The organism is Stenotrophomonas mexicanensis, assembly GCF_032911605.1.
Taxonomy (GTDB): Bacteria; Pseudomonadota; Gammaproteobacteria; order Xanthomonadales; family Xanthomonadaceae; genus Stenotrophomonas; species Stenotrophomonas maltophilia_A.
The window spans coordinates 55349-111695 of record NZ_JAWJTG010000007.1; the positions used below are offsets into that span (position 1 = coordinate 55349).

General features: G+C 65.2%; 50 protein-coding genes and 1 pseudogene (1 of these 51 only partly in view). 18 read left to right on the plus strand and 33 right to left on the minus strand.

Features of this window, described 5'->3' with window-relative positions; translation table 11 throughout:
- Nucleotides 1–3 precede the first annotated feature (3 nt).
- The 3 genes from R1L06_RS05265 to R1L06_RS05275 all read right to left on the minus strand — a co-directional run bounded on the left by R1L06_RS05265 (nt 4) and on the right by R1L06_RS05275 (nt 2729).
- A complete protein-coding gene (locus R1L06_RS05265; RefSeq protein ID WP_125892914.1) occupies nt 4–1008 on the minus strand; it encodes an aminoglycoside phosphotransferase family protein in 1005 nt (334 codons plus the stop codon).
- A gap of 99 nt (nt 1009–1107) precedes the next feature.
- Nucleotides 1108–2142: a DUF418 domain-containing protein gene (locus R1L06_RS05270; protein ID WP_317217097.1), complete on the minus strand. Its 1035-nt coding sequence runs from the start codon at nt 2140–2142 to the stop codon at nt 1108–1110.
- The gene (locus tag R1L06_RS05275) at nt 2139–2729 is read right to left on the minus strand and encodes a TetR/AcrR family transcriptional regulator (protein ID WP_317217098.1); all 591 of its coding nucleotides are present in this window, start codon (nt 2727–2729) and stop codon (nt 2139–2141) included. Before R1L06_RS05275 ends, R1L06_RS05270 begins: the two co-directional genes overlap by 4 nt.
- Before the next feature lie 143 nt (nt 2730–2872).
- Between R1L06_RS05275 and R1L06_RS05280 the strand changes: the two genes are divergently transcribed.
- Nucleotides 2873–3298, plus strand: coding sequence for a DoxX family protein (locus tag R1L06_RS05280; protein ID WP_088025763.1), 426 nt, complete (start codon nt 2873–2875; stop codon nt 3296–3298).
- Here R1L06_RS05280 and R1L06_RS05285 read toward each other — a convergent pair.
- Nucleotides 3271–4073 (minus strand): annotated as a pseudogene (locus R1L06_RS05285) (APH(3')-II family aminoglycoside O-phosphotransferase). The gene R1L06_RS05280 and the pseudogene R1L06_RS05285 sit on opposite strands and share 28 nt — an antisense overlap.
- 41 nt (nt 4074–4114) lie before the next feature.
- On the minus strand, nt 4115–4618 hold the full coding sequence (locus tag R1L06_RS05290; RefSeq protein WP_317217099.1) for a DUF2938 domain-containing protein: 504 nt from the start codon (nt 4616–4618) through the stop codon (nt 4115–4117).
- A gap of 55 nt (nt 4619–4673) precedes the next feature.
- Here R1L06_RS05290 and R1L06_RS05295 point away from each other — a divergent pair, with 55 nt between their 5' ends.
- From R1L06_RS05295 to R1L06_RS05305, 3 genes are read left to right on the plus strand one after another with little or no spacing between them, the layout of a single operon-like run.
- Nucleotides 4674–5339, plus strand: a complete 666-nt coding sequence (locus tag R1L06_RS05295) for an ArsR/SmtB family transcription factor (protein ID WP_032129739.1) — start codon at nt 4674–4676, stop codon at nt 5337–5339.
- Between the two features lie 14 nt (nt 5340–5353).
- The gene (locus tag R1L06_RS05300; protein WP_317217100.1) at nt 5354–6082 is read left to right on the plus strand and encodes a GNAT family N-acetyltransferase; all 729 of its coding nucleotides are present in this window, start codon (nt 5354–5356) and stop codon (nt 6080–6082) included.
- A gap of 29 nt (nt 6083–6111) precedes the next feature.
- Nucleotides 6112–6828, plus strand: a complete 717-nt coding sequence (locus R1L06_RS05305) for an SDR family NAD(P)-dependent oxidoreductase (RefSeq protein WP_317217101.1) — start codon at nt 6112–6114, stop codon at nt 6826–6828.
- On the opposite strand, the gene R1L06_RS05310 is transcribed toward R1L06_RS05305, so the two are convergent.
- Nucleotides 6822–8333 (minus strand): MFS transporter, encoded by a 1512-nt coding sequence (locus R1L06_RS05310; RefSeq protein ID WP_317217102.1) that lies wholly within the window; start codon nt 8331–8333, stop codon nt 6822–6824. The genes R1L06_RS05305 and R1L06_RS05310 overlap by 7 nt on opposite strands.
- A gap of 120 nt (nt 8334–8453) precedes the next feature.
- Between R1L06_RS05310 and R1L06_RS05315 the strand changes: the two genes are divergently transcribed.
- Nucleotides 8454–9356: a LysR substrate-binding domain-containing protein gene (locus R1L06_RS05315; RefSeq protein ID WP_317217103.1), complete on the plus strand. Its 903-nt coding sequence runs from the start codon at nt 8454–8456 to the stop codon at nt 9354–9356.
- Nucleotides 9357–9419: 63 nt separating this feature from the next.
- Nucleotides 9420–11366: an EAL domain-containing protein gene (locus R1L06_RS05320; RefSeq protein WP_317217104.1), complete on the plus strand. Its 1947-nt coding sequence runs from the start codon at nt 9420–9422 to the stop codon at nt 11364–11366.
- Here the strand turns inward: R1L06_RS05320 and R1L06_RS05325 are convergent.
- Nucleotides 11363–11974: a TetR/AcrR family transcriptional regulator gene (locus R1L06_RS05325; protein ID WP_049398557.1), complete on the minus strand. Its 612-nt coding sequence runs from the start codon at nt 11972–11974 to the stop codon at nt 11363–11365. The two genes, R1L06_RS05320 and R1L06_RS05325, sit on opposite strands and share 4 nt — an antisense overlap.
- A 104-nt stretch (nt 11975–12078) precedes the next feature.
- Here R1L06_RS05325 and R1L06_RS05330 point away from each other — a divergent pair, with 104 nt between their 5' ends.
- Nucleotides 12079–13155, plus strand: coding sequence for an MBL fold metallo-hydrolase (locus R1L06_RS05330; protein ID WP_317217105.1), 1077 nt, complete (start codon nt 12079–12081; stop codon nt 13153–13155).
- Between the two features lie 27 nt (nt 13156–13182).
- Here R1L06_RS05330 and R1L06_RS05335 read toward each other — a convergent pair whose 3' ends face one another.
- Nucleotides 13183–13680 carry a helix-turn-helix transcriptional regulator gene (locus R1L06_RS05335; protein WP_032129747.1) on the minus strand — a complete coding sequence of 166 codons (498 nt, stop codon included), beginning with the start codon at nt 13678–13680 and terminating at the stop codon, nt 13183–13185.
- Nucleotides 13681–14178: 498 nt separating this feature from the next.
- Between R1L06_RS05335 and R1L06_RS05345 the strand changes: the two genes are divergently transcribed.
- Nucleotides 14179–17298 carry a galactose-binding domain-containing protein gene (locus tag R1L06_RS05345; protein ID WP_317217107.1) on the plus strand — a complete coding sequence of 1040 codons (3120 nt, stop codon included), beginning with the start codon at nt 14179–14181 and terminating at the stop codon, nt 17296–17298.
- Between the two features lie 175 nt (nt 17299–17473).
- On the opposite strand, the gene R1L06_RS05350 is transcribed toward R1L06_RS05345, so the two are convergent.
- The 9 genes from R1L06_RS05350 to R1L06_RS05390 form a co-directional block, all read right to left on the minus strand.
- Entirely contained in the window at nt 17474–18448 is a 975-nt protein-coding gene (locus tag R1L06_RS05350) for an ABC transporter substrate-binding protein (protein ID WP_317217108.1), read from the minus strand.
- A 16-nt stretch (nt 18449–18464) separates the two neighbouring features.
- Nucleotides 18465–20210, minus strand: coding sequence for an amino acid ABC transporter permease/ATP-binding protein (locus R1L06_RS05355; protein WP_317217109.1), 1746 nt, complete (start codon nt 20208–20210; stop codon nt 18465–18467).
- Nucleotides 20207–20758, minus strand: a complete 552-nt coding sequence (locus R1L06_RS05360) for a GNAT family N-acetyltransferase (protein ID WP_071228934.1) — start codon at nt 20756–20758, stop codon at nt 20207–20209. Before R1L06_RS05360 ends, R1L06_RS05355 begins: the two co-directional genes overlap by 4 nt.
- Nucleotides 20755–21975, minus strand: a complete 1221-nt coding sequence (locus tag R1L06_RS05365; RefSeq protein ID WP_317217110.1) for a M20 aminoacylase family protein — start codon at nt 21973–21975, stop codon at nt 20755–20757. Before R1L06_RS05365 ends, R1L06_RS05360 begins: the two co-directional genes overlap by 4 nt.
- 4 nt (nt 21976–21979) lie before the next feature.
- Entirely contained in the window at nt 21980–23323 is a 1344-nt protein-coding gene (locus R1L06_RS05370) for an LLM class flavin-dependent oxidoreductase (protein ID WP_317217111.1), read from the minus strand.
- An 18-nt stretch (nt 23324–23341) separates the two neighbouring features.
- The gene (locus R1L06_RS05375; RefSeq protein WP_317217112.1) at nt 23342–24319 is read right to left on the minus strand and encodes an MsnO8 family LLM class oxidoreductase; all 978 of its coding nucleotides are present in this window, start codon (nt 24317–24319) and stop codon (nt 23342–23344) included.
- A gap of 14 nt (nt 24320–24333) precedes the next feature.
- The gene (locus R1L06_RS05380) at nt 24334–24711 is read right to left on the minus strand and encodes a DUF3088 family protein (protein WP_373695413.1); all 378 of its coding nucleotides are present in this window, start codon (nt 24709–24711) and stop codon (nt 24334–24336) included.
- Nucleotides 24712–24853: 142 nt separating this feature from the next.
- Entirely contained in the window at nt 24854–25435 is a 582-nt protein-coding gene (gene msuE, locus R1L06_RS05385; RefSeq protein ID WP_317217113.1) for an FMN reductase, read from the minus strand.
- Between the two features lie 118 nt (nt 25436–25553).
- A complete protein-coding gene (locus R1L06_RS05390; RefSeq protein WP_317217114.1) occupies nt 25554–28130 on the minus strand; it encodes a TonB-dependent receptor plug domain-containing protein in 2577 nt (858 codons plus the stop codon).
- 273 nt (nt 28131–28403) lie between these two features.
- Here R1L06_RS05390 and ftrA point away from each other — a divergent pair, with 273 nt between their 5' ends.
- On the plus strand, nt 28404–29405 hold the full coding sequence (ftrA, locus tag R1L06_RS05395; protein ID WP_317217115.1) for a transcriptional regulator FtrA: 1002 nt from the start codon (nt 28404–28406) through the stop codon (nt 29403–29405).
- Between the two features lie 123 nt (nt 29406–29528).
- Nucleotides 29529–30773 carry a hypothetical protein gene (locus tag R1L06_RS05400; protein ID WP_317217116.1) on the plus strand — a complete coding sequence of 415 codons (1245 nt, stop codon included), beginning with the start codon at nt 29529–29531 and terminating at the stop codon, nt 30771–30773.
- Nucleotides 30774–30816: 43 nt separating this feature from the next.
- Here R1L06_RS05400 and R1L06_RS05405 read toward each other — a convergent pair whose 3' ends face one another.
- Together R1L06_RS05405 and R1L06_RS05410 are read right to left on the minus strand one after the other, a co-directional pair.
- Entirely contained in the window at nt 30817–32586 is a 1770-nt protein-coding gene (locus tag R1L06_RS05405) for an oleate hydratase (protein WP_317217117.1), read from the minus strand.
- 141 nt (nt 32587–32727) lie between these two features.
- Entirely contained in the window at nt 32728–33252 is a 525-nt protein-coding gene (locus R1L06_RS05410) for a GNAT family N-acetyltransferase (protein WP_317217118.1), read from the minus strand.
- 165 nt (nt 33253–33417) lie between these two features.
- Between R1L06_RS05410 and R1L06_RS05415 the strand changes: the two genes are divergently transcribed.
- The 3 genes from R1L06_RS05415 to R1L06_RS05425 are packed head-to-tail and all read left to right on the plus strand — an operon-like array spanning nt 33418 to nt 34660.
- On the plus strand, nt 33418–33873 hold the full coding sequence (locus R1L06_RS05415) for an SRPBCC family protein (RefSeq protein ID WP_317217119.1): 456 nt from the start codon (nt 33418–33420) through the stop codon (nt 33871–33873).
- An 11-nt stretch (nt 33874–33884) separates the two neighbouring features.
- Nucleotides 33885–34199 (plus strand): ArsR/SmtB family transcription factor, encoded by a 315-nt coding sequence (locus R1L06_RS05420; RefSeq protein WP_005416268.1) that lies wholly within the window; start codon nt 33885–33887, stop codon nt 34197–34199.
- Nucleotides 34200–34201: 2 nt separating this feature from the next.
- Nucleotides 34202–34660: an SRPBCC family protein gene (locus tag R1L06_RS05425; RefSeq protein WP_317217120.1), complete on the plus strand. Its 459-nt coding sequence runs from the start codon at nt 34202–34204 to the stop codon at nt 34658–34660.
- A gap of 72 nt (nt 34661–34732) precedes the next feature.
- On the opposite strand, the gene R1L06_RS05430 is transcribed toward R1L06_RS05425, so the two are convergent.
- Nucleotides 34733–35515 carry a 3-hydroxybutyrate dehydrogenase gene (locus R1L06_RS05430; protein ID WP_317217141.1) on the minus strand — a complete coding sequence of 261 codons (783 nt, stop codon included), beginning with the start codon at nt 35513–35515 and terminating at the stop codon, nt 34733–34735.
- 153 nt (nt 35516–35668) lie between these two features.
- Here R1L06_RS05430 and R1L06_RS05435 point away from each other — a divergent pair, with 153 nt between their 5' ends.
- Nucleotides 35669–37045, plus strand: a complete 1377-nt coding sequence (locus R1L06_RS05435; RefSeq protein WP_317217121.1) for a M1 aminopeptidase family protein — start codon at nt 35669–35671, stop codon at nt 37043–37045.
- A 115-nt stretch (nt 37046–37160) separates the two neighbouring features.
- Here the strand turns inward: R1L06_RS05435 and dsbG are convergent, their stop codons facing one another.
- Genes dsbG through dsbD form a run of 3 tightly spaced genes read right to left on the minus strand, consistent with a single transcriptional unit; the run spans nt 37161 to nt 40700 of the window.
- On the minus strand, nt 37161–37934 hold the full coding sequence (dsbG, locus tag R1L06_RS05440; protein WP_317217122.1) for a thiol:disulfide interchange protein DsbG: 774 nt from the start codon (nt 37932–37934) through the stop codon (nt 37161–37163).
- A gap of 7 nt (nt 37935–37941) precedes the next feature.
- Nucleotides 37942–38778, minus strand: coding sequence for a prolipoprotein diacylglyceryl transferase family protein (locus tag R1L06_RS05445; RefSeq protein WP_317217123.1), 837 nt, complete (start codon nt 38776–38778; stop codon nt 37942–37944).
- Nucleotides 38775–40700, minus strand: a complete 1926-nt coding sequence (dsbD, locus tag R1L06_RS05450) for a protein-disulfide reductase DsbD (RefSeq protein WP_317217124.1) — start codon at nt 40698–40700, stop codon at nt 38775–38777. The genes R1L06_RS05445 and dsbD overlap by 4 nt, the downstream gene beginning before the upstream one ends.
- A gap of 146 nt (nt 40701–40846) precedes the next feature.
- Here dsbD and R1L06_RS05455 point away from each other — a divergent pair, with 146 nt between their 5' ends.
- On the plus strand, nt 40847–41515 hold the full coding sequence (locus tag R1L06_RS05455; protein WP_317217125.1) for a response regulator: 669 nt from the start codon (nt 40847–40849) through the stop codon (nt 41513–41515).
- Nucleotides 41512–42840, plus strand: coding sequence for an ATP-binding protein (locus tag R1L06_RS05460; RefSeq protein WP_317217126.1), 1329 nt, complete (start codon nt 41512–41514; stop codon nt 42838–42840). Before R1L06_RS05455 ends, R1L06_RS05460 begins: the two co-directional genes overlap by 4 nt.
- Before the next feature lie 88 nt (nt 42841–42928).
- Here R1L06_RS05460 and R1L06_RS05465 read toward each other — a convergent pair whose 3' ends face one another.
- Both R1L06_RS05465 and R1L06_RS05470 read right to left on the minus strand, forming a co-directional pair.
- On the minus strand, nt 42929–43660 hold the full coding sequence (locus tag R1L06_RS05465; RefSeq protein ID WP_317217127.1) for a hypothetical protein: 732 nt from the start codon (nt 43658–43660) through the stop codon (nt 42929–42931).
- 98 nt (nt 43661–43758) lie between these two features.
- A complete protein-coding gene (locus tag R1L06_RS05470) occupies nt 43759–44598 on the minus strand; it encodes a type 1 glutamine amidotransferase domain-containing protein (RefSeq protein WP_317217128.1) in 840 nt (279 codons plus the stop codon).
- A 96-nt stretch (nt 44599–44694) separates the two neighbouring features.
- Between R1L06_RS05470 and R1L06_RS05475 the strand changes: the two genes are divergently transcribed.
- Nucleotides 44695–45612 (plus strand): LysR family transcriptional regulator, encoded by a 918-nt coding sequence (locus R1L06_RS05475; protein WP_317217129.1) that lies wholly within the window; start codon nt 44695–44697, stop codon nt 45610–45612.
- A 550-nt stretch (nt 45613–46162) separates the two neighbouring features.
- A complete protein-coding gene (locus R1L06_RS05480; protein ID WP_182267654.1) occupies nt 46163–46519 on the plus strand; it encodes a hypothetical protein in 357 nt (118 codons plus the stop codon).
- Between the two features lie 484 nt (nt 46520–47003).
- On the opposite strand, the gene R1L06_RS05485 is transcribed toward R1L06_RS05480, so the two are convergent.
- The 8 genes from R1L06_RS05485 to moeB all read right to left on the minus strand — a co-directional run.
- Complete coding sequence (locus tag R1L06_RS05485; RefSeq protein ID WP_182267653.1) at nt 47004–48056, minus strand: LPO_1073/Vpar_1526 family protein; 1053 nt, start codon at nt 48054–48056, stop codon at nt 47004–47006.
- On the minus strand, nt 48043–48384 hold the full coding sequence (locus tag R1L06_RS05490; protein WP_182267652.1) for a hypothetical protein: 342 nt from the start codon (nt 48382–48384) through the stop codon (nt 48043–48045). The genes R1L06_RS05485 and R1L06_RS05490 overlap by 14 nt, the downstream gene beginning before the upstream one ends.
- Nucleotides 48385–48498: 114 nt before the next feature.
- Nucleotides 48499–50064, minus strand: coding sequence for a glutamine-hydrolyzing GMP synthase (gene guaA, locus R1L06_RS05495; RefSeq protein WP_014646866.1), 1566 nt, complete (start codon nt 50062–50064; stop codon nt 48499–48501).
- Nucleotides 50061–50537, minus strand: coding sequence for a hypothetical protein (locus R1L06_RS05500; RefSeq protein WP_317217142.1), 477 nt, complete (start codon nt 50535–50537; stop codon nt 50061–50063). Before R1L06_RS05500 ends, guaA begins: the two co-directional genes overlap by 4 nt.
- Nucleotides 50538–50644: 107 nt before the next feature.
- Nucleotides 50645–52102 carry an IMP dehydrogenase gene (gene guaB / locus R1L06_RS05505; protein WP_049483302.1) on the minus strand — a complete coding sequence of 486 codons (1458 nt, stop codon included), beginning with the start codon at nt 52100–52102 and terminating at the stop codon, nt 50645–50647.
- 534 nt (nt 52103–52636) lie between these two features.
- The gene (gene folD, locus R1L06_RS05510) at nt 52637–53515 is read right to left on the minus strand and encodes a bifunctional methylenetetrahydrofolate dehydrogenase/methenyltetrahydrofolate cyclohydrolase FolD (RefSeq protein WP_005409307.1); all 879 of its coding nucleotides are present in this window, start codon (nt 53513–53515) and stop codon (nt 52637–52639) included.
- A gap of 438 nt (nt 53516–53953) precedes the next feature.
- Entirely contained in the window at nt 53954–55786 is a 1833-nt protein-coding gene (locus tag R1L06_RS05515) for a monovalent cation:proton antiporter-2 (CPA2) family protein (RefSeq protein WP_317217130.1), read from the minus strand.
- A 218-nt stretch (nt 55787–56004) separates the two neighbouring features.
- Nucleotides 56005–56347, minus strand: partial view of a molybdopterin-synthase adenylyltransferase MoeB gene (gene moeB, locus R1L06_RS05520; RefSeq protein ID WP_317217131.1) — the 3' portion only. It continues 794 nt past the right edge of the window; 343 of the gene's 1137 nt are visible here — the last part of the coding sequence; its start codon lies off the right edge, out of view; its stop codon occupies nt 56005–56007.

Here is a 56347-nt window from a genome sequence, read left to right on the forward strand (position 1 = left end):
CATTTACAACGCGCGATACACCCGCTCCGCCGCATCAAACACATTACCCGGCGCGAACTGCTCCCCCAGGAAGTGCAGTGACTGCCGGCGCAGTTGCGGCGAGCGCTCCTCACCATCGCTGCCCAGCAGCACCTGCTGGAACTCGATCAGATCCTGCAGGATGCGCCAGTGCCGGTACCAGGCGATCCAGCGCGGATCGCCGCGGTCGCTGCCGTAGCCGTCCTCGAAGCCCAGCGGATTCTCGCGTCCCCAGCGCCCGCCAACCGCCGCACCGATGAACATCAGGTCGCGCTCGCGCGGTGCCAGCGACAGGCCATCCCAATCGATCAGGTGCAGCCCACCGTCATTGCCCATCAGCAGGTTGCCGGCATGCAGATCGGTGTGGCACAGGTGCAGGTCTACCGGCACGTCCTGCAAGGCCGCAAGCAGTTCCCGTGCCTGCGCATGCAGCGCCGCGATGCGCGCATGCTGCTGGTCCCATACCGAAACGAATGCGCGGCCCAGCCCGTCCTTCGCGGCCGCCAGGCCCTCGCCGGCCAACCACTGCCCGACGGTCTCCAGCGCCGCGGTTTCCAGCCGGACGATCGGCAGCGCCTGCTGCAGTTCCGCCGGCAGCTGCGCACCGTGCAGGCGCCGCAGCACCTCACCCAGCCGTTTCCACTGGGTGCGGCTCAACGCTGCCTCGAATCCGGACTGGCCTTCCACATAAGGGAACAGGGTGAACTGCAATCCCCAACGTTGCACCGACGCACCACCGGTCAGTGCCGGCCACGGCGCGACGATCTCATCGATACCCAACGTGCCGCGCATCCAGTGCAGGCTGTCCCACACCGATGGGTCGACCTGGTAGGTGCGGCATTTCAACCACCACTGCCCGTGCCGCGCATCGACGCGATACACGCTGGCATTGGCGTCGGCGCCCACCGGGCGTGGCACCACGGCGGTGGGGGTGATGCCATAGGATTGTTGCAGGACTTCGCCGAGATGCTGCGCCGAAGCGAATGACATGGATGCAAGCGGAAAGTGTTACCTGCCGCCACTATCGCAGATGCGCTCGCCGCGACACAGACATGTCCGTCACAACATCGCCTCGGCACGACCAAAGAACTAGCCTGCAATACGGCGCATCACCGCCTCCAGTGGACCGCGCGCGAACTGCCATGACCACAGCCACGCCGCGCCGGTCGCCAGCATCAGGAACAGCAGCGCCCACAACAGCACCGACGCGAGCGAGGCACTGCCATCAAGCAGGCCCAGGCTTTCCAGCGTGCCCATGCCCAGCAGGATGTGACCCACGTACAGGGTCAGGGTCATGCGCCCGGCCGCGGTGAACGGCTCCAGCCAGTCGCCCGGGCGTACACGCGTCAGCCACAGGCAGGCGGCGATGACACTGCAGGCTGCGCCCGCACCGGTAAGCACGTAGGCGGGTCCTGGCGGCATCGGCTGCGTACCCAGCCACGCCTGCCACGGCGTTCCCTGCGCAATATGCTGCACGCCCTGGCCGGCGCCGATCAGCAGCAGCCCCAGCACCAGCAATGCATGCTGCACCCGAGGCTGCGACAACTGAAGGCGCGCCAGCAGCATGCCCAGCAGGAAGAAGCACAGCCACGGCATCAACGGGTGGAAGCCATTGAACAGCAGGTTGCGGGCCGCGCCCGGCCATTGCCACAGACCGGCGTATTCCAGCGTCTGCCAGTTCCATCCCTGGCTGTAATCCCAATGCAGCAACGCCCAGAACGAACAGGCCGCCAGGCCCACGATGCTGGCCAGCAACACCCGCGGCGAGGCACGCAGCCACAGCACTGCCAACGCGAAATACACCGCGTAGTAGTGCAGGATATCGGCCGGGAACAGGGTCAGGTTGAGCAGGCCCAGCACCATCAGGAACAGCGCGCGCCTCCAGGTCTGCACGCTGGCCGGCCACCACCCTTGCCGCTGCGTGGCCAGCACCAGGCCCAAGCCAGCCAGCGTAACGAACGTCGCCGAAGCCTTGCCTTCCAGCAGATGGAAGAACCCTGCCAGCCAACCCTCAGCCTCTGCGGGCACGGCCATCGCCAGACGGAAATTCACCAGCACCATGCCGGCCAGTGCCAGGTAACGCGCCAAGTCCAGACCGTGCAACCGCCGGTCAGCAGCATTCATGCGCGTGCCCCGAGCAGCAGCGCGAGCAGGCCAAGATCCAGCGATGCTTCATCGGTGCCCTCGGCTTCGCCCAGCCCCCGACGCAGCGCATCGCTTTCGATGGCATCCAGCAGCACCTGCGCCTGCAGTGCCGGCGCCAGTACGGGACGCCGACGTTCGCGCTGTGCCATCTGCTGCAGGGCTTCGGCCAGCGTCGCCTGCAATTGCCTGCGATTGGCCGCGAAGGCCTCGGCCACGGCCGGATTGCGTGCGCTCTCGGCCAGCACCTCCACCGCAAGTGTTGCCCATTCCGGCTGCCGGCACAGCGCATGGAAGTCCTGCAGGAAGGCCATCACCTGTGTGCGTTCGCCATCGGACGCGGCCAGTCGCTGCAGCAACGGTGCCAGTTCTTCGCTCTCGGCCACCGCCACCGCCAGGATGATCGCTTCCTTGCCCGGGAAGTGGTTGTAGAGATTGCCCAGGCTGACGCCGGCCGCCTGCGCGATGTCACGCATGCTGGTCTGGTGGAATCCCTTCGCGAGGAAGCACTGCAGGGCGGCCTGCAGGATCAGGGTCACGCGCTGCTCATTGCGGTCGATTCGGTTCATGCCGCAAATGGTGAACGAACGTTCGTCCAATTTAAATACGTCGAGCTGGCCACCATCGGGCTCCGTTCAGCCAGCCTTGACCTCAACTGCGGTTGAGGCCCCATGCTGCGCGGCCTGTCCCACGCTCAACCCGGAGTTCCTGCATGCCACGGATGATCACCACCCTGCTCGACAGCCGCGTGCTGTGGTTCCTCGCGCGGCTGTTGCTGGCCGTGGTGTTCCTGTCCTCGGGCCTGGCCAAGCTGCTGGCGTGGGACAACAGCGTGGCCGAAATGCAGGCGGCCGGATTGCAACCGCCTGTGCTGTTCAACATCGCCAGCGCCGTGGTGCTGCTGGGCGGCGCACTGTGCCTGCTGCTTGATCGCCTGCTCTGGCTGGGCAGCGGCGCGCTGGCGGTGTTCATGCTGCTGACCATCGTCATCGTGCATACCTTCTGGAACAAGCACGGCGCCGAACAGCAGCTGGCCCTGTTCTTCGCGCTGGAACACCTGAGCGTGGTCGGTGGCCTGATCTGCGCGGCCATCGCCAGCCATGCGCGGGCTCAGAAAAATTCGTCGAGCAACCGGTAGAACGCCAACCGTCGTTCGTCGGCAACCATGCCGTAGCGCTTGAACAGCGGCGCCACCCAACGCGTGTTGTCGAAATTGTAGACAAGGCTGCGCGCGGCCAGCGCCAGGTCCTGGTAGCGGTCGGCCACACCCAGCCGGCCACAGTCGATGAAACCAGTGAAGCGGCCCCGGCCACCATCAGGTTCGGCAGGCAGGCGTCTCCATGGCTGACCACCAGGTCTTCATGGTCGGGCCGGGTACTGCACAGTTCGGCGAAGACCTGCTGTGGGCTCTGCCCCAGGCGTTCGTCATCGAAATCATCGGCATCCACCAGGCCCGCTTCAACGCGGGCCTGCGCAACCTGCACGCGCGAGGCCAGTCGCTGGTCGAACGGACAGGCTGCCACCGGCAACGCATGCAGCCCGCGTAGCGCGTCGGCCAGCAGCTCCACCAGCTGCTGCGGCGCGAGCTCCGGCGACGAGGCCAGGTCGCGGCCAGGCAGCGCGCTCATCAGCAACCAGCGCCGGCCCGCCTCTTCGGCAGTGGCAATCACCGTTGGCACCGGTTGTCCCTGTGCCTGCAGCCAACGCAGGCGTGCGATCTCATCGCCCAGCTCACTGAAGGCGTCGATCACTTCCGACTTCAGGAAGGCATCGGCCTGGCCCGGCCGATGCACGCGGGCAACATCCGCACGCGACACACCGATCGATTGCCGCTCGATGCGCGCATCGGCCAATGCGTCCTGCCACGCCCACGGCAGCGGCATGTCATCAGTGATGAGTTTGGGTGCTTCCATGCCGAGGTGTTCCTGTTGCCGGTGACCCCACGGATTCTCGCTCATCCTGCATGGACCGCAGCCAACAACAACGCGGAAAGGTACATGCCCAGGCCGAACACACTGTGCGCCACCAGGCTGCGCAGGCGCGCCTTGCCCGGCGCCGGGGTCTTCGAAGCGGCAATGCCCGCGCCCATGCCCGGCTGCAGGATGAGGAACGGTGCGGCGACGCTGAGGATGCCGAAGGCCAGCGCCGGCCACAGTGTCGGCGCCTGCACCCAACCGTTCCCCACCACGGCCAGCAGCGACGCGGCGAAGACCACACCGATCACGTAATGCGCGGTCCAACCCAGCGCGCGCTCGCCACTGACCGCTGCCGAGCGGCCGATGCCATCGTGGCGGAAGCGCCCGCGCGGCAGATGCCCCAGCCAGCGGCCCACCATCGCGAAATCCAGCGAGGGAATGCCGAGCAGCCGCCGCTGCACCAGCGCCCACAGGTCCATCACTGCGGTCGCTCCCACGCCGACTACCACCGCATCCATCACGAATGTCGCCAAGCCAGCCATATCGCGCACCTTCAATTATTTGCTTGAATGATAGAGCGATGCTAGCGTGCGCCGCATGAACGCTGCAACAGAGCCACCGCTCTCCCCGCTGGAAGCCTTGGCCGAGATCGCCCGCACGCTCGGCCATGCCCATCGCCTGGCCCTGCTGGAGCACATCGCCCAGGGCGAACGCGCAGTGGAACGCCTGGCCGAACTGACCGGGTTGTCTGTGGCCAATACCTCCCAGCATCTGCAGCAGCTGCGCCGTGCTGGCCTGGTTCAGACCCGACGGGATGGCAAGCGCATCCTCTACCGCAGTGGTGAGGGTCCGCTGGGCAACCTGCTGGCCGCGCTGCGCGACTATGCCGACCACCAGCGCAGCGAGATGCACGGCGTGATCCACGACAGCCTGCAGCGCCGCGATGCTCTGGAAGGCCTGACTGTCGAGCAGTTGCTGGAACAACGCAGCAGCGTGGTGCTGCTGGATGTGCGGCCGCGTGAGGAATTCGATCTGGGCCACCTGCCCGGCGCGCTGAACATTCCCGTTACGGAACTGCGTGCACGGATGGACGAACTGCCGCGTGCCGTCCACATTGTCGCGTACTGCCGCGGTCCCTACTGCGTGCTGTCCAACGATGCGGTGGCGATGCTGCGCGAGGCCGGACTGACCGCGCAGCGGCTCGCCGCCGGTTACCCCGAATGGAAGGCCGCCGGCCTGCAGGTGGACCTGCCCCGGCACTGAGCGAGACACCGGTCATGGATGATGTGTTTGCCCCGTTGATCGATGCGACCTGGCGCAGCGTGTTCTCCGGGCAGCGCATGCTGCAGGATGATCCGCTGCTGCAGTTGGCGTGCAGCGATGATTTCGATGAGGGCGAGGACGGCATGCTGCTGCAGCCGGTCACGGGCCCCGCGCGCGCACTGCTGCGCCCGGCCCTGGCCGCTCGCCTGCAACTGCACGCGCAGTCGCACTGGACGCTCCCGCAGCTGCAACTGCGCCTGCAACAGCTCGGCCAGCGCACGCATGGCGCGGATCGCGTCTTCTACTTCCCTGCCGCAGAACTTGCAGCCCTGGCCGAGCGCCCTGCACCGCCACATATCCGCCGTCTCGACCCGGCCGACGCAGCCGCGTTCGACGGGTTCCAGGCCAGCGCGAGCGAGGAGGATCTGGATGCCGCCTTTGTCGAGCTGGACCACTGGCAGGTGTTCGGCGCCTTCGATGGCGAGCGGCTGGTTGCCGCGGGAAGCATGTACCCGTGGAGCCGGGATCCGGCCCTGGCCGACATGGGCGTGCTGACGCTGCCCGAGGCCCGCGGTCGCGGGCACGCGCGCCAGCTGGTACACGCCATGACCGTGTCCGCACAGACGGCCGGGCTGCAGCCGCAGTACCGTTGCCAGCTCGACAACACCGCCTCGATCATTACCGCCGAACGCAGCGGCCTGCGTGCGTTCGCCGATTGGGACACCGTTCTGGCGGCCGACTGAGGCCGCCGCAGTACAACTAAGGAAGCAACATGAAATTGATGGTCATCGGCGCCAGCAGGGGCCTCGGTCGGGCGTTCGTGGAAGGCCTGTGCAGTGCAGGCGACACCGTCATCGGCGTTTCACGCAACCGACCGCGCGATATTGAATGCCCCGAGGGCGTCACCCTGCAGTGGATCGAAGCCGATCTGTCCCAGCCCACCCTGGCTGCGAATCACATCGCAGCACAGGCACCTGCCGATCTGGATGTGCTGATCCACAACCTGGGCATCTGGGAACAGACCGCCTTCAGCGACGAGTACGCCTTCCTTGACGAAAGCGATGCCGCACTCACCCAACTCGTCGACGTCAACATCACCGCCACCCTGGTGCTGCTGCAGCGCCTGCTGCCGCGGGTGCTGGGCGCGCCACGCCCGCAGCTGGTGCTGACCGGCTCGACCTCGGCACTGCCACGCAGCGGCCGCCCGGAAGTGGCGTTCGGCGCATCCAAGTTCGCGCTCAACGGCATCGCCGATGCACTGCGCGAGGGTTTCCGCGATCGCCGCCTGGCGGTGACCAGCCTGCAGCTGGGCTACCTCAACACCGACGATGCACTGTCGGTGCCGGTGGCAGAGGCCGCAGCGCGCGGCGACGGCGAGCTGGTGCCGGTGCACGACGTCGTTGCGATGGTGCGCGCGTTGCTGCAGTTGTCACCGTCCGGCTTCGTGCGCGAACTGGTGCTGCCGGCCATCGCCGACCCGCGCTACTGACCGACTCTGCGCAGGCCAGGCTCGACCTCTTCGCGCAACAGGTACCCGAGCACGATGGCGGTCAGCACGGTCGCCATCGCCAGGACAAACAGCTGGCCACGGACGGACTCCATGTATGCCTGGGCCAGCGCCGTTCTCGAAACGCCGGGCAATGCCTCCACCGCTCCGCCAAGGTCGCCCATGGACAGCCTGTGCACGGCGGCACGGGCCACGACGCTGGCCTCAAGCGCCATACTCCCGCCAATGCGGGATGAGAGCATGATGCCGACAAGCGCGAGGGCAATGGAATCGCCTGCCAGTCGCATTGCGTTGAAGATGCCCGCGGCCATGCCTGCCTGCTCTTTGCCAACCACGCTGACCGCCAGGCCATCCATGATCCCCCAAGGCAGACCGATGCCGATCCCGATGACCAGCATCGGCATCCAGCGCACCGAAGGTAGCTGGAACACCTGGGCCAACCATGCAAGTCCAAGGGCGCCGATCAGCAAGCCAGCACAGCACAGCGTCCGCGCCGGAATCCAGCGCAGCAGGTAACCGGCAACCAGGGGAACAACCAGCAAGGGTGCAGACAATGCTGCCATCGCCAGTCCGGCTTCGGTGGGCCGCAGCCCTTCAACACCGATGAACCCCGCCGGCAGCACCACCAGAAGGACGACGTACGATAACGCAGGCGCAGCGGCGAGAATCTGCACGCCGACAAAGCGCCGGTTGCGGAACAGGCCGAGATCCAGCAGCGGTGTTCGATGTGAGCGCTCGACGGCAATGAACGCGGCCAGCAACACCATCGAGAGCGCCAGCAGTACCAGCGTCTGCGGATGCAACAGGCCGCGTTCCGGCAGCACGATCATGGCGTAGGTGAGTGACCCCAGCGCCAGCATGAAGGTGACGGCGCCAAGCCAATCCAGGCGTGGCGAACCGGTGCTCTTCGATTCGACGGATGACAGGGCGACCAACGGTACGGTCAGGGTGGCCAGCAACGCAGGCAGGAAGAACACCCATTCCCAGCCCAGCGCATCGATCAATCCGCCTGCCAGCAGCGGACCGCCTGCGGCCCCTGCACCAAAGGTAGTGCCGATCAGGCTGAACACCCTGGCCCGCGCCTGGCCGTCGAACACCTGCGCCAGCGACGCCATCGCACCGGCAAACGCAGCCGACGCCGCCATCCCCTGAAGCAGTCGCAGTGCATTGATCCACGCCACATCGGGCATCAAGGGGATCAGGCCGGTGACCAGCGCAAACGACGCGCCGCCCAGAAGCCAGATCCGGCGCCTGCCATGCAGATCGGCCAGCCCACCGGCCACCAGCGTGGTGCAGCCGTAGGTCAACAGATAAGCGTTGATGATCCAGGACAACGCCGCAGGCGAACCGCCCAGCGCGTCCCGGATGGCGGGAATGCCAACGGCGGGGCTGGCAATGCTCAACGGAATGGTGAGCGCCGTCAGGCAGCCCGCAATCACCACTCCAAAGCGTGATGATCCGGCCGTCTCAGCAGAGGCAACAGACATGTCGATGAAGCTCCAGCGTGGCCAGGCGCCACCCCATTGATGCTATCGACGACGCTATCGCCTAAGAATCCATCGTTGCGTCCGTGCTTTAATGACATTAACGTCATCAATTGCCATGTCATGGACAGCTTTGCCGGTCTCAGCCTCTTCGTTCTGGTCGCCGAGGCACGCAGCTTCGCGGCCGCAGCGCGACAGCGTGGCATCACCCCTTCGGCGGCAAGCAAGACCATCGCCAGGCTGGAGGAGCGTCTGGGCGCCCGCCTGCTGAACCGCAATACCCGCAGCGTCAGCCTGACTGCCGAAGGCGAGCAGTTCCTCGAACGCTGCCGTCGCATCATGACCGAGGTCGCCGCAGCGGAGCGCGAGCTGACCGACGCCCAGGCCGCGCCCAGCGGTCGCCTGAAGGTCAGTCTTCCACTCGCCAGCGGACTGATGCTGCCGGTGCTATCGGCCTTTGCGCACCGCTTTCCCGCCATCGAACTCGACCTGCACTTCAGCGACCGTCTTGTCGATGTCATCGAGGAGGGCTTCGACGCCGTTGTCCGCACGGGCAACCCCGCCGACTCCAGGCTGCACGGCCGCAACCTCGGCAGTGCCCGCCTGCTCTGTGTGGGCGCCCCTGCGTACTTCGCCAAGCGCGGCACGCCACAGCACCCGGATGATCTGAGCGGCCACGCATGCCTCCTCCATCGCTTTCCCGGCACCGGCCTGATCGAACGTTGGCCGCTGCCCACGCATGAGGGAGGCACTGAGCCACGGCTGACTGCCGCAATGACCGCCAATCATCTTGAGACGATCCTGCACATGGCCATTGATGGCCATGGCATTGCGTGCCTGCCCGACTTCGCCACGCGTGATGCGCTGGACCGCGGTGAACTCATCAGCGTCCTGGACCCATGGAGCACCGAGCGCAGCACCTTCTGGGCCCTCTGGCCAAGCCATCGCCATCAGCAGACGCGTGTACGCGCATTTGTCGATTTCATGGCCGAACACCTCCTGCCCGAACCCAGCCAGTGCAATTGAACCTGCGCCCTGCTGCGACTACGCTGCTCGTCACTGGCCGTCGGTCACAGGCGGGAACCTGCTATGGATGCGCTTTCACGGGTCTCGGCCCAGGTCCTGGACAGCGCCCTGCCCAGCCTGCCGCTGTACCTGCTGCAGGCCACGGCGGTGATCGGCATGATCGGCGTGCTGCTGATCGCCACCCGCCGCGCCGGCCATGCCATTGAAGGCCGTCGCCTGTATGTCGGCGTGGCGCTGGGCCTGATCTACCTGTTCAATTCCTGGTTCGTGGCCCGTTACACCCAGGGAGTGGTCAAGCTGCACCTCGGCTTCGACATCCTGCTGGTCAGTGGCCTGCTGGGCGGTTGGCGCGGCGGCCTGACCTGCCTGGCCGCCAGCCTGCTGGCGCGCTACCAGTTTGCCGGCACCCAGTATTTCCTGCCGGCCGGCCTCGAGGCCACGCTGCAGATGCTGGCCGGCGTCTGGCTGCGCAGGCGCCTGCACCCGCGCATGCTCAATGAGCTCTCGCTGCGCGTGATCCTGCAGGCCTGGGGCGTGCGTATCGCCGTCACTGCGTTGGGCCTGGCACTGGGCGTCGCAATCATCGGCGCCAATCAGCTGCCCGTGGAGGAGTTGGCAATCCAGCGGCTGCTGGCACTGCCACTATCGCTGCTGATGCTCGGCGCGGTGTTCGCGCTGGTCTACAACGATGCGCAGATCGATGCACAGCGTCAGCGCGAACAGGCCTGGCTGCGCATCGATCCGATCAGTGGCCTGCCCAACATGCGTGCACTTGGCGAACGCCTGCAGCATTACTGGCGCGACAACGACGGCATCGGCAAGGCCTGCCTGATCGTGGCCGAGATGGGCAACCTGCGCGATCTGCGCCTGCGCTACGGGCTGCTGCAGGACAACGGCCTGTGGCAGCGCGACAGCACCGACGAGGTGCATCGGCTGCTGCCCTCGCTGCCAGCCGGGCAGCTGGAGATCTACCAGTTCGGCGATGCCGCGCTGGCGATCCTGGTGCGCGACCTGACCTTGTCCGAACTGCGCACGCAGCCGCAGATCACCGAGCTGGCCAGCAACCTGGCCGATCGGGTCGGCCGCGATTGGCCCGGCTTCCGGCCGCTGTTCCGCTGTGCGGTGGTCGAACTGAAGCCCCCAGCCGATGCCGACGAAGGACATCTTCCGTTCCGCGCGATCACCGTGGCGCTGAGTGCGATCGAATCAGGCGTTGTGTTCTTCGACGATCCGATCCAGCGCGACAGCGAGATCGACGCCCTGATCGAAGTCGCCCTCGAACGCTGGTTGCAGCAGGGAGATGCCCCCCTGTGCTACCAGCCCAAGCATCGCCTTCAGGATCGCCAGCTGGTCGGCGCCGAAGCACTGCTGCGCATGCGCGACGGCGAGGGCCGGCTGATCGCGCCGATGCGGGTGATCTCGCTGCTGCGCCGACAGGGGCGGTTGGCTGAACTGGAATGGGCCACGCTGCAGTCGGCCATCCACTTCCTGCAGCAGTGCCGACGCGATGGCTCGCAGCTGAAGATCGCCGTGAACGTTTCGGCCGAGTCACTGCGCCTGCCCGACTTCGGCCTGCGCCTGCAGGAATTGCTGGCACTGCACGATGTGCCCGGCGTGATGCTGCGCCTGGAGATCGTCGAATGGACTGAGATCGTCGAGCGCGACGTGGTCGATGCCAACATCGCACAGCTGCTGGCGGCGGAGGTCACGCTGTCACTGGATGATTTCGGTGCCGGCTATTCAACCCTGATCCTGCTCTCGCAGCTGGCCATCGCCGAGGTCAAGATCGAGCAGGCGTTGATTGCCACGCTGTCCGACGCCAAGTCGCAGTCGATCGTTCGCTTCATCGTCGAAGTCGCGCATCGCTGCGGTGCGATCGTGGTGGCCGAGGGTACCGAAACCCTCGCGCAGGAACAGCAACTGCGCGCACTGGGTGTGGATGTCGGCCAGGGTTATCTGTACTCGGCGGCGCTGCCGGCCGACGAGTTCCGCCGCTTCGCCGCCAGCTAGACCGCGTAGTAACCCAGGAACATCGCCACCGCCGATTCGGCCACGCGTGCGCGCTCCTGTTCGTTCAACGGCGCCTGCCCCATCGTCACCTGCGGCCAGAATGCAAAGCTCTTCACCAGCCCGTGCAGCTGGTGGCCGGCGAACTCCGGATCGACCTGGCGCAGCCGGCCATCGGCGATTGCCGCGCGGATCCATGCGCTCTCGCCACTTTCCTTCTCGCCCATGCGGCAGACGATGGCCTGCGCCCGTTCCGGTGAGTGGATGATTTCGGCCATCGCCACTCGCGCCAGGTCGATGAAGTTGGCATCACTGAGCAGCTCCAGCTTCTGCCCCAGCAGCTGCATCAGCTGCGCCTGCAGCGGCTGGTCGGCGCGGTACGGCAGTGCGTCGCTGGCCACGCTGCGCTCCCACAGCTCCTCCAGGATCATCGAGAACAACGCTTCCTTGCTCGGGAAGTGGTTGTAGACGGTGCGCTTGGAGACCCCGGCCACCTCGGCGATGCGGTCCATGCTGGTCGCCTCGTAGCCCGATGCACGGAACTCCTCCACCGCCGCACGCACGATGGCTTCGCGTTTGCGGTCGGTCAGGCGTTGCGGGGCACGGGACATGGCGGAAACCGGATAGCTGAACGGACGCCACCATTTTACACCCGGCAGTGTACTTTTGAAAAACACGAAACTACACTGTGCAGTGTACCCAGCGGACGTCACCCATGAAGCGCCTGCTCCTTGTCCTTTTGCTTGGAATCCTCGCCGTGACCGCCTACACCTTCTGCAAGTCCTGGTCCCTCCCCGACTTCCCCGATTCGCCGCAGTACCGCGACGGCAAGTTCCGCAATGCCCTGCCGCGTCCGGCGATGGGCGTGCGCGATGGCGCGGAGATCTGGTGGACGTTCCTGTTCAACAAGCCCAAGGGCACCGTGCCCGCCCACCCCATTCCCGTGCTGCCGCTGGACCGTGCAACCCTGGACGCCGCGCCTGATCGCAGCCTGTTCCGGCTCGGGCATTCCACGATCCTGCTGAAGTTGCGTGGCCAATACTGGCTGACCGATCCGGTGTTCTCCGAGCGCGCCTCGCCGGTGCAGTGGATGGGCCCGGCCCGCTTCCACGCGCCGCCGATCAGCATCGACCAGCTGCCGCCGATCGCCGGCGTGATCCTTTCGCACAACCACTACGACCACCTCGACCATGCCGCGGTGATGCAGCTGGCCGGCAAGACCGCGCGCTTCATCGCACCGCTGGGCGTGGGCGACCAGTTGATTGCGTGGGGCGTGGACGCCAGCAAGGTCGAACAGCTGGACTGGTGGCAGTCGACCGAAGCCAGCGGCCTGCGCCTGACCGCCACCCCGGGACAGCATTTCTCCGGCCGCGGTCTGGGCGACAGCGATCGCAGCCTGTGGGCGTCATGGGTGATCCAGGACGGCGACTTCCGCATCTTCTTCAGCGGCGACACCGGCTACTTCGACGGCTTCAAGGCCATCGGCGAGAAGTACGGCCCGTTCGACCTGACCATGATCGAAACCGGTGCCTACGACCCGCGCTGGGCCTTCGTGCACATGCAGCCCGAGCAGACCCTGCAGGCTCACCTTGACCTGCGCGGCAAGTGGCTGCTGCCGATCCACAACGGCACCTTCGATCTGGCGCTGCACGCCTGGCAACAGCCGTTCGAGCGCATCACTGCATTGGCTGGCGCAAAGAACGTGCCGGTGGCCACGCCGATGATGGGCGAAGCGCTGGACATGCAGGCGCCGCAGGCGGGTACACGCTGGTGGGAGACGGTGGAGCTTTAGTGAGGTGGTCGCCGATTCTTGCCGCCACTACGTCTTTGAGTGAAGCCTGCGCCCTTCCCGGTCCAGATTGAGCTGCAACGCGGCAGCGGCGAGTTCCGTCATTTCCACCGTGACTTTGTCGCTGCCACGCGCTCGCAGCCAACCGAGAATGTCGACGAGGTGCCAGATCGAGGTCGAGCCGTCATGCACTGGGGACGGAAACGACTGCGGGTTGGCCAGCATGAGCTTCCGCATGTTCTGACGCGACATTCCGACCAGGTCTGCTACGTCAGTGAGCCCCACCAGATCGGGGCTCACTTCAACCAGCTCGGCACCGGGCACGGCCCGCTGCACATCGTCCAACGCCGAACGCAGGGCAGCCGCTGCGTTTTCCGCTTCGCGGCAGAAAGCCAGGGCCAGCCTTCCCGGTAGCCCAAGGCCCACAAGCGCATCGTCACAGCCGCCTTCGGCCAGGCGCTGCTCGAGGACGCCGATTTCATCACCTGTGTCCGCCAGGCGGTATTTCAGGGTGAAGTTGAATTCCATGATTGCCCCCTTCGCTTCTGACGAAGCCTGATCTCATTGCTCACGACTGCAGTTCTCGACCACACGGCGCAAGGCGCGCGCGTGATTGCCAGGACTGCGCGGCGTGCTCCAGATGCTCACGACGCAGAACTCTCCACATCGGCAGTCGGTGTCGTTGTAAGGGCAATACATGCGGCCCCACGCATGGCTCCCACCTACACGGAGGGTCCAACCTCGAGCTTCCGCGAACCGCAGTACCCATTCGACGTCCTTGTCGGGATGACGAGCACGAGACATTCCTTGCTCTCCCTAGTCTGCACATGACATACCCGGGTTGTCAAATGACAACCCGGGCAATTCGACCTTGGGCAATGACCCTAGGCGATCCTGGCCATGCGTCCAGAGCCACATCCGTCAACGCCCGCCGCATCCCTTACCGCAGCGCGTCATGTAAACGGTTACATCACTTGCTAGCGTAGCGCTCGCCCGATCCCGGCCGAACCTGCGAGGCTGTCTGTAATGGCATTTCGCGTTGAACGCTCCACGGTCCTCAAGCTGCCCTCCTCTTTCCGCCCCACCGCGGTCCTGCTGTTTGTCGGGCTGGCCATGTCCGCGCATGCCCAGAACCTGCCAGCCCGCGACCAGTGGCAGGCAAGTGCGTCGTCGCAACAGGTTCCGGCGATGGCCATCAGCCACCTGATCGACAACGATCCGAAGACGGTGACCGGCGGTGCCTTCAGTCCGGGCCACTGGTTCCAGATCGACCTCGGCGCGCCAACAATGCTGGCCGGCGCACGCCTCACCTGGGATGTCTCCAACCCGGAAGGCTATTCGCTGCAGACCTCGCTGGACGGCACGCAGTGGCAGACCGCCTACACCATGGCCGATTCGCTGGGTGACGTGGAAACGCTGTACTTCGCGCCACGCCAGGCGCGCTACCTGCGGTTGGCCAGCCCGCAGCGCACGTCCGATTGGGGCGTGTCCATCTTCGAAATGGAGCCGCTGGACAGCACGCTCAGCGCACGCATCAGCGGTGTCGATGCAGCGCAGGCGGCGGCGCTCTGGCAAGGCGGTGGCACCGTCGCGGTTCCAGCCGGAAAAGGTGGATCCCATACGCTCGAGATCATGCTGCCTCGCACCCAGTCCACGGCCGGTCTCGCGGTCGACTGGGCCGATGGCGGGCGCGGCGCCGCCCGCTTGCAGGCGCAGGATGCACAGGGCCGCTGGCAGGACCTCGCACACGATGCACAGGCGGCCAGCCATCGGCAGAGTTGGCTGGCTGCTGACACGGCACAACCCCTGCGTGCGTTCCGGCTGAGCGTGGACGGCCCCGCACCGCAGGTCGCGCGACTGCGCCTGCTCGGGCCAAAGGCGGTAATGACGCCGATGAAGCGATACCAGATCACCGCCAGCGGCGCTCAGCGCGCGCTGTTCCCGGCATCGCTGCAGATGCAGCAGACCTACTGGACCGCCGTCGGTGTGCACGCAGGACGACAGAAATCGATCTTCGACGAATACGGCAATCTGGAAGCCTTCAAGGGCGCGCCGCTGGTGCAGCCGATCTGGCGTGGCGCTGACGGGCGTGCCGCTGGCGCGGCAGGACAGCCGATACAGCACGCGTTGCGGGATGGCTGGAAGCCGATGCCCTCCGCCACCTGGTCACCGCAGCCCGGCCTGGAGCTGCGCAGCGAGGTATTCGCCATCGAGCGCGACGGCCAGCCGGTAACGTTCTTGCGGCATCGCCTGCACAACACAGGCAGCGCCAGGATCGAAGGCACGCTCAGCCTGGTCGTGCGCCCGATGCAGATGAATCCGCCGTGGCAGAACGGCGGGCTGTCGCCGATCCGCGAGGTCGCCGTCGAAGCCAACACGGTGCGCATCAATGGACGCACGCTGCTGCAGTCGCTCACGCCGGTGGCTGCGTCCGGCGCGGCGCCGTTCGGCAAGGATGGCGCAACGGAAATCACCGCGACCCTCGCTGCCGGCCAGCTGCCCTCCACGCAACAGGCGCGCGACGACGAGGGTCTTGCCTCGGCTGCGTTGAACTACCGCGTATCACTGGCACCGGGGGCCAGCGATGCCATCGTGGTCGCGTTCCCGCTGGGTACTACCGCCGCCGATACCAAGGGCGCACTGCCCGAAGCGCCTGCGCTCGATCTAGCAACACTGCCCCGCGATGCCAATGCGGCGTTCGATTCCCTGGCCACGCAGGCCTCCGCGGACTGGCAGGCACGGCTGGGCCAGGTCGGCCTGCGCCTGCCCGATCCCTCACTGGTCGACATGCTGCGTGCGCAGGCCGCCTACATGCTGATCAACCAGACCGGCCCGGCCATGCAGCCCGGCCCGCGCAACTACAACCGCTCCTTCATCCGCGACGGCATGGCCACCTCGGCGATGCTGCTGCGCATGGGTGAAGCCAAGGTCGCGCGCGACTATCTGGGCTGGTACAGCGAACACGGCGTGCATGCCAACGGCCTGGTCTCGCCGATCCTCAACGACGATGGCAGCGTCAACACCGGTTTCGGTTCGGATATCGAGTACGACAGCCAGGGCCAGTACGTGGCGCTGGTGGCCGATGTCGCGCGCCTCGATGGCGGACCCGAATCGGTACGTGCCTATCTGCCGAAAGTGAAGGCAGCGCTGCGCTTCCTGCAGGAACTACGCGAACGCACGCTGGTGCCCGGCTACAAGGCCGACCAGCCAGCGCCGGAGCGCTTCGCCGGCATTCTTGCGCCGTCGATCAGCCACGAGGGCTACCCCTCGCCCACTCACAGCTACTGGGATGACTACTGGGGATTGAAGGGCTGGCACGACGGCGCGTGGCTGGCTGAATCGCTGGGCGACCACGAGACTGCAGTGTGGGCACGCGAACAGTACAAACTGCTTTACGACGCGCTGCACGCCTCGATCCGGGCGACGATGGCGTGGAAGGGCATCGACTTCATTCCCTCCTCGGCCGACCTCGGCGATGGCGATCCCACCGGAGTTTCGATCGCACTGGACCCGACCGGCGCACAGAGCGTGCTGCCCGCCGAGGCGCTGCGGACCACCTTCGCGCGCTACCTGGAGGACGTCCGCAAGCGCAGCCAGCCCGGTGCGCTGTACGCGTACACACCGTACGAGATCCGCAATGTGCTGAGCTATGTGCACCTGGGCCAGCCGCAGGTGGCCGATGAGCTGCTGCAGGGACTGCTGCATGATCGGCGCCCGCTTGAGTGGCAGGTGCTGGCCGAAGTGGTGCATTCACGGCTGCGCTTCCCGCGCTACCTCGGCGACATGCCGCATACCTGGATCGGTGCCGAATACGGCCGCACGCTGTTCGGCATGTTGATGCGCGAGGACGATGACGCGTTGTCATTGCTGCCGGGCACACCGCCTTCGTGGGTGGCGGGCGATGGATTGGCGGTGGAGCGTCTGCCGACCGCGTATGGCGCGTTGCAGATGCAGGCGCGGCAGCGCGACGGCACGCTGACGGTCACGCTTGGCGAAGGGCTGCGCAAGGACACCGCCGTGCGCATGTGGTGGCCGAGCCGGACCGCGCCGAAGTCTGTGCGCGTGGATGGACGTAGCGTTTCCGACTTCGATGCCGAGGGCGTGCGCCTGGCGAAACCGTTCCGGACGTTGGAAGCGGTCTGGTAATGCAGCCGAGCATGGCTCGGCTCTACAGAAATCAGACTCTGCGAATAGATCCACGCCATGCGTGGATGCTCTTGTAGAGTCGAGCCATGCTCGACGCATCGCACACCACGCGAACTGCAGCCGAGCATGGCTCGGCTCTACAAAAGCAGCGGTAGCTGCCGGGCGATGCCCGGCGTCAGAGCGTCGGCAGCCCCGGCGGGTTGGTCTGCGACTGCGGCACGGCCTCCTCGGCCACATTCCATCGCTTCAGCGCCTGCGCATAGGTGCCACTGCCGATCTGGGTATTCAGCGCCTGCGTCACCGCATCAGCCAGGCCGCTGCCCTTGCGCGTGGTCACCGAGATCGCCGCGGCGTTCGGCCAGCCCCCCGGGAACAGGCCCACACGCCGCACCTTGCCATCGCGCGCCGAATAGGCGCCGGTGGCGTTGGGCTCGAACGAGACATCGGCGCGCCCGGTGATCACCGCCAGCCGCCCAACCACGGCGTCATCGAAGTACTGGTACTCCACCGGCTTCAAGCCAGCGGCGATGTTCTGCTGGTCCCACTGGCGCAGGATCTGGTCCTGGTTGGTGCTGGCGCCGACCACCACCTTCAGCCCGGCCACGTCAGCCGGCTTTTCGATCTTCTGGATCGGCCCATCAGTGCGCGTATAGATGCCGAGCAGGTCGTAGCGGTAGCTGGAGAAGTCGAACTTCTTCTTGCGCTCTTCGGTAACCGTCACATTGGACAGCACCGCATCGTACTTGCCTGATTCCAACCCCAACGGCCAGTCGGCCCACGCCACCGGCACGATCACCAGCTTCAGGCCCAGCCCATCGGCGATCAGCCGTGCGATGTCCGGCTCGATGCCCACGACGTCCTTGCTGTCGGCGCCGTAGTCGGCCAGCGGCAGCTGCCCCGGATGGGTGGCCACGGTGAACGTACCGGGCGTGACAAAGCGATAGTCGGCCGGGATCAACGCCTGCGCCTTCGGATCGAGCGTGCCCTTCAGGATGGCGGTGTTCGCACCCGCCAGGCTGGTTGCGGCCACGGTGCCGGCATCCGGTGCCTGACGCACGCGCGAATAGACAATGCCGACGATGCCGATGACCAGCACGCCCACGATCAACAGGGTGCTGCGTGAGGGGCGACGCGGTGCTGCAGGGCTCATGGTCTTCCTTCCGGGGTTACAGGGTCTTGGCCAGGAAATCGGCGGTGCGTTGCTGGCGCGGGCGCTCGAACAGCGCCTCGGGCGTGCCCTGCTCGATCACCCGGCCCTGGTCCATCATCACCACGTGGTCAGCCACCCGGCGGGCGAAGCTCAGCTCATGGGTGACGATCACCAGCGTGGTGCCGGAACGGGCCAGCTCCTCGATCACGCTGAGCACTTCGGCCACCAGCTCCGGGTCCAGTGCCGACGTGGGTTCGTCGAACAGCAGTACCTTCGGTTGCAGCGCCAGCGCACGGGCAATCGCGATGCGCTGCTGCTGGCCGCCGGACAGCTGGCGCGGGAAGGCATCGGCCTTGTCGGCCAGGCCGACCCGCTCCAGCAATGTCCGCGCCTGCTGCTCGGCCTGCGCACGCGACACGCCACGCACTGCGATCGGTGCCTCGATGATGTTCTCCAGCGCGGTCAGGTGCGGGAACAGGTTGAATCCCTGGAACACCATGCCCACTTCCGCACGACGGCGGCGGATCTCACGCTCGGGCAGCTCGTACAGGGTGTCACCATCGCGGCGGTAGCCGATCAGCTGGCCGCCGACGGTCACGTAACCGCTGTCGGCACGTTCCAGGTGGTTTATCAGCCGCAGCAACGTGGACTTGCCGGCGCCGGACGGGCCGATCAGCACCGTCACGCTGCCAGCGCGCAGGTCCAGGTTCACGTCTTCCAGCACCGGCTGGTCGCCGAACACTTTGCCCACACCATGCAGCGATACCGATGCCCCCTCGCCCGCTTCAACCTGCGCGGCGATGCGCGGGCGATTGACCACGCGCGGTGCAGCCTCACCTGTGGCGCGCGTCGGTGACGAGACACGCGATACCGAACGCTCGCGCTGCAGCTGGCCGCGCGCGAAGCGCTGCTCCACCCGTCGCTGCAGCAGCGACAGCACGGTCAGGATCACCAGGTACCAGACCGTGGCCACCATCAGCAGCGGCACCACTTCCAGGTTGCGCCGGTAGATCACCTGCACGGTGTAGAACAGCTCCGGCAGCGCCAGCACGTAGACCACCGAGGTGCTCTTGGCCAGGCCAATCACATCGTTGAACGCTGCCGGCAGGATCGAGCGCATCGCCTGCGGCAGGATGATGCGGCGCACCTGGCGGCCACGTGGCAGGCCAAGCGCCGCTGCGGCTTCGTACTGGCCATGGTCGACCGACAGAATGCCGCCACGGATCACCTCGGCCGAGAACGCGGCCTGGTTCAAGGTGAGGCCCAGCACTGCGGCGGTGAACACACCGATCAGCTGCGTGGTCGGGTACGAGAACAGGCTGATGCCGGTGAACGGCACGCCCAGCTCGATGGTGCTGTACAGGTAGCCCAGGTTGTTCAACAGCAGCAACAGCACCAGCAGCGGAATCGAGCGGAACAGCCACACATAGCCCCACGACACCGCCGACAGCAGCGGCGAACCGGAGACGCGGGCCAACGCCAGCAAGGTGCCCAGCGCGAAACCGAGGCCAGTACCCAACGCGGTCAGCAGCAGCGTGCGACCCAGGCCTTCCAGCACCGGGCGTGCGAAGAACCACTCGGCGAACGTGCCCCAGCCCCAGCGCGGATTGCCAAGCACTGATTGCAGCCCGATCAGGATCAAAGCCAGCGCCAGGAGGGTTCCGACCACCTGCAGAGGATGCCGGGCCGGCACGATCTTCAACGCCGGGGTGGGCGCCGGGCGTGTGGCAATGCCATCCAGCACGGTCGAAGGCGTGCTCATGCGTGGGCTCCGTGCAGCTCGGTCTGTGATGGCACGGCGGCTGGCGCCGATACGCCCAGGTGCTTCTCGAACGGCAAGTGGGCGATGGATTCCGGATCGGCCTCCAGATCGAACAGCGCGGTGTAGCCGTGGCTGAGGTACAGGCCGACGGCTTCAGGCTGGCGGAAGCCGGTGGTCAGGAACACCCGTCGGTAACCCTGGCGCGCCGCCTGGTCCTCCAGTTCCTGCAGTACACGCCGCGCGATGCCCTGGCGGCGCAGGCCCGGCAGCGTCCAGATGCGCTTGAACTCGGCGGTGTCCGGATCGCGGTGCGGCATGAAGGCACCGCCGGAGATCGCCACACCATCGCGCAGCAGCAACACGAACGCCCCTACCGGCGCCGCGAACGCCTGCGCCGGGTAGCGCTGCAGTTCCTCGCGGGCGCTGCCGCCGATGCGTCGACGCACGTCGGCGTAGCGGCTGTCGTACTCCTGCTCCAGGCCATCGAACAGCGGCCGCGCCAGTGGATCATCCACCGAGGTGTAGAGGAAGCGTTCGTTGCTGCTCATGCCACGTCCTTCACCAGATAGTCTTCAGCCAGCCGCGCCCACAGGCTGGCGGCGGGTGCGATGGCGGCGTCGTTGAATACATAGCGCGGGCTGTGCAGCGGTGCGCTGTCGCCGTTGCCGACGAACACGAAACTGCCCGGCCGCGCCTGCAGCAGGAAGGCGAAATCCTCGCTGGCCGTGCGTGGCGCGAACTCCGGTACCACGTGTTCGCTGCCGAAGCCCTGCACGGCCACGTCGCGGATGTAGGCGGTCTGCTGCGGGTTGTTGATCACGCTCGGGAAGCCACGCGGGAACTCGATCTCCGCGCGCGCGCCGAACGCGGCGGCGGTCTGCTCGGCGACCTCGGTAACACGGCGCCGCAGGGTGTCACGTACCTCGGGCAGGTAGGCGCGCACGGTCAGCTTCAGCTCCACTACGTCCGGGATCACATTGGCGGCCTGCCCGCCGTGGATCGAACCGACGGTGACCACGCCCATCTGCCGTGGATCCACATTGCGCGAGACAACGCTCTGCAGCGCCGTGACGATATGCGCCGCCGCCAGGATCGGGTCGACACTGCCCTGAGGCTCGGCGCCATGACCGCCCTTGCCGATCACCTTCAGCCGCGCCCAGTCCACCGACGCCATCGCCGGACCGTCGACGAAGCCGAAGTGCCCCACCGGCACGCCCGGCCAGTTGTGCAGCCCATAGATCGCATCCACCGGGAAGCGTTCGAACAGGCCGTCGGCAATCATCTTCGAGGCCCCCGAACCGGTTTCCTCGGCCGGCTGGAACACCAGCTGCAGGGTGCCGTCGATGCGGCCGTGATGGGCCAGGTAGTGCGCCGCGGACAGCAGGATGGCGGTATGCCCATCGTGGCCGCAGGCATGCATCAGCCCCTCGTTCTGGCTGGCGTAGGCCAGGCCGGAATCCTCATGGATCGGCAGTGCATCGATGTCGGCACGCAGTCCAAGGCGACGGCTGCCCTGCCCGCGCTGCAGCGTACCGACCACGCCGGTGCCACCGAGACCGGTGGTGACCTCATAGCCCCATTGCTGCAGCAGCTCAGCCACGCGTGCGCTGGTGCGGTGCTCCTCGAAAGCCAGCTCCGGGTGGCGGTGCAGGTCATGGCGGATCGCGATGGCCGCCTCGGCGCGTGCCGCGATTTCAGGCAGTACGCCTGTTGCCGGCGAGTTCCGCCGGGCGTGGCCCGGCGCTACCGATGTGTCTCCGCTCATCGTCTTACCCCACCTTCCGCGCCGGTTCGGCGTCGGTCGAATGGCGGCTGGCCTTGTACGGCAGGCCCAGATGCGCGCGCAGAGTCTGCCCTTCCAGCTCACGCTGGTGGTAGCCGCGCGCCTGCAGGATTGGCAGCACCTGGGTCACGAAATCGTCCAGGCCTTCGCGCTGTGCAGCGAAACCAAGGATGAAGCCATCGCTCGCGCCGGCATCGAACCAGCGGATCAGCTCATCGGCCACATGCTCCGGCGTACCGATGAAATTTGGCCGTGGGCTCACCGCTTCCAGCGCCACCTGGCGCAGGCTCAGACCCTTCTCACGCGCATCCTGCTTGATGCGGTCGGTGGTGGAACGGAACGAGTTGCTGCCGATGTCACCCATCTCCGGGAACGGCGCGTCCGGATCGTACTGGCTGAAATCGTGGTGGTCGAAGAAGCGGCCGAGATAGGCCAGCGCATCCTCCAGCGTGGCCAGCGCAGCAATCGCCTGGTACTTGGCTTCAGCCTCCTCCGCGGTGCGGCCGACGATGGGGCCGATGCCCGGGAAGATCTTCACGTCATTGCCGCTGCGGCCGTGGGCGATCGCCGAGTTCTTCACCTTCTGGGTGAACGCGCGGGTCTCCTCCAGCGATGGCGAATGGGTGAACACCGCATCGGCGTACTTGCCGGCCAGCGCGATGCCATCGTCGGACGACCCGGCCTGGAAGATCACCGGCTGGCCCTGTGGCGAACGCTGGATGTTGAGCGGCCCTTCCACCTGGAAAAAGCGGCCCTTGTGGTCGAGGCGGCGGAACTTATCCGGCGCGAAGAACGTGCCGCTGTCGCGCTCACGCACGAAGGCATCGTCGTCCCAGGAATCCCACAGCCCTTGCACTACGTCCAGGTACTCGTCGGCGATCTGGTAGCGCAGCGCGTGCTCCGGATGCGGGCGACCGTAGTTGCGTCCCGAACCCTCCAGCGGCGACGTCACCACGTTCCACCCCGCACGACCGCCGCTGAGCAGGTCCAGCGAAGCGAACTGCCGGGCCACGGTGAACGGATCGCTGTAGGAGGTCGACAGCGTGCCCGCCAGGCCGATCATCTTCGTCGCCGTGGCCAGCGCCGACAGCAGCGAGATCGGCTCGAAGCGATTGAGGAAGTGCGGGATCGACTTCTCGTTGATGTACAGGCCGTCGGCCACGAAGCCGAAGGCGATGCCGTTGTCCTCGGCGGTACGCGCGATGTCGATGTAGAACTGCAGGTTGACGCTGGCATCGGCCGGATTGGAGGGATGCTTCCAGGCATGCATGTGGCTGCCAGGACCCTGCAGCATGATGCCGAACGGAATGTGGCGCGGGGTCGTGCTCATGGGAATCGCTCCTGCAGGTCAGGCCACCGCCGCGCGCGGCGCGGGCGACAGCAGTTCAAGGGATGTCAGGCGTGCGTCGAGGTCAGCCACCGGCGCATCGAGGATGAACTCGCCCACGCCGAAGCGCCGGTGCAGCGCATCCAGTTCGTCACGCACGTGCTGCGCATCACCGGACAACACGCTCGGGCGTGTCTCCTCGATGCGGAAGTCAGCCACGCCCACCTGGCGCGCGTACTCGGCAGCCGCCTCGGGACTGGGCAGATTCACCGTCTGGCCGGGGCCGAGGTGCAGCTTGTAGACGCGCAGCGCGCCGATATGACGCGCTGCGGCTTCGGCAGTTGGTGCGGCGAACGCCACCGTGGCCAGCAGTGGCGGCTGCGTAGAAACGGTGCGGTAGGCATCGAAGGCGGCCTCGATATGCTTCGGGTCACCATCGAAATGCGCGGCATAGACAAAGCGCCAGCCCAGCTCGGCCGCCTGCTGCGCGCTCTGCGGGCTGGCCCCGAGCAGGAAGCGCTCCGGTGCCTGCTGCGGAACCGGCCGAGCCTGTGCCTCGGTGTCGGCGCCGGACAGATAACCTTCCAGGTCGCGCAGTTGCTGGTCGAAGTCGGCGAACGCCGGACGCCCGGCTGCCAGCGCCGCGGTCGAGGCCGGCAGGCCACCGGGGGCCTTGCCCACGCCCAGATCGACACGCCCTGGCGCCAACGCCGCCAGCAGATTGAAGTTCTCCGCCACTTTGTACGGCGCGTAGTGGCGCAGCATCACCCCACCACTGCCGATGCGGATGCGCCGGGTCTGCGCCAGCACCCACGCAGCCAGCACTTCCGGTGCAGGGCTGGCCAGCGTCGGTGCAGCGTGGTGCTCGGCAAACCAATAGCGGTGGTAGCCCAGCTGCTCGGCGCGCTGCGCCAGCTGCAGGCTGTTGCGCAGCGCTTGCTCCGGCGACGCCCCTTCGGCCACCGGGCTCTTGTCCAGCACGCTTATTTGATAGCTCATGGTCGTGTCCTCGCTCAGGGGTGGGCCACGGGAATGCCGAGCAACCCGTTCAGCGCGGCCAGGATCGGCTCGGCGCCGGAGATGTACTGGCGGTCCTGGTGCGCGCCACTGGCAAGCTCGCTGCGCACGCCCTGCGGCAGCACCAGCTTCGGCAGCGACTGGTCCTGCTCGCCGATCTCGGCAATCACCTCGCTGCGCGGCCGCGCGAAGCCGATGCGACGCACGTCCAGCTGCGCGTCCAGGCCGTCGATGCTCGACAGCGCGCCCTCCAGCAACAGGCTGTGCCGGCAGAAGAAGCGCTGGCCGGGAATCTGGCCGTCCTCGAACTCACGGTCGAGCAGGAACAGGATGGGTTTGCTTGCTGCGTCGAAAGTCACTGGGGTCGTCCTCATCGGGGCCGGCAATGCGATGCCGCTTCGATATCGATGCTAGAGATGCCGGCAGCCGCAGCAGCGACGGCTGGCGACAATCGGCGGTCAGATCCGGCCACGCAGATGCGGCGTAGCCATAAGCAAAGCGCCGCCGGTTATGGCGTCAGGCAATACGTCTCAGCGGCGCCGCTACCGCCAGTGCCTGCGTGGCCAGATGCCCCGCTGCACGCTCGGTCGCCAGTTCGATGCGTGCCTGCAAGGCCGCACTGCTGATGTGCCCGCCCTCGAAGTCGGCCGGTGTGGCATACACCCCGATCGGCAGCGTGTGCGCCTGCAGGAAACTGAACAACGGTCGCAACTGGTGGTCGATCACCAGCGCATGGCGCTCGCTGCCGCCGGTGGCTGCCAGCAGCACCGGCACATCCACCAGCGCCTCCAGCCCGATGAAGTCGACCAGGTGCTTGAACAACCCGGGATAAGAGCCGCGATACACCGGCGCGGCCACCACCAGCAGCTCCGCCGCCTCGATGGTCTGCAGTGCCTGTTCCACCGCCGGCTCCACCTCACCCCGCGACAACGACTGGCCCAGCGAGCGCGCGATCGGCGCCAGCTCCACCATCTCCACGCTGGCATGCACCCGTTGCTGCAGCGAGTCCAGCAGATGCCGCGCCAGCAACAACGTGCGCGACGTCGCCGAGCTGGTCGGTGACCCCACCAACGCAACCACCTTCAATGCAGAAGACATGAACTGCTCCCGTGTAGAGCCGAGCCATGCTCGGCTGCCTTTCGCTTTTGTAGAGTCGAGCCATGCTCGACTGCCTTTCGCTTTTGTAGAGTCGAGCCATGCTCGACTGCTTCCCACCTCAGAACCGGTAACTGACCCGGCCAAACCAATACGCACCCACATTGCTCAGCACATCGCCGCTGTCCCACGTGGTCTCGATACTCGCCACATCGGTGGCACTGCGCGCGTACTCCGGCACCTTGCGGGTTCGCTTGTCGAACACGTTGTTGATGCCCAGCGCCGCACTCCAGCCCGCGCCCAGCTCCACGCCACCGGACAGGTTGGTCACCAGCACCGGCGGCTGCCTGTACTCCACGCCGTTGTTCAGGCGCTTGATCGGGCCGTAGTAGGTGAAGTCCACGTTCGAGCGCCAGCGCCCTTTCTGCCAGCCCAGTCCCGCCACCTGCGTATAGCTGGGCGTGCGGAAGCGCAGCGCGTACTCGCTGGATCTGGTCAGCAGGTTGATGTTCGGCAGCCCCTGCAGCGCCGCCGGAATGTCGCTGACCTTCTGGATGGTGGTGCGGCCGACGTTGGCGGCATAGCTCCAGCGCAGCTTGCCCCACGCGGTTTCCTGGTTCGCTTCCAGGGTCAGCTCCACGCCGCGCGTACGGGTATTGCCCACGTTGGTGAAGTAGCTGGCGTAGAACGCATCACCCGGCAGGATGCTGATGCCGGCCGAACCCAGCAGCGCATCGATGGTGTTCTTCTGCGCCGCGCTCAGCACCGTGCCGCTGTTGTCGGTGACGCGCGCCGGATCCTGCGCGTTGTAGCCGATCTGGCTGGACTGGCCGAGCTGACCGCGGATGTCGATCTGATAGGCATCCACCGCCAGATGGAACGCCGGGCTCGGGTCCCAGGTCACGCCCAGGCTGTAGTTGGTGGCCTTTTCCGGCTTCAGCGGTGTGGCACCCAACGCAATCGCCGCGGGCGAAGACACCTGCGCCACCAGCGTGGTGCCGCACGGGCAGCTGCCGGTGGCCTGATAATACTGCGCGCCCAGGCTGGGCGCATGGAAGCCATTGCTGACCGTGGCGCGCACGCCCAGCGCGTCGGTGAAGTCGAATCGCGTGGTCAGGCGGCCGGTAGAGACACTGCCGAAGTCGGAATGGTCCTCCCAGCGCGCGGCCGCATCCAGGTACCAGCGCGAGGTGATGTTGGTGGCGGCACCCACGTACACCGCCTTGCTGTTGCGGGTCGCCTTCACCGCGTCCGCAGTGGAATAGCCGACGAACGCTGCAGCGCCGAAGCCGGTATACGACTCCCACTGCCCCGCTCCGCGCTCGTACTGCTCGTGCTGATACTCGGCGCCCGCGCTCACTTCCAGCGGCGAAGCAAATGCCGCCACCTCGAAGCCGCGCCGCAGGTCCAGGTTGGCAATGCCCTGCTGGTAGTCCAGCTTGCCGTCATAGAAATCCGTGGGCGAACCGGGATACGGCAGCGAGTAGTTCACCGAATTGCGGGTATAGGTGCGCACCGTACTGCGGTTGCCGGTCAGGCTGGCGTCGTAGTCCCAACCGGCGATCTGACCTTTCACACCGGCCGTACCGGTGTACTGCTTCTCCTTGGTTTCCAGCACCGGCAGGAAGCCATCGGGAAACACGCTCAGCACGCCGGGCGCCCTGTAGGTGGTGAAGATGGTCGCCGGCAGACGGAAATTCTGGATCGCCTGTGCGGTGCGGTCACTGGCCGTAGCATTGGCATAAAACTGCGCGCTCTCACCCAGTCCATGGCCCGCGTTCACTGCAAAAGCCTTCAACGCATAGGACGGCGAGCTGAGGATGGTGTTGGCCTCGGCATCGCGGTTGGCCTCGGCCGGGTTCGGCGCAGCACCTGCTGGCAATCGATTGTTCGGCCGCAGCGCCACCAGATTGCCGCTGCCATCCACTGCCGGATAGCTCAGGTAGCCATCGATGTATCGACGGGTACGGATCGCATGATGCTGGCGGGTGGTCTCGCCAGACAGGTTGACGAAGCCATCCTGGCCCCACGGCAGGCCGACGTTGGCGCGCACGCTGGTTCGCGAACCATCACCATCGGTGCCCTGCCCGCTCTCCACCGACACATCACCACCGTGCGCCTGCGACTTCAGGATCACGTTGACCACGCCGGTGATCGCGTCCGAGCCGTAGATGGCGGAGGCACCATCACGCAGCACTTCCACATGGTCGATGGCCGAGACCGGAATCAACGCCAGGTCCGCCCACGCATGTCCGGGGAAGCCGCCCCCATTGGCACCGCTCACATAGGCACTGGCATTGCGGCGCTTGCCGTTGACCAGCACCAGGGTGTAACCCGGCGACAGATTGCGCAGCTGGTAGCCGCGGATCAGGCTTTCCTGATCGCTCTGGTAACCGCCGATCTGGCTCAGCGACGGCAGGCTGCGCTGCAGGGCTTCCAGCAGATTGCCCTGACCGGTGGCGGCGAGGTCTTCAGCGGAAATCACATCGATGGGCGTGGAGCTGTTCTTCACCGTGCGCGTGCTGGTGCGAGAGCCGGTGACCACCACCGCATCCAGCGTGGAGGCTGCCACATTGGCGGTGGCTGCCGTAGTGGCAGGGTCTGCATCGGCTTCCGCCGCATGGCTGGGCGATGCAGCGAGGGCAGCGGCGATCAGGACGGCAAGAGTGCTCAAGGCTGGGGCGTAGGCGGCAGGCATGGGGGCTCGTGGGGGTGGGCCGGAAACACGCTTCCATTCAAGGGCCTGTTCACCCACGGCGACAGGCGGGATCGCGTCACCCAACCGTCATATCCGGCCACCCACATGACCGCTGGTAATGACGTTAGGCGACCTGAATACACGGGGTCAGAGCCCTTCCTTCGGAAGGGATCCGACCCCGGCCTCCAACCCCGGCCTCCATATACCCCGCAGGCATCACCTCATGCCCGCGCACCACTCTGCGCCACGCACCACCACCCGTAGCATCAGGCCATGCACAGCCCTTCCGCCGATCCCGCCGCACCACTCGTCGCCATCGTCGCTTGCCACGGCCAGGGGTTGTTCGAGTTCGGCTGTGCGGTCGGCCTGTTCGCACCGATACGGCCTGAACTGGGCGTGGCCTGGTACCGCACCCAGCTGTGCGCCGGCGAGCCCGGCGCACTGCGCATGCTCGGCAGCACCCAGGTGCAGCTGCCCTACGATCTCAGCAGCGTCGATGACGCCGACATCATCGTCATCCCCGGTTGGCGCGAACCCAGCGAACGTCCGCCGCAGGGCCTGCTCGATGCACTGATCCGCGCCCATGCACGCGGCGCACGCATCGCGTCGATCTGCTCCGGTGCGTTCGTGCTGGCCTGGGCCGGGCTGCTCGATGGCCGCGAGGCCACCACTCACTGGCGCCTCACCGAAGCGCTGGCACGCGAGTTCCCACGCATCGATGTGCGCGAGGATGTGCTGTACGTGGACACCGGCAGCATCATCACCTCGGCCGGCTCGGCTACCGGCATGGACATGATGCTGCACATGGTGCGCAAGGATTACGGCGCCCGCGTGGCCAACCTGGTGGCCGAACGATTGGTACTGGCGCCATGGCGTGACGCCGGGCGCAGCCAACGCGTCAGCCGCGCCATTCCCAATGGCGAGCCCACACGGTTGGCAAAGCTGATGGAATGGATGCGCCGCAACCTGCGCGAGCCACACTCACTCGGCAGCCTCGCCGAGCAGGCCGCGCTCAGCCAGCGCACCCTGCAGCGGCAGTTCCTGGAAGCCACCGGCCTGTCGCCCATCGATTGGCTGATCCGCGAGCGCGTGACCTTCGCGCGTGAGCTGCTGGAAACCACCGACCGGCCACTGCAGTGGATTGCCGAGCAGGCCGGCTTTGGTTCGCAGGAGTCGTTCCGTCGGCACTTCCGTGGCCAGGTCGATGCCAGCCCCACCGAGTACCGCAGCCAGCATCGCAACGGCATCAGTGCGGACCGCCTGGTCGGCTGCTGAACCCCGGGTAATGCCGGCCTCTGGCCGGCAGGCAAGGCCCCCCGCCCTCTTCGTCGACGACTTTCCACGCCATCACCACCACTGCACTATAGGGGCATGCCCCGCACTGCCGACGGACCGGTGATGACCGACAGCCCCTACAGGACCTACCGCGTTGGAATCGGCGTATCGCTGCTGTTGGCGGCACTGATCGCCACGCTCTCGTTGATTGCCGTGGCCAGCCCCAACCTGGGTTGGGGCGTCGTGGCGCTGGCCACCATCGCGATCTGGGTCGGCCTCCCGCTGCTGCTGGTCCTGCTGCTGGTGTGGCTGCGCTACATGGTGCGACAGCGCGGGCAGGTGCCGGGCCGCATACACGTGCTGATGTTCGTGCCAACCGCCGCCGCCATGCTCATCATTCCACTGTGGCACTTCCTGCAAGGCAGTGTGGACAGCCTGGCCGGCGGCTCACGCGCGTCCATCGCCGAGCTGCACGTCAACTTCAGCGGGCAACCCCTTTGGCTGGACACCTCGCCGTATGCATCCACCGGTTCTGGCGCTGGCCCGGATCTGCCCATGCAGGGCGAAACGCCCCAGCGCTTCCTGGCCTTCCACCGCTACCCCAACCCGCAGTCCGATGCAGACAGGGCCTTCCCGTATGAACAAGCGCGCCTGAAGCGCTCCGTCGACCACTACCGTTACGCCACACCGTCTGGAGATCGCGCCGTCACCGATGTGCCGCTGGTCCGTCGGACCTACCCTGACCTTGCGCCATTCAACGCGGCCTGGCGACGTGCGGGTACACCCGAGCTCGTGCATATCTACTACCACTACAGCGATCACGTAGAGGTCGCGCCCGCGCTCGCACGCCTCAGTGGCTTCACCACCGATGATCTGGAGCGCAGCCGCTTCGAAGGCCTGGCGCTGTTCAAGATCCACAACTACGGCAGTGCGCCCATCCTGCGGGTGGAAATCAATGGCCTCACACTGGACATCGGCGACGGGGCCATCGCGAACATCCCGGAAGCGCCCCGGGATTGCACGGCCTACGGCTACCCGGTCAGTCCCGCGCTGTTGCCGCTCAACCAACCCCTGCAGGTGCGCTGGCAGACTGCAGACGCGCCGACGCGGTGGCACAGCGCGCGCGTGCAGGTGCCGGCATTCCGGCAGCCGCAGCTGCTGCAGGGGCAATCCACATTGCAGCGCGTCCTGCTGTACATGCTGCCCGATGACGCGCTGACCGCCGAACGCTACGCCGAGGTCTTTGACGGCGATTCGCGGCGCGGCATCAAGGCCACTGGCCTGCCAGCCAGCGCTGCCACCTACGCGGTGTGTGGCAGCGCCAGGGCAACCTATGGCGAAGGAGCGGGTAACGTGCTGGCAGACTGATCCGCGGTGTTGCCGGCGCGCTCCCCTCCACGCTGACGCGCGCTCAGTCCTCCTGTACCAGCTTGAACTCGCGCAGCAGGCCACCGATCTGGGTCTTGTCCAGCTTGTTCATCAGCAGGTTGCGCAGGAACGCAGGCCCGGGAATATCCAGCTCCTTGCCATCGCGCAGGCGACCGGTGGCGGCCAGCAGCGAGCGCACGTCATAGGTCGAATTGAATACCTCCGGCACGCCACGTTCGATGCCCAGCAGGGTGTACACCGCTTCCATCGGCGTGCGCACCGAGTACTCGGTGGTGAAGATGCAGTCGCGCTGCTTCGACTCGGCGAACTGGCCGATGAAGGCGAAGTTCACCGCTCCCTCAGGCACCACGTCCGGGCGGTCACCGGCCTGGCGTGGCATGAAGAACGCGGTGATGTACGGCATCATCACCGGCACCGTCTTCGCGCCGGTCGCGGCCAATTCGTCGATCTCCTCCACCGGCACGCCCAGGTGGTACAGCCACTCGCGGGTGATCTCTTCGCCGGTGCAGTCCTGCATCGGCTTCTTCACGTAGTCTCCAGGCGTATCCACGAACAGCGAATACACCCAGACCACGATCTGATCCTTGGGCTGGTTCTTGAAATGCGGCTGGCGGTTCACCGTCCAGCTCATCAACCAGCGCGAGTCACGCACACTGACGATGCCGCCGGTCACCACCTTGCCACTGAACGGGTCGCGCTTGGCGATCTTCTGGATGTAGGCCGGAATGCGTGCATCCAGCGTGGTCACCGTCGCCGACTCCCACTTGGTCTGCGGAATGTGCGCGCCGAATACATCCGGGCGGCCAAAGGCCTCATCCTTCGCGGCAATGCGGCGCCACAGGTCCCAGGCGGGCGCCGGCCCCTCGTTCAAACGCGCAGCCGTCTGATGATCGCCGTTGTCCGAATTCTCGGTCAACGAACCGATTGTCATGAAAACAAGGTCATCCGCGCTCAGATCCACGCCACCCGCCACGCCCTCGCGCGTCCAGTGGATACGGGTGGCCTGCTTGCGGCCGGCCGCCAGATCGAAGTCGACATCGGTCACCTCGGTGCCGTACTGGAACACCACGCCCTGGTCCTGCAGCCACTTCACCAGCGGCAGCACCAGCGATTCGTACTGGTTGTACTTGGTGAACTTCAGCGCCGAGAAGTCCGGCAGGCCGCCGATATGGTGGATGAAGCGGTGCAGGTACAGCTTCATCTCCAGCGCCGAATGCCATTCCTCGAAGGCGAACATGGTGCGCCAGTACAGCCAGAAGTTGCTGTCCAGGAAATCGCGGCCCAGCACCTCGTCGATGCGCTTGTTCTCCATCTCCTGCCGGGTGGCCAGGAACAGCGCGATGATGTCCTTCTGCGCCTGCTCGCTCAGCGTGAACAGGCCGTCGGTGTGCGCATCTTCACCGCGATTGATCGTGGCACGCTGCAGCGAATAGTTCGGATCATCCTTGTTCAACCAGTAGAACTCGTCCAGCACACTGGCATCCTCGATCTCCAGCGACGGAATCGAGCGGAACAGATCCCACAGGCACTCGAAGTGGTCTTCCATCTCGCGGCCGCCGCGGATCACGAAGCCCTTCTCCGGCACCTTCAGGCCATCCAGCGCGCCGCCGGGAATCTGCTGCTGCTCGAGAATGGTGATGCGCTCACCGGCCATGCGGCCGTCGCGCACCAGGAACGCGGCGCCGGCCAGCGAGGCCAGGCCCGAACCGACGAACCATGCGCGCTTGTCATCGACACCGGCGGGCTTGCGCGGGCGCGCAAAGGCTTCGTAGTTGCCACTGCTGTAGTACATGCGTTGCTCCTTCCTGGAGGGGGTCATCAGGAACCCGCAGTGGAATGACACAGCCATTCCATGCAGGTCATGCCCCTACTCTAGCGCCGAACCGATGTACCGTTTCCTGCACGCACGCTGTGACCGAATGACGCAGCCACGTCAGAGCTGTCGCCCCAGCAGCATGCCCGGCCAGCCATCCACATTGAACGGCGCGATGCGCGTGTAGCCGCAGGTCTCATAGAAGCGCACCAGATCACCGTTGCCACCGCCGTAGCAGTCCACACGCAGATGGTCGAGCCCGGCAGCGCGCGCCTGCTCATCGGCAAAGGCCATCAAGCGACGGCCGATGCCGCGCACGCGGGCGTCACGCGATGCCACCAGTACCCGCACATACAGCTCCGGCACGGTGGGCGCCGGCACATAGGGCATCGATTCGCCCAGCGCCAGGAACGCGCGCACGTCACCCTGCTCGTTCTGCGCCACCCATGCACCCGGCAGCGCGCAGGCATCGGTCACCTGGGTGATCCGGCGCGGCATCGTCGACCACGGTTCGCTGCCCCACTGCTGCAGGTTGCCGATCGACACGAACCATTCGATGACTTCGTCGAAGAGCATCAGCACCGCAGGGGCATCGTCTACGTTGGCGCGGCGGATGTTCAAGATTTCCTTTCCAGCTTCAGTCATGCCTGCACTCCTTGACGTCCCGTAGATCCAGTAGTGCCAGGCCATGCCTGGCAGGTGCCCAGTGTATTGATCCAGCCCCCCGTCCACCGGATTTGACATGCAGGCATTTACCTGCCTATAGTCCACCCAAGGACGGCACCTGTCCGCCCACGCGAGGAACCTGCAATGGTCGATATCGCACACAGGGTCGGCATCAAGGCCCCCGCAAGCCAGGTGTACCAGGCTCTGGCCACCCCCGAAGGCGTCGCCGCCTGGTGGGCTGAAGACACCCAGGGCGACCGCGAGGTCGGCGGCACGGTCAAGGCGCGCTTCACGAACAACGGCCAGGAAATCGGCGCCATGGAAATGGAACTTGAGCAGCTTGTTCCAGGCGAGCTCGTGCTGTGGCGGTTCCTCGCCGGCCCTGCCGAATGGATCGGCACCCACGCGCGCTTCGTGCTGAAACAGGAAGGTGACTACTGCATCGTGCTGTTCACCCATGAAGGCTGGAAAGAGCGCGTCGAGTTCACCTCCCACTGCAGCACCAAGTGGGCGGTTTTCCTGCTCAGCCTCAAAGCGCTGGTGGAATCCGGCAAGGGCCAGCCCAACCCACACGACATCAGGATCGACAACTGGAACTGAAGACGCCGCGCATGAATGCAGACAAGGTGTTCAAGGCACTGGCCGACCCCACGCGCAGGACGCTGCTGGATCTGCTCTGCGAAGACAACGGGCAGACGCTCGGCCAGCTGTGCGAGCACCTGGACATGGCCCGGCAATCGGTCACCCAGCACCTGGGCCTGCTGGAAGACGCCAACCTGATCAGCACCGTGCGCCGTGGCCGCGAGAAGCTGCACTTCATCAACCCGGTGCCCCTGCACGAAGTCTACGAGCGCTGGGTACGCAAGTTCGAGCAGCAGCGCCTGAGCCTGCTGCATGACCTGAAACGAGAACTGGAAGGAGAATGACGATGTCCGCAGAGTCCACCCGCTTCATCCACGTGATCTACATCGCGTCGACCCCGCAGAAGGTGTTCGAGGCCATCACCCGCCCCGAGATCGCCAGCCGCTACTGGGCCCACGAGAACGTCTCGGACTGGAAGCCCGGCTCGCGCTGGCAGCATGTGCGCGCCAACGAAACGCGCTCGGTCGAACTGGTCGGCGAAGTGGTGGAAAGCACCCCACCCTCGCGGCTGATCATCACCTGGGCCGCTGCCTCCCAGGCCGAGAACCCGGATGCCTACAGCCGTGTCACCTTCGACATCGTGCCCTACCAGGACATGGTGCGGTTGACCGTCACCCACGACGAGCTGGAACCCGGCAGCGGCATGGATACCGGCATCCGCCAGGGCTGGCCGATCGTGCTGTCGAGCCTGAAGTCGCTGCTGGAAACTGGCAAAGGACTGGATGTGTTTGCCAAGCCGCAGTAAACGGCTGCACCGGGACGACGCAGCAGGCGCCTTGGCTGCTGCGGCGTCGGCAACGCGGCCGATGCCGGTCCGCTAGCGGGCGGTCCAGCCACCATCCACCGGCAACGCCGTGCCGGTGATCTGCGCCGCAGCGTCCGAGGCCAGGAACACCACCATTTCCCCCACCTGCTCGGGCGTCACGAACTGCAAAGAGGGCTGTTTTTCAGCCAGCAGCGCGCGAGCGGCGGTCTCCTGATCCGTGCCTTCGCGCTCGGCCAACGCGGTGATCTGCTGCTCGACCAGCGCCGTCCGCACCCAACCCGGGCAGATCGCGTTGGCGGTGATGCCGGTGCCCGCATTCTCCAGCGCGGTCACCTTGGTGAACCCCACCACGCCGTGCTTGGCCGCCACATAGGCCGATTTTTTCACCGAGCCCACCAGCCCGTGTACCGACGCAATGTTGATGACGCGCCCGGCGCCCTGCTGCTTCATGTGGGGCAAGGCCGCCGCCGTTGCATGAAACACCGCCGACAAATTCAGCGCGATGATCGCATCCCACTTCTCTATGGGGAATTCCTCGATCGACGCGGTGTACTGGATGCCGGCATTGTTCACCAGGATGTCGATGCGCCCCATCTTCGCAACGGCGTTGTCGATCATTCCGCGCACCGCCTCACCACGGGACAGATCGGCGCCGTCATGCACCACCCGCACGCCGAACTCGGCTTCCAGGTTGGAACGGATATGTTCGATCTCTGCCGCATCGCCAAAGCCATTCAGCACGATATCGGCACCCTGCCGCGCCAGCGCGGTCGCAATGCCAAGACCGATACCGCTGGTGGAGCCGGTAACCACCGCGACCTTTCCACTGAACATGGGCGAGCTTCCATCGGGCACAGGCAGCCAGTGTAGTCCTCTGGATCCACTCCACGCGCGGATCAGTAGATCCACGCCGTGCGTGGATGCTGCCCTCTCGGCAGACTTTCACATTACCCCTATAGTCAGCGCAATCCACCCATGGATGGCCCGATGAACCCCTGCAACACCCTGCTGCCCGCCGCCCTGATCGCGCTGCTCGCCCCCGCCACCAGCCAGGCCGCGCCGCCTGCTGAGGACGCCACGCCACTCACCACCGGCAGCGTGCGGCTGGACATTGCCAGTGGCCGCGTCGAAGGCAACGTCTGCGTATCCAACCGACCTGCCGATTCGCTCGGCACCTTCGTGCTCAACGCCGGCCTGAATGTCGCACGGGTCACCGATGGCGATGGCGCGCCGCTGGACTTCGAAGGCTGGTACGACCCCGGCGTGGATGGCGAAGCACGCGTGTACACCGTGGCCAAGCCACCCGCCACGCTCTGCGTGCAGTACGTGGGCGCCTTCCCGGTCTACGCCCGGCACGATGCCCCGACCGACTTCAAAGGCCTGATGGCCTTCAACGGCGACAGCGCCCGCTTCACCGAACAGTCCGCATGGCTGCCGCAGGCGTTCGATCCCAGGGCCCGCGTGCGCAGCAGCGAAAGCCGCTACGACCTGCAGGTGGACTGCGCCGGCTGCCGGTTCCTGTATCTCAACGGCAGCCAGGCCATCGAAGGCGCACAGGGCCACTTCCGCAGCGACAACGCACGGCCGATCCTGCTGTTCGGCGGCAGCGGCCCGATCACCCGCACCGCGCAGGTCACGATCCTCAATGAGACCCTGCCCCCGGCCAAGGTCGATGCACTGTCCAGCACGGTGCAGAAGATAGCCGACGTGCACAGCCGCTACATGGGCGTGCCGCTGGCCGACCGCCCCACCTTCCTGCGCATGGTCACGCTCAACCAGATCGAGCGTGACCGCGAGGGCAGCGAATGGGGCTTTGCCACCTGGCCGACCATCGCCATGAGCGGCAGCATCGGCAACGTGGCCGATTCATTGCTGGCCGGTGGCGAGAACGCCGAGCGGCGTGTGCAGTACATCGCACACGAAATGGGCCACTACTACTTCGGCACGCTGAACCGTCCGCAGGGCCCCTACTTCTGGGTGCTGCTGGAATCCAGCGCGGAATTCCTGTCGATCAAGGCGCTGCGCGAGATCAGTGGCGATGCCGCGGCGGATCGCTACATTGCGCGACTGCAATCGGCCGTCGATAAGCAGGAGAAGCCGCTGCCCGCGTTCGATGCCATCGACGGCAACTCGGACTTGGGCGAACTGTACCGCTATGGCTACGGCCCCTTGTTGCTGATCTCGCTGGAAAAACAGGTTGGCGAAGTAAAGATGCAGGCCTTCATGCGCGGGCTGCTGGCCGCGCCTTCGCCGAGGAACTGGGAGGAGCTGCAAGGCATTGCGATGAAGGCCGGCATCGATGCCAAGGCTTGGCAGCAATGGCAGCTCAGCTGTGTAGCAGTTGGCAAACCGAGGTGTCAGTAGATCTACGCCATGCACGGTCTGGCCCGGCTCGGACCTCCGCCGAGCCAAGGCCTATGCAGAACCCATGGCCTGTCGATAAGTGCCGATCAAGCCGCTGTCGACAGTGCGCTGCGAATCAGCGCGGCCCTAGCACCTCGGAAAGCGCCCCCTGCTGCGGCATTCCGTTGTACTTCTTGAGAACACCTTGACCATCGCGGATAACAATGCCAGGCGTTCCGCGGAACCCCAGCGTCAGCATGAGCATCTGATGATCTTCCAGGGTCTTGCTTACGTCGGCGGGAATGCTTTTGGCCGGTGTAATGCCGCCTCGCTCGAACGTGTGCTCGTTCTCCAGCAGTGCGGCAGAGCGGTTGGGAGCGCCAAGGATCGCTGCTGCCTTGTTGGGGCTGTCTTCGCTGATGATCCCAACCAAGATGTGCCGAAGCTGGACCTTGCCGGCGTCCACCCACGGCCGCGCCGCATCCCAGAAGCGATGACAGTAGGGACAGTTGGGATCGCTGAAGGTATAAATCACCCGCGGCGCGTCAGCTTTTCCGTCAAGCACCCAGGTGGAGGACTCCAACTGCGCCCAGGTACGTTCCGCCATTGGTTTGGCCACCAGCTCCTGCAGGGTGGGATCATCGATGCGGTTGCCCTTGGTATCCAACCGTGTGCCAACGATGACATTGCCATCCTTGGTGAGGTAGGCCGCGACTGGCTGATCGCCCGCGACCGCAGCGAAGGCACGCACCTCCGTCCCTGCATCAAATTCCTTCACGATGGAAAGCCCCTGGCCTTTCAGCGCGGCGATGGCCGGTGATTCGTCGGCGGTCCCCGCCTGGCTGCAACCCGCCGTCAACAGAAGACACACTCCGAGGGATGCACGACGGCTCGAAGGATTTGCAAACATGGTGCTGTTACTCCCGATTTATGGTGTTTGGAGATTTCTGCGCAAATCTGCGCATGAGCGTGTTCTTGAGACTGGCCATCGTCATTTCGCCCATGTGCGTATCCACCAGGCGCCCCTCGCTGTCGAAGAAGAGAGTGGTAGGCAGGCCGCGCGCGCCCATCACGCGCATCGTGTCCGATGCCGGGTCACGCAGAACATGGTCCAGGTTCAACCCCTCACGTTCGAGGAAACTCTGGATGACCGTCGCTCGCTCGCCCTGATTGACCATGACGAATGCAGTTTCCGGATAGAGCGATTGCGCCTGCTCCAGCACCGGCATTTCACGACGGCACGGAGGACACCATGTCGCCCACAAATTGACGACGACAGGCCGGCCCACATACGCGTCCAAGCTCACCGGACGGTCATCGAGCATCACCAACGGGTCGCTCGGTAAGGGCGGTGCCGAGCGCTGCAGCAGTGCGAAGACGCCACCGGCCGCCGCCCAGGCAAGAACACCGGCCAGCACACCCGCAGAAACAGGTACCCGCAGTGCTCGTGCCGATCGCGTGCGCCAGGCGATAAACAACAGCGCGCCGAGCGTGCCGATCCACCAGGAAAATCCACCGTCACCGATCGCAATCATCGACCAAGGCGCCTGCGTGTATTCCTTCCACCACCTCGCGATGTACGCCAGCCGCGCAACCAGCAGCCCCACGAGCAGAGCATCGAACAACAGGCTGCCAGCCGCTTTGTGGGGCGAATCGGGCAGTCGGCGTGCCCACATCCGTGCCACCGACCAGGCCAGCAGCGCAGAAAGCACGAAGATCACCATGTCGATGGAGAACGGCCCGATGCTGATCATGGTGCTCCCGCCCGATCGAGGCGAGCCATGAAATCATCCGCATCGACTTCACCGACAACGCGCTGCGCCCTGCGCTCCCGTCCATCCGGCCCCACCAGGATGATCGTGGGAGGCCCTTGCACCTGCCATCGCTTCAGCAAGGCCTGGTCCTGCTCATCGTTACGCGTCACATCCGGGCGCACGACCTGCATGCCGGCCAGGCGAGAAGAGACATCAGGATGCTCGAATACCTCGCGCTCGATCACGTGGCAACTGACGCACCAGTCGGCATAGAAGTCGATCAGTGTCCATTGACCGCGTGCACCGGCCTCGGCGATTCGAACATCCACGTCCTCAATGGACTTGGCCTGCACATAGGCCACACTGGCGGTGCCGGGAGTGCTTGCCGCTGTTCGCAGATGTGCCAGCGGCTGCAAGCTGGATTCCCCACCGGCGGCTGCACCCACAAGCATCAGCACAGACCACAGGCCCGCAAAGGCCGCAACGGATCGCAGCGCCCACGCCAGGCGACGCCTCGCTGCCACGGCCTGGCCCCACGCGATCAGTCCAATCGCGATCGAGAGTATCCACATGCCCCAGAGCAACAGCCCCATCGTGCCGGACAGGAACCGGGACAACATCATCACTGCCATGCCAACCATGACGTAGCCGAAGACCACTCGCACGGTCTCCATCCATGCACCGGGCCGCGGAAGAACGCGTGCCCCGAACACGGCGATGGCCAGTAGAGGCAAACCCATTCCAAGCCCGAGGGCGAACAACGCAAGCCCACCGTACAGCGCGCTGCCGGTCTGGCCGATGTAGAGCAGCGCGCCCGCCAATGGCGCGGTCATGCACGGCCCGACCAGCAATGCCGAGAGGAAGCCCAGTGCAGCAGCACCTGCAACGCGCCCGCCGGCACGCTCCTGGCCGGAAGCGCCGATGCGGTTGACCAGGGCCGAAGGCAGGCGCAGCTCGAACAGGCCAAACAGCGAACTTGCCAGGATGAGGAACAGCGCGGCAAAGGCCCCAAGCAACCACGGCGACTGCAACATCGCCTGCAGATTGGCCCCTGCCAACCCGGCGGCAACACCGACGGCCGCATAGGTTCCCGCCATCGCCAGCACATACGTCAAGGACAGCAGGAACGCGCGTCGCGGACCCGCCTGGTTGCCGACAACCAGCGTGGATACGATGGGGATCATCGGCAACGTGCAGGGCGTGAACGCCAACAGCAGGCCGAAACCAAAGAAGAGCAGCACCCCGGTGACCGGCCCCAGCGTCGAGAGCTTCTCGGCCGCCGCCTGATCCTCCGCCATTTCTACTGCGACACCGGCATCAGACGTTTCAGGAGCCGGTTTCGGCACGGCTGGTGCCTCTGCTGCGCCCGCCTGCGGCGAAGTCGCCGCATCATCGATTGCGGGCAATGCAGGACGATCAACGGAAGCAGCCACCGGGGAAGGAGCACGTGCGCCTGCTGCGGGCGGTGCTGGCGCGTCCCGCACTATCGGCAGTGTTACCTGCATTTTCTGTGGCGGATAGCAGATACCACCGTCCGCGCAGCCTTGCCAATGCAACGTCAGTGGGCCAGGGGCCGTCGTGGGCCAACGCAGGCGAAGGTCACTTCCCGTATAGATCTGCGTATCGCCGAAGAACTCATCATGCTTCGGTTGGCCGGCGGGAAGATCCAGGTCGATCCAACTCCCGCGCGCGTCGACCAACCTGATCGAGTGGCGGTAGACGTAGTAGCCGTCGGCAACATGCCCGGCTGCCGACATCCTGGGGCCCTGCTCTTGAACCGCGTCCAGCCTGAACACGTCGGCGGCTTCAAGAAACTCCGGATTGCTGTTGCCCCAGGAAGGAAGAAAAGCACTCGCCGCCGCGCTGCCGATCACGCCCCAGCACAGCAGAAAGGCCAACAATACGCGCCAATACAAAGTCAAATCAGAACCCTCCAGGCAAACTCGGCTGAAGGATGCCCCTGTCCGATTAAGTGAGACTAAAGCGCTGTGGATGCACGCTTTTTCACTGACATCGCGCTCTTTTCTGGCCTAACATGCCCTCCTGATCGTGAAATGCTGAGGCGGACATGCGCGTGTTGCTGGTGGAAGATGATCAGCTGATTGGCAACGGCATCGTGGCCGGCCTGCGCAAGCACGGCATCGCCGTTCACCATGTCACCACGGCCCAGGACGCAGAAGCCAGCCACAGGGAAGACACCTTTCATGCGCTGGTGCTTGATCTTGGTCTTCCCGATCGTGACGGAATGGACCTTCTCGCCAGCATCCGCGTCTTCGAGCCCCAGCTTCCGGTTCTGATCCTCACCGCGCGCGATGCGATCGACCACAAGCTGAAAGGCCTGCATGCCGGTGCAGACGACTACATGATCAAGCCATTCGATCTTCGCGAGCTTGCAGCCAGGCTGCATGCCCTGGTCAGGCGGACCCAGGGCCGCGCTGCGCAGGTCATCATGGCCGGCCCCCTGCGCCTGGAACCGGAGAGTGGTTTGGCCTGGTTCAATGAAGCGTCAGTCACGCTGTCCCGTCGAGAGATCGATCTTCTGGCACACCTGGCCAGCACCGATGGGCGCTGGGTTTCGGCCAACCTTCTGAATGAGCGCCTGTATGGCTTGAACGAAGACGGCAGCAGCAACGCCCTCAACGTGCATATCCACAACATCCGCCGAAAGTTGGGAGCCACTGCAATCGAGACGGCACGTGGTCTTGGCTATCGCCTGGGATGGAGACCCACACCATGAGCCTGCGCCTTCGAGCAGTACTGATTACCGGTCTTTCGCTGCTTCTGCTGTGGGCAACCGCTGCCACCCTGATGATGCGTGGTGTTCACTCGAACCTTGATCGAACCCTCGATGGGCGGCTGGCCATGTCAGCGCGCATGGTCGCGGGCCTTCTGGAGCAGGCACCGCTGGCGCCAAGCTCGGCAACATCGGATTTCAGCGAGTCCGTCCGCCTCATCGGCAAGGACGGCATCGCATGCGATATACGGCCCCTGCGCGGAGACGTTCTGGCTCGAACGGCCAACGGGCCCCATTCGGAGTTCGAGTCGTTGCCGGCAGGCTTCAGCACACGAGATGTCATGGGACAGAAGTGGAGGGTCTATGTGCTTCGCACCAATGGCTATCAGATCACGACAGCAGACCGCATCGAACAACGCGACACGCTGATCAATGAACTGCTCGCTGCCGCCGGCCTGCCGTTCCTCGTTGCGCTTCTGGGTGGCCTTGCGGCGCTCTGGATTGGCATTGGACGGGGTCTGGCCCCGCTGAAGACGCTGTCCCAGCAACTGCGTGCCAAGCACGCGGACGACACTTCACCAATCTCGTTGAGCCCTGCCCCCTCTGAGTTGCATCCGGTTCTGGGTGCCATGAATGGGCTTCTCAGACGCCTGGCCCGGACGCTGTCCAGCCAGCGGGCATTCACCGACGCAGTAGCGCACGAACTGCGAACACCGTTGACAGTGATCGACACGCATCTGCAGGTCGCCCAGATAAGCGATGGCGAAGACGTAGTGAGCTCGCTCGCCAGTGCAGAGGAAGGCGTGAAGCGCCTGCGGCGAACACTGGATCAGATGATGACGCTGGTGCGCACGGAGGCATCCACCAGCGAGGGAGACGAATGCGCTTCGGTCATGGACGTGGTCAACGGCGTCGCCAGCAATGCTGCAGGTGACTCCCGTACGCGACTGACCATCCAATCCAAGGGGATCGATGCAGGCAGCGCCATTCCACGGTCGATGCTGGAAGTTGCACTCCGCAATCTGGTGGACAACGCCCTGCGATACTCACCACAGGGCAGCAGCGTCGAACTGCGGGTGGATTTCAATGGCACCGCTGGCTTCTGCCGGCTACAGGTAGCCGATCGTGGCCCTGGCTTGAGCGCCGAGCACGCCAAGCAGATCGGGCAACGCTTCTGGCGCGGCGATCAGGGGCGGCAGCACAGCGATGGCGCAGGACTGGGCATTTCCATTGTCCTGGCCATCGTCGAACGCTTCGGAGGACGGCTGGACATGAAGCCTGGCGAGGATGGAGGGCTGATCGCCGAGCTTCTTGTCCCGCTGCGCTGAGCCTGTTCTGTTCAAGGGCTGGTGCCAGCATTGGCATGCATGCGATGAACGTGCCTGGTGACATCATAGGCTCACCTGGCGCGCCCCATTACTTCCAATGATCCGGCCCCAGGAACGGCAGGCTCAACACAAACACCGGAACCGCTACAGGGATCAACGCCGCCCCCAGCACCTTCCCAGCCGCCGTCCCAACACCCGGCTTGTCCTCCCGCTCCGGCAGGATCCGCTGCGCCCGTGCACTGATCGGCTGCGCCAGGCTCCCCTTCTCCGCCAACGCAGCAGCATCCGGCAACTTCACCCGCTCGCCGTCGTCCTCGAACAGCGCGCTGTAATAGCTGCCGCCCTTCTTTGAAAGATTGCAGGCACGGTCAAACGCCAGCGCGTAGCGGCTCCGATCCTGCGGCAGGTAGTAGCGCGCCCGCTCATCCACATACTTCGCCTCGCGCGGTAGCACTTCAATCCGCTCCAGCTTGAACTGCGCGGCCTGTTCCGGCGTCACCTGCTCCGGCCGCAGCAGCAGCGCATAGCTGCCGTGCACCTTGGCCTTGTTGGCCGGGTCGCGCCAGTCCTCATGGAAGTACATCTGCGCGCAGGCCACCGCCTCGCGCAGTGGGCTGTCCATCAGCGCGCGGTACTCGCGGAACGGCGCGGCATTGAAACGCATGGGCTCTTCAAAGCGCGGCAGCAGATACAACTGGCCGTCGTCGGCCACGAACGCACCCGTGATCTCGCGGCTTGAGGCGTGCTCCTCCGGGCCACTGGCACAGCCAGACAACAGGCCAAGGCACAGGGCGGAGAGAATGAAGAAGGACGTTCGCATGTCGTGTTCGAGGGCTTCCCTGGGAAAACGGCCCCGCCCGGAAGGACGAAGCCAGTCCGCCATGGTGCCACGGCACCGCATGCGATGCAGAGCCCGCCCTACTTCAACCGCTCCACCAACCGCCGCCCCACCTCCAACGCCGAAGCCGGGTTCTGCCCGGTAATCAGCTCGCGGTCCACCACCACATGCCCCGTCCACGGCGTGGCATTGCTGCTGAACGTCGCACCCGCCCGCTGCAACGCAGTCTGCGGGTAGAACTTCATCTCGCCGCCACCCAGCAGCGGCTTGGCCTGCTCTTCTTCCTGGTTGCTGATCACCGTCATCTGGTAGCCGCTGTAGATCCACTTCGGCGTGGCCGGCGTCGCCCCCGCTTCCAGCTTCGCCACAAAACCACCGGCATCCGGCAGCGTGGACAGCAGCGCGATCGGCCCGTGGCAGACCAGCGCGATGGTCTTGTTGCGCTGATGGAAGTCGGCCAGCAGCCGGCCCAGCGCCGGGCTCTTCAGCAGGTCCTGCATCGGCGCGTGGCCACCGGGGATGTAGACCGCATCGAAACCCGCGTAGCCCTGCTGCTCGATGCGCGCCAGGCTGACCACCGGCGAGGCCGTCGGCGAAGTCAGCGCCAGCTTCTCCAGCAGCTCCTTGTGCAACGTCAGCTGCGCGGTATCGTTGCCAAAGTACGCCGCCGTCACCGACGACGCATCCACCGTCGGCGCCCGCCCCTGCGGCGTAGCGAAGGTCACCTCATGGCCCGCGTCCAGCAGCAGCTTGACCGGCTGCATCAGCTCGTTGAGATAGAAGCCGGTGGACAGCAACTTGCCGTCCTTCAGGTCCAGGTGGTTTTCGTCGGACAACACCACCAGCACGTTGGCGGCCTGCGCGCCGCTGGCGGCCAGGGTCAGGGCCAGCGCAGCGGCCAGCCGGGTCATCAGGTTCATGGGGAACTCCTATCGGGGAATGGCCGACACTTTATTCATCGCTCCAGCGGCGATAAATTGGCCCCGTCGCAAAACATCTGTTCCCCGGAGAGCCAAATGAGCCGCAAGTTCGACTACCTGGGCGATGTGGAGGTGTTCCTGGCGGTGGTCGAGCACGGCTCGTTCACGGCCGGCGCGGTGGCGCTGTCCACCACGCCCTCGGTCCTGAGCCGCGCGGTCACTCGCCTGGAAGCGCGGCTGGGCCGGCAGCTGCTGCAGCGGACCACCCGCCGCGTAGGCCTGACCGACGCCGGGCGGCTCTATCTGGAACAGGTGCGCACCGCCTTCGGCCTGCTGGACGACGCCGAGCGCGACGTACTGGCCCAGGACGGAGCGCTGGCCGGCCGCGTGCGCCTGAGCGTGCCCACCACCTATGGCCACTACCGGCTGCCGCCCGTGCTGGCGCGCTTTGCGCAGCAATACCCGCAGGTGCAGGTGGAACTGAACATCACCAACCGCAACGTAGACCTGGTGGCCGAAGGCTTCGACCTGGCCATCCGCCTGGGCCAGCTGCCGGACAGCGGGCTGGTGGGGCGAAAGCTGGAAGACGCGCCGCTGCTGCTGGTGGCTTCGCCGGACTACCTGCAGCGCCGCGGCACGCCGCAGACGCTGGACGACCTGCAGCAGCACCTGTGCCTGCCGTTCGTGATGCCGCGCACCGGGCGGCTGGCGCCGTGGATCTTCCGCGACGACGGGCAAGACGTGGACTGGCTGCCGCGCTCGTCCATCGAGACCTCCGACGATGTGCTGGGCGTGGTGTCGCTGGCCGAACAGGGCATCGGCATCTGCCAAAGCTATGAGTTCATCGTGCGCGAACGGTTGCAGCGTGGGCAGTTGGTGGAAGTGCTGCCGCAGCTGCGCGGGCGGTCGAGGCCGTTCTCGGTGATCTATGCGCCGCATCGGCGGCAGTCGGCGGCGGCGCGGGCGATGATTGAGTTGCTGGTGGGGAATGCGGCTGAGGATGGTGTCGGTTGAAGCCGGGGGCTTGTTAACGGTGTCGGGTTTGAACCGCTTTTCGGGCTATGCGGCTGATCGCGCGCCGTTGCTTGGCGAGGCGGGCTAAGAACTGTTGCAAAGAAGGCTGTCGCGCTATTCGCTTGTGGCATGGGTGATTGCGCCACTTTGATTCGCTATCAGCAGAGCAGCTGCGCGAATGCGTCTGCTGGCGTCGCGTGCTGCACGAATGGTGCGTGCAACAATAGATCTTCGCTCTCGGATTCAACGATTCCTTCGCGAATTTCTATTGGCATTCGAAGCGACGGCGTAAACACCATGACGTGCCACCGACAACGGGTGGCTCCGGGTCTGCAAACCCGTTTGATGCACGCGCAAGTTGTTTACGCTTGCCCGTCGGCACCGTCCTTAACCGGTGCCGGCGGGCAATCCGTCGGCCTTTCTGGCGGGCGGTGCGTGGGAGTCTTCGGACTCACCGGCCAATAGCGCTGCATCAACCGGTTTGCAGCCACGCATCGTCCGCCACCTCTTCGCGGTGGCGCTGTTAAGCACAGCTACGGAAGCCGACGCCATGAATGAATCCGACACCTTCTCTTCGTACACCGTTGTTGAACCCATCAACGACGACACTCCCCTACCCGACCTGAACTCCCTGCTCGGCATCCTCAAGCGCATGCGCGGCTGCGAGGGTGCAGATGGGCATCCCTGGCCAGAAACCGATGTGTCACCCGGGCGTCGCGTGAGCCTGGCTAGAAGTGAGCGCGCGATGGTTGGCGCACTGACGGTGCTGGAGCTGCTACACGCGGCAGACCGCTGCCGGGTGGCAGCGGACCCGGAGCGGCATTTGGATGAGGGGGTTGTGGATGGGTTGTTTCTGGCTTGTCGGGGGTTGATTGAGTGGGCTTGTCGGGAGGTTCGGCCTGAGTGACTCATTATCCGTAAGACACTCTCGTTCGCTGGGAGTGTGGGCGCAAGCCACTATGTCGTGTGACAGGCAACGTCGAACCATTGGTGAAACTTGGCCAGGCTGAACTGCCCACTATCCCTCATGTGCAACTTGACCAAGAAAATAAGTTACAGCTTTGCAGAGGGGACGCAAGCTCTTCTGGCGGATCTCCACCTCGGCCTCACCGTAGGCTGTTGCGTGCCTGTAAGGCGCTCTTCATACAATACCAGCCGCCCTAGCCCCAGTTTTCGATTTCCGCCGGGATCAGGTAGAACTGGACACTATCAGCAGCTACTATTGTCGTCAGCCCGATGATCTCAAGGACAAGTGCAAATCTCCGTCCGAAGGCCCGGCGCTTGATCTCACCCTGTACCATCTTCGGCCGCCGGGTTCTGCTTTGGGGAAATTAAGGCCTAGGCAATAAGTGGGCGGATCAGTAAACACGCGTCTTCCGGTTCCATCAGCCTCAGGATATCCAGATGCTGAGCGCCCCAAATTCACCCACGAGCCTCTTCACGTTTGCGTGCCCGATTGCTTTTCCAACGCTAGTCAAAGAAAGAGACTTCATTCCAGAATCCGACCACTTCCTAGAAATATCTCCCATGGCCGGACGAAGCTTCAGAATTTTCCTAGCAACCTCCTCTTCCGACATCATATTCCTAGAATAAATGGCTTTAGCAAGATCAATATCGCCAGCATCGACCCCCCTCTTGGACAGCACTAACTCAACCTCAGAATCCCGAATTACACTCACCTGAAACCTTGAGCTATCATTCAAACATTCGGAAAAGATTCGTCCATCGACCGTGGAAAATCCCGCACTCAATATCTCCTCGGACGTAACCCCTTTAGAGAAAAGTGCAGGATAGGTATTAAGAAGAATTCCTTCAATCGAAATATCCACCAGCACGGAAGTAGATCCACAACCAGCAAAATCAAGATGCGCAAATGAAGACTCACTGACTGCGAGCGAATCACCAAATGGAATTATGTACCTATCCAGATAGTCTCCAAGCGACTCCTCAGACACCACACGATTGTTAACGGTGTACTTTAGAACAAATGTGATCGCCAGAACGCTCAGCTGTCCGTTCGTCAGTTTTGGTGCAGTAGCCAACGATTCATCCAGAACCAATTGAATCAGATCCCTCTGATCCTGCTTTGAACGATCTACCAAGAGATCGACAAGAAGATCACCCAGATCTTCATCCCCCGCCTTGGCATGTTCCCTTTGAACTGTATACAAGGCACTTTGAAAACCAGGATCGTTTGCTTTAGAAAAACCATTCGGATTTTCTTCACTCAACTTCCTAAGAAACTTCTCCGTAATGTACTCCGCTCGGCTTGCCGCCTCTTCCCGAGCCACAACGGATAGTCTGAAAAAATTTGCGTCAAACAAATCCTGCGCCACCTGTCGGACATCTTGGTATGAAAGCCCTTGCTGCAAGTGGATGTCTCCTCCCGCCTGAAGGGCAGTACCACCATTTTTCACAGCCTGGCTTTGTTCACATTGCGTCATCTTTGCCTCCCTGCACTCGCGAGCCAATTCCTCCATTCACCATCACGCTGCCGCCTGCTTGGATAGCCACAGCCCCATTTGAAACTACCTGCGATTGCCCCTTGCCCGACTCGGGAACGCAAGCCCCACTCTCCTCTTCTTTTTTTTCAGAGTCTTTTCTTCGTCTCCGCTTAATAACGAATAGCAATGCCCCACCCACACTCCCTAGAATGGTGGCAACAGCAGCCGAAGCCTCCAGAATTTCTTTAACTTCAGAATTCATTCCCTTCCCCCTGTTACCCAGAAATTCGCTCTCGACTGGTTTTCTAGATTTTCCAGCCAGCTTCATGCCTTCCAGAGGAAGACGGCCGTTCGCATCCTCGGACGCTGCGACTTTCACATTCCACCAGAGACAACTCCCGCAATCAACAAGGGCGCCTCTCGGCGCCCTCATTCTCTCAACTCATTCCCACTCAATAGTAGCCGGCGGCTTCCCCGAGATGTCATAAACCACCCGCGACACCCCCCGCAACTCATTGATGATCCGGTTGCTCACCGTCCCCAGGAACTCATACGGCAGATGCGCCCAATGCGCGGTCATGAAGTCAATCGTCTCCACCGCCCTTAGCGCAATCACCCACTCGTAAGCGCGCGCATCACCCACCACGCCCACCGACTTCACCGGCAGGAACACGGCAAATGCCTGGCTGGTCTTGTCATACAGATCCGCCTTGCGCAGCTCATCAATGAAGATGGCATCGGCCTTGGCCAGCAGTTCGGCGTATTCGCGCTTCACTTCACCCAGAATGCGCACGCCCAGGCCCGGGCCCGGGAACGGATGGCGGTAGACCATGGTGCGCGGCAGGCCGAGCTCGACGCCCAGGCGGCGCACTTCGTCCTTGAACAGCTCACGCAGCGGCTCCACCAGGCCCAGCTTCATGTGCTCCGGCAGGCCGCCCACGTTGTGGTGGCTCTTGATCACATGCGCCTTGCCGGTCTTGCTGCCGGCCGACTCGATCACGTCCGGGTAGATGGTGCCCTGCGCCAGCCACTTGGCGTTGCTCAGCTTGTTCGACTCTTCGTCGAAGATCTCAACGAACAGGTTGCCGATGATCTTGCGCTTGGCTTCCGGGTCACTCACGCCTTCCAGCGCGGCGAAGTATCGGTCGGCGGCGTTCACGCGCACCACCTTTACGCCCATGTGCTCGGCAAACATCGCCATCACCTGGTCGCCTTCCTGCCAGCGCAGCAGGCCGGTATCCACGAACACGCAGGTCAGCTTCTCGCCGATGGCCTTGTGCAGCAGCGCGGCCACCACGGACGAATCAACGCCACCGGACAGGCCGAGAATCACTTCGTCATCGCCCACCTGCTCGCGCACGCGAGCGATCTGGTCGTCGATGATGTTGGCGGCGGTCCACAGGGTCTGGCAGCCGCACACATCCACCACGAAGCGGCGCAGCAGCGCCTGGCCCTGCAGGGTGTGGGTCACTTCCGGGTGGAACTGCACGCCGTACCAGCGCTTTTCTTCGTTGGCCATGGCCGCCACCGGAATGCGGTCGGTGGTGGCGGTGATGGTGAAGCCCGGCGGCGCAACGGAGACGTGGTCGCCGTGGCTCATCCAGACATTCAGCTTCGGCTCGCCGCCGTGGTCGCTCAGGCCCTTGAACAGCGCATCCGGGTTGATCACGTTCACTTCGGCGTGGCCGAATTCGCGCTGATCCGCCGCTTCGGTGGCACCGCCCAGCTGCGCGGCCAGGGTCTGCATGCCGTAGCAGATGCCGAAGATCGGCAGGCCGCTGTCGAACACTTCCTGCGGCGCGGCCGGGGCGCCCGGCAGCGTGGTCGATTCCGGGCCACCGGACAGGATGATGCCCTTGGCACCGAACGCCGCGATCTCGGCCGGGTTGTGGTCCCAGGCCCAGATTTCGCAGTAGACGCCCAGCTCGCGGATGCGGCGGGCGATCAGCTGCGTGTACTGCGCGCCGAAATCGAGGATGAGGATCTTGTCGTTATGGATGTTGGTCATGGTGCCGTTCCAGTGGTGTTTTTCGCAGCGCCCGGCGCTTCAAGGCTCTGCGTCAGCGTGGCGATGAACGCCTCGCGTTGTTGAATATGTGAGGTGTCTTCCTCGTCCCAGCGCAGCATCAGCAGGCCGTGCGGTGCGTTCGGGTGGGAGCGGTCAGCGCGCGGCAGCTCGGCGATTTCCTGCACTTCGGTGCCGGGCACGATGCGCCGTTGCAGCGCCGCCATCGAGACGCCCGAATCCGCAGCACCCCAGGATGCCCAGCGCACACTCATCCGTGCGGGCTCCAGCGCGCCCAGTACCGGTGTCAGCACCGGATCATCCGGCCCGTGCAGCAGCTCGGTAATGCATTGCAGGGTGACCTGCAGCGGGCGCTCGCCAGTGCCTTTCAGTAGCCAGCGCTGATCGCCGGCGGCCTGCACCTGCCAGCCCTTCGGCAGCGAGAACGCGTTCTGGCACGCCTGCACGTCCTGCAATTGCGAAACCGCCGCGCCCGGAGACCCGGAGCGCGGCGGCGGTTCGGACAACGAACAGCCTGCCATCAGCAGGCTGCCCGTAATCGCAAGAGCAGTTCGCAAGCGCATCAGGCGCGGTAGTTCGGCGGCTCTTTGGTGATCGTCACGTCGTGGACGTGGCTCTCACGCTGGCCGGCGCCGCTGATCTTCACGAACTTGGGCTTGCTGCGCATGTCTTCGATGGTGGCGCAGCCCACGTAGCCCATGGTGGCGCGCAGGCCGCCCATCAGCTGGTGGATGATGCCGCCCACCGGGCCGCGGTACGGCACGCGGCCTTCGATGCCTTCCGGCACCAGCTTGTCGGCGGTGGCAGCGTCCTGGAAGTAGCGGTCCTTCGACCCCTTCTCCATGGCAGCCAGCGAACCCATGCCGCGGTAGCTCTTGTACGAACGGCCCTGGTACAGCTCGGTCTCGCCCGGCGATTCCTCGGTACCGGCCAGCAGGCCACCGACCATGATGGTCGAGGCACCGGCGGCCAGCGCCTTGCCGATGTCGCCCGAGTAGCGGATGCCACCGTCGGCGATCAGCGGGATGCGGTCCTGCAGCGCTTCGGCCACCAGGTCAATGGCGGTGACCTGCGGCACGCCGACACCGGCGACGACGCGGGTGGTGCAGATCGAGCCCGGGCCGATGCCCACCTTCACTGCGTCCGCGCCGCTGTCCAGCAGCGCCAGTGCGGCTTCGCCGGTGCAGATGTTGCCACCGATGACCTGCACCTGCGGGAAGTTCTTCTTGACCCAGCTGACGCGGTCCAGCACGCCCTGCGAGTGGCCATGCGCGGTATCGACCACGATCACGTCCACGCCGGCGGCGACCAGCGCTTCCACGCGGCGATCGGTATCGCCACCCACGCCGACGGCCGCGCCGACCAGCAGACGGGTCGACAGATCCTTGGCAGCGTTCGGGAAGTCGGTGTTCTTCTGGATGTCCTTGACGGTGATCAGGCCACGCAGTTCGAACGAATCATTGACCACCAGCACCTTTTCGATGCGATTGCGGTGCAGCAGCTGCAGCACTTCGTCAGAGGCCGCGCCTTCCTTGACCGTGATCAGGCGATCCTTCTTGGTCATGATGTGGCGGACCGGATCGTCCAGCTCGGTCTCGAAGCGCATATCGCGGTGGGTCACGATGCCGGCCAGCAGGCCGTCGCTGCCCACCACCGGCACGCCGGAGATGTTGTGCGCCTGGGTCAGGGCCAGCACGTCGCGGATGGTGGTTTCCGGGCCGACGGTGATCGGGTCGCGGATGACACCGGCCTCGAACTTCTTGACCTTGGCCACTTCCGCGGCCTGCTGTTCCAGGCTGAGATTCTTGTGGATGATGCCCATGCCGCCGAGCTGTGCCATGGCGATGGCCAGGCGGGCTTCGGTGACGGTATCCATGGCTGCGGACAGGATCGGAAGCTTGAGCTTCAGGTCGCGAGTCAACCGCGTTTCGAGGTTGACGTCCTTGGGCAGGATGGTCGAATGGGCGGGGACGAGCGAGACGTCGTCGTAAGTGAGTGCTTCAGCCTGGATGCGCAGCATCGGCATACCCGAGATGTGGGGAAGCGCGACATTTTACCCCTTTTTCGCGCCCTGTGGCAGGGGGTAGATGCGACGCAGTGTCGCGTGGGCAGCGATTGGTTCAGGGGGCTGGGTGGGTGCCAACCTTGGTTGATACCCACCGAACCGCCATGGACATGGAACCGCCTCGGAACCGCCCTTGGTAGGTGCCAACCTTGGTTGGCACGGCCCGTCCGGCACCTGAACCCCAGATGGGCCAATGGCCCTGACGGATGTGCCAACCAAGGTTGGCACCTACCAGGAGCGGGTCATAGGCCTGCCCCAGCATTGTGCCGACCAACGGTCGGCACCCACCTTAAGAGAATCACTCGGGCCAGTCCTGGAACTGCCTTTGGTAGGTGCCAACCTTGGTTGGCACGATCCGTCCGGCACCGGTACCCCAGATGGGCCGATGGCCCCGATGGGTGTGTGCCAACCAAGGTTGGCACCTACCAGGAGCGGGTCATCGGCCTGCCGGCATTGTGCCGACCAACGGTCGGCACCCACCCCAAAAGGTCAGCTCAGCGCTTCCGCGGCTTCCAGGGTGTTCTGCATCAGCGTGGCCACGGTCATCGGGCCCACGCCGCCCGGCACCGGGGTGATCCAGCTCGCCCGCTGGGCAGCCGCTTCAAACCCGACGTCGCCCACCAACCGGCCGTCATCCAGCCGGTTGATACCCACATCGATCACCACCGCGCCCGGCTTCACCCATTCGCCCGGCACGATGCCCGGGCGGCCCACCGCCACCACCAGGATGTCGGCGTTGCGTACGGCCTGTTCCAGCACGTCCTTGGGGGTGAACTTGTGGCAGCTGGTCACGGTGCAGCCGGCAATCAGCAGCTCCAGACCCATCGGGCGGCCGACGTGGTTGCTCACGCCCACGATGGTGGCGTTGCGGCCGCGCACCGGCTGGTCGGTGTGGCCCAGCAGCGTGGTGATGCCGCGCGGGGTGCACGGGCGCAGGCCGAACTCGCGCAGGGCCAGGTGGCCGACGTTTTCCGGGTGGAAGCCGTCCACGTCCTTGCGCGGGTCGATGCGCTGGATCAGCCGGCGCGCGTCGGGGATGCCCGGCAGCGGCAGCTGGATCAGGATGCCGTTGATCTTCGGGTCGGCGTTGAGCTGGTCGATCAGGTCGAGCAGCTCGGCTTCGGTGGTACCGGCCGGCAGGTCGTAGTCATGTGCTTCGATGCCGACCTTCTCGGCGGCACGGCGCTTGTTGCGCACGTACACGGTCGAAGCCGGGTCGCCACCGACCAGCACCACGGCCAGCCCCGGGCGGCTGCCGCCGGCGGCCACGCGGGCGTCGACGCGCACCTTCAGGCTGTCGAGCAGGTCCTCGGCGATACGGCGGCCATCAAGGATGCGGGCAGGAAGCTGGGAGGCGGAATCGGTCATCGGGAGCGGGCGTGGGGCGGCGGGGACGCTATTGTCCCCGATTCAGGCCCCCTCGCCCACCGCCGCGCGTCGACACCGCGCACCGGTAGTGCCGGCCGCTGGCCGGCAACCTCATGACGTCGGAACGTTTCCGCATCTGCCGGTAGTGCCGGCCGCTGGCCGGCAACCTCATGGCGTCGGAACGTTTCCGTATCTGCCGGTAGTGCCGGCCGCTGGCCGGCAACCTCATGGCGTCGGAATGATTCCATATCCGCCGGTAGTGCCGGCCGCTGGCCGGCAACCTCATGACGTCGGAACGTTTCCGTATCTGCCGGTCGTGCCGGCCGCTGGCCGGCAACCTCATGACGTCGGAACGTTTCCGTAATTGCCGGCCAGCGGCCGGCACTACCGACGGATGGTGCGCCAAGGTTGCCGGCCAGCGGCCGGCACGACCGGGCTTTATTCTTCCTCTTCCGGCACATCCTGCGGGTTCAGCGTCTTGCTCTCCCGCTTCGGCGCGGTGAACGGCGTCGGCGTCGGTACGCCCTGCGGGCTGTTGCCGTAGATCATCCGCGCGCCGGCATTCAAGCCACCGCCTGCAATCTCCAGCTCGAAGCGCTCGGCGTCGCGGCGGCGGATCTGCTCGGCAATCTCGATCGCGTCGTCCTCATCCGCCCCCAGCTCCACCAGCGCGGCCTGGCCGAACAACACCGCCGATTCAAAGGTCTCGCGGATCTGGAAATCGACACCGGCGTGGATCAGCCGCAGCGAATGCTCGCGGTCGAACGAGCGCACCATCAGCTTGGCCTGCGGGAACTCGTGGGCCACCAGCTCGACAATGCGGTCGGCGGCCTCAGCCTTGTCCACGCACACCGCAATCGCACGTGCGTTGGCCGCGCCCGAAGCATGCAGCACATCCAGACGCGTGCCATCGCCGTAGTAGATCTTGAAACCGAAGCGCGCGGCGCTCTGGATCATCTCCACATCGTTGTCGATGATGGTCACGTCCACGTCGCGCGCCAGCAGCGACTGGCTGGCAACCTGGCCGAAGCGGCCGAAGCCGATCAGCAGCACGCTGCCGGACAGGCCGTCGGCCTCGTCCACGCCGTCCATGTTCACCGTCGGCTTCGGTGCGATGCGCTTGTAGACCAGTACCACCAGCGGGGTCAGCGCCATCGACAGCACCACCACGGCGGTGAAGTTGGCATTGATCTCCAGGTCGATCACGCCGGCCGATGCGGCGGCGGAGAACAACACGAAGGCGAACTCGCCGCCCTGCGCCATCAGCACACCACGATCCAGCGCCTGCGCGTGATCGCTGCCCATCACGCGCGCCACCACGTAGATGCACAGCGCCTTGGCCGCCATCAACGCCAGCACCAGGCCGAGGATCAGCTGCCAGTTGCCAGCCACCACGCCCAGGTCCAGCGCCATGCCCACGCTGAGGAAGAACAGGCCGAGCAGGATGCCGCGGAACGGTTCGATATCCGCCTCGATCTGGTGACGGAAGGTCGACTCGCTCAGCAGCACGCCGGCCAGGAACGCGCCCATCGCCATCGACAGGCCGGACAGCTGCATCAGCAGCGCCGCACCCAGCACCACCAGCAGCGCAGCGGCGGTCATCACTTCGCGCGCCTTCGATTCGGCCAGCACGCGGAACAGCGGGTTGAGCAGGAAGCGGCCGACCAGCACCAGGCCGAAGATGGCGCCGACGCCGATCGCCACCGACAACCAGCGCGAACCTTCGCCATCGGCACTGCCCGCGCTCGGGCCCATCCAGGCCACCAGCGCCAGCAACGGCACGATCAGCAGGTCTTCGAACAGCAGGATGGAGACGATCTTCTGCCCCGACGGCAGCGCGATGTCGCCGCGCTCGGCCAGCAGCTGCATCACCACCGCGGTGGAGGTAAGAACGAAGCCGGTGGCGCCGATGAAGGCGACCTGCCACGGCAGGCCGAACAGCTTGGCGATGCTGGTCAGCACCACCGCACAGGTGACGATCTGCAGCGTGCCCAGCCCGAAGATTTCCTTGCGCAGGCTCCACAGGTGCGAGGGCCGCATCTCCAGGCCGATCACGAACAGGAACATCACCACGCCGAGCTCGGCGGTATGCAGGATCGCCTGCGGGTCGGAGAACCAGCCCAGCCCGAACGGTCCGATCGCCAGGCCGGCGGCGAAGTAACCCAGCACCGAGCCCAGGCCGGCCCGGCGGAACAAAGGCACCATCACCACCGCCGCGCCCAACAGGGCCACGACCTTGACCAGCTCACTGGTCGCTGCTTCTACCGCCATGCGGTGTTTTCCCCAAGATCCAGAATCGGGTTCAACAATAGAGCAATGCCGATGACGGCAATAGCACGCATGTTGCGCCGGATTGTCTTGGAGGTGGAACGATGCAGGGAGCGACCCCCAGCATCATCCCGAAACCCGATACATCCATCCACGCATGGCGTGGATCTACCGAAGCATTAGTAGATCCACGCCATGCGTGGATGAATCCCCGGCCGGGTTCACCCGCCCCGGCAAAACGCGGCGTAATCGATATACCCCGGGAACGGCACGCCCGGCGCGCACACCGGGCACTGCGGGTCCGGCCGGATGCCGGTTTCGCGGAAGCGCATGCCCAGCGCATCGAAGCGCAGCAGGCGGCCGACCAGCGGCTCACCGATGCCCAGCAGCAGCTTCAGCACCTCGGTGGCCTGCAGCACACCGGCCAGGCCAGGCAGCACCCCCAGCACGCCGGCCTCTGAACAGTTCGGCGCGAACTCCGGCGGCGGCGGCTCCGGAAACAGACAGCGGTAGCACGGCGCCACGCCACGCTGGCGGCCGGCGTCAAACACGCTTACCTGGCCG

What these genes read in the sequence shown, in the direction of transcription:
- R1L06_RS05265 (WP_125892914.1), bottom strand. Translation starts at nt 1,008, where the DNA reads ATGTCATTCGCTTCGGCGCAGCATCTCGGCGAAGTCCTGCAACAATCC.
- R1L06_RS05270 (WP_317217097.1), bottom strand. Translation starts at nt 2,142, where the DNA reads ATGAATGCTGCTGACCGGCGGTTGCACGGTCTGGACTTGGCGCGTTAC.
- R1L06_RS05275 (WP_317217098.1), bottom strand. Translation starts at nt 2,729, where the DNA reads ATGAACCGAATCGACCGCAATGAGCAGCGCGTGACCCTGATCCTGCAG.
- R1L06_RS05280 (WP_088025763.1), top strand. Translation starts at nt 2,873, where the DNA reads ATGCCACGGATGATCACCACCCTGCTCGACAGCCGCGTGCTGTGGTTC.
- R1L06_RS05290 (WP_317217099.1), bottom strand. Translation starts at nt 4,618, where the DNA reads ATGGCTGGCTTGGCGACATTCGTGATGGATGCGGTGGTAGTCGGCGTG.
- R1L06_RS05295 (WP_032129739.1), top strand. Translation starts at nt 4,674, where the DNA reads ATGAACGCTGCAACAGAGCCACCGCTCTCCCCGCTGGAAGCCTTGGCC.
- R1L06_RS05300 (WP_317217100.1), top strand. Translation starts at nt 5,354, where the DNA reads ATGGATGATGTGTTTGCCCCGTTGATCGATGCGACCTGGCGCAGCGTG.
- R1L06_RS05305 (WP_317217101.1), top strand. Translation starts at nt 6,112, where the DNA reads ATGAAATTGATGGTCATCGGCGCCAGCAGGGGCCTCGGTCGGGCGTTC.
- R1L06_RS05310 (WP_317217102.1), bottom strand. Translation starts at nt 8,333, where the DNA reads ATGTCTGTTGCCTCTGCTGAGACGGCCGGATCATCACGCTTTGGAGTG.
- R1L06_RS05315 (WP_317217103.1), top strand. Translation starts at nt 8,454, where the DNA reads ATGGACAGCTTTGCCGGTCTCAGCCTCTTCGTTCTGGTCGCCGAGGCA.
- R1L06_RS05320 (WP_317217104.1), top strand. Translation starts at nt 9,420, where the DNA reads ATGGATGCGCTTTCACGGGTCTCGGCCCAGGTCCTGGACAGCGCCCTG.
- R1L06_RS05325 (WP_049398557.1), bottom strand. Translation starts at nt 11,974, where the DNA reads ATGTCCCGTGCCCCGCAACGCCTGACCGACCGCAAACGCGAAGCCATC.
- R1L06_RS05330 (WP_317217105.1), top strand. Translation starts at nt 12,079, where the DNA reads ATGAAGCGCCTGCTCCTTGTCCTTTTGCTTGGAATCCTCGCCGTGACC.
- R1L06_RS05335 (WP_032129747.1), bottom strand. Translation starts at nt 13,680, where the DNA reads ATGGAATTCAACTTCACCCTGAAATACCGCCTGGCGGACACAGGTGAT.
- R1L06_RS05345 (WP_317217107.1), top strand. Translation starts at nt 14,179, where the DNA reads ATGGCATTTCGCGTTGAACGCTCCACGGTCCTCAAGCTGCCCTCCTCT.
- R1L06_RS05350 (WP_317217108.1), bottom strand. Translation starts at nt 18,448, where the DNA reads ATGAGCCCTGCAGCACCGCGTCGCCCCTCACGCAGCACCCTGTTGATC.
- R1L06_RS05355 (WP_317217109.1), bottom strand. Translation starts at nt 20,210, where the DNA reads ATGAGCACGCCTTCGACCGTGCTGGATGGCATTGCCACACGCCCGGCG.
- R1L06_RS05360 (WP_071228934.1), bottom strand. Translation starts at nt 20,758, where the DNA reads ATGAGCAGCAACGAACGCTTCCTCTACACCTCGGTGGATGATCCACTG.
- R1L06_RS05365 (WP_317217110.1), bottom strand. Translation starts at nt 21,975, where the DNA reads ATGAGCGGAGACACATCGGTAGCGCCGGGCCACGCCCGGCGGAACTCG.
- R1L06_RS05370 (WP_317217111.1), bottom strand. Translation starts at nt 23,323, where the DNA reads ATGAGCACGACCCCGCGCCACATTCCGTTCGGCATCATGCTGCAGGGT.
- R1L06_RS05375 (WP_317217112.1), bottom strand. Translation starts at nt 24,319, where the DNA reads ATGAGCTATCAAATAAGCGTGCTGGACAAGAGCCCGGTGGCCGAAGGG.
- R1L06_RS05380 (WP_373695413.1), bottom strand. Translation starts at nt 24,711, where the DNA reads ATGAGGACGACCCCAGTGACTTTCGACGCAGCAAGCAAACCCATCCTG.
- msuE (WP_317217113.1), bottom strand. Translation starts at nt 25,435, where the DNA reads ATGTCTTCTGCATTGAAGGTGGTTGCGTTGGTGGGGTCACCGACCAGC.
- R1L06_RS05390 (WP_317217114.1), bottom strand. Translation starts at nt 28,130, where the DNA reads ATGCCTGCCGCCTACGCCCCAGCCTTGAGCACTCTTGCCGTCCTGATC.
- ftrA (WP_317217115.1), top strand. Translation starts at nt 28,404, where the DNA reads ATGCACAGCCCTTCCGCCGATCCCGCCGCACCACTCGTCGCCATCGTC.
- R1L06_RS05400 (WP_317217116.1), top strand. Translation starts at nt 29,529, where the DNA reads ATGACCGACAGCCCCTACAGGACCTACCGCGTTGGAATCGGCGTATCG.
- R1L06_RS05405 (WP_317217117.1), bottom strand. Translation starts at nt 32,586, where the DNA reads ATGTACTACAGCAGTGGCAACTACGAAGCCTTTGCGCGCCCGCGCAAG.
- R1L06_RS05410 (WP_317217118.1), bottom strand. Translation starts at nt 33,252, where the DNA reads ATGACTGAAGCTGGAAAGGAAATCTTGAACATCCGCCGCGCCAACGTA.
- R1L06_RS05415 (WP_317217119.1), top strand. Translation starts at nt 33,418, where the DNA reads ATGGTCGATATCGCACACAGGGTCGGCATCAAGGCCCCCGCAAGCCAG.
- R1L06_RS05420 (WP_005416268.1), top strand. Translation starts at nt 33,885, where the DNA reads ATGAATGCAGACAAGGTGTTCAAGGCACTGGCCGACCCCACGCGCAGG.
- R1L06_RS05425 (WP_317217120.1), top strand. Translation starts at nt 34,202, where the DNA reads ATGTCCGCAGAGTCCACCCGCTTCATCCACGTGATCTACATCGCGTCG.
- R1L06_RS05430 (WP_317217141.1), bottom strand. Translation starts at nt 35,515, where the DNA reads ATGTTCAGTGGAAAGGTCGCGGTGGTTACCGGCTCCACCAGCGGTATC.
- R1L06_RS05435 (WP_317217121.1), top strand. Translation starts at nt 35,669, where the DNA reads ATGAACCCCTGCAACACCCTGCTGCCCGCCGCCCTGATCGCGCTGCTC.
- dsbG (WP_317217122.1), bottom strand. Translation starts at nt 37,934, where the DNA reads ATGTTTGCAAATCCTTCGAGCCGTCGTGCATCCCTCGGAGTGTGTCTT.
- R1L06_RS05445 (WP_317217123.1), bottom strand. Translation starts at nt 38,778, where the DNA reads ATGATCAGCATCGGGCCGTTCTCCATCGACATGGTGATCTTCGTGCTT.
- R1L06_RS05455 (WP_317217125.1), top strand. Translation starts at nt 40,847, where the DNA reads ATGCGCGTGTTGCTGGTGGAAGATGATCAGCTGATTGGCAACGGCATC.
- R1L06_RS05460 (WP_317217126.1), top strand. Translation starts at nt 41,512, where the DNA reads ATGAGCCTGCGCCTTCGAGCAGTACTGATTACCGGTCTTTCGCTGCTT.
- R1L06_RS05465 (WP_317217127.1), bottom strand. Translation starts at nt 43,660, where the DNA reads ATGCGAACGTCCTTCTTCATTCTCTCCGCCCTGTGCCTTGGCCTGTTG.
- R1L06_RS05470 (WP_317217128.1), bottom strand. Translation starts at nt 44,598, where the DNA reads ATGAACCTGATGACCCGGCTGGCCGCTGCGCTGGCCCTGACCCTGGCC.
- R1L06_RS05475 (WP_317217129.1), top strand. Translation starts at nt 44,695, where the DNA reads ATGAGCCGCAAGTTCGACTACCTGGGCGATGTGGAGGTGTTCCTGGCG.
- R1L06_RS05480 (WP_182267654.1), top strand. Translation starts at nt 46,163, where the DNA reads ATGAATGAATCCGACACCTTCTCTTCGTACACCGTTGTTGAACCCATC.
- R1L06_RS05485 (WP_182267653.1), bottom strand. Translation starts at nt 48,056, where the DNA reads ATGACGCAATGTGAACAAAGCCAGGCTGTGAAAAATGGTGGTACTGCC.
- R1L06_RS05490 (WP_182267652.1), bottom strand. Translation starts at nt 48,384, where the DNA reads ATGAAGCTGGCTGGAAAATCTAGAAAACCAGTCGAGAGCGAATTTCTG.
- guaA (WP_014646866.1), bottom strand. Translation starts at nt 50,064, where the DNA reads ATGACCAACATCCATAACGACAAGATCCTCATCCTCGATTTCGGCGCG.
- guaB (WP_049483302.1), bottom strand. Translation starts at nt 52,102, where the DNA reads ATGCTGCGCATCCAGGCTGAAGCACTCACTTACGACGACGTCTCGCTC.
- folD (WP_005409307.1), bottom strand. Translation starts at nt 53,515, where the DNA reads ATGACCGATTCCGCCTCCCAGCTTCCTGCCCGCATCCTTGATGGCCGC.
- R1L06_RS05515 (WP_317217130.1), bottom strand. Translation starts at nt 55,786, where the DNA reads ATGGCGGTAGAAGCAGCGACCAGTGAGCTGGTCAAGGTCGTGGCCCTG.